Genomic DNA, 57671 nt, shown 5'->3' on the forward strand with positions numbered 1-57671 from the left:
CACTCACGATCCGAGAAACCTTTAAAATCACCGATTTCACTTTGGTAAGCCTGGTACATAAACCGGGCCAACAAATCGAGATTGGTGTCGTCTTCTTTTTGAGCCAGTTTGAGAATGCGGTCGTGCCAAGCCAGTAATTTGCTTTCATTCTGGTCAGTTTTGTAGGCATATAATACCCGCCACAAGGCGTGAATTCGAGCATCGCCGGAAAGCCTGACAGCACGCTCGCCATAAGTGTCAATCTCATTTTCAGTGTATGTAAACGGGCTGGAGGCCACCAGATTATATACAGCCAGCAATTTATCGTGCCGCGGGGCGATCGGTTGTTCCTGCGCAAACACCGATATGGGCATCACAAAAAAGGCGAGCAGGAGTGCCCCCACTAAAGCAAGCCAATGCTTTACGGTCGCAATGCTCATTGCGCGATCAGAGCGACCCATGCCGTCTCCCGTTACCTAAAGTTCTTCCATTTGGCCATAAAGACCTTAGGATTCACTTAAACTGCAAGGTTACGAAGACGGTAATATGCAAACGCCCCGCGGCAAGCGCGGGGCGTAAAAGTTATTACTGAATTCCGTCAGTTTCGGGCGTAATTAACGCATACCACCACAGACGCAACCGAACTGCGGCGAGCAGTTGCAGGTCGGCATCTGGTGGGCGACAGCTTGGCTAACGGCGAAAGAGGCGCCGGCAGCGGCAACCATAGCGACAACAGCGATAGTCAACTTCTTCATAAACTTACTCCTGAGACTCACCAAAAGAACATTTGACGCAGTCTGGAGCTCCGCACTGACGTTTGGAATTACAGCCCTGCCGCACGGATTCGAGTGGGATTAACCACTTCTATTACCGTTAACAGCCATTAACCACAAAAATGAAACTCGCACAAGACGCGAAATTACCGCATCCGCCTCCATACTTTGATTTTTTGTATTCTTTGACCGTACGCGACCGAAAGGTCACAGTCCTTTTTAACGACCTGAATTTTGCCGGGCGTGTGCGGATTTCAACAGCACGTCATGCATATCCGCATTATTAATCAATGACATAGCCACATCCAGACGCATGAAGCGCGCCGCATCGGCGTCATCTCCGGCTACCGGCTCCCCTGCAAGCCACTCAGCGCCGTAATCGATCAGAATATAATGAAATTCCGGCTCGATTATCTCGTAGATGGCGAGTAATCCGCTGATTTTCGCCTCTACACCGGTTTCTTCAAACAACTCACGCAAGGCGGCCGCCTCTAGTCTCTCCCCCCGCTGCACCTTGCCACCGGGAACCGTCCACTCACCCTGACGAGGCGCTTGTCCGCGCCGTATCAGCAGAACTTCGTCGCCCCGCCAGCACACAACCCCCACGGCAGGCACCGGATGTGAGCCGGACTGACCGGATGGATTAGGTTTTGTGTCTTGCACTTCCCGCCTCTCTCGCTTAACGCAACGCGAACACCTAACCTTTAGCCAGAGTCTCATCCATGTCTACGCCCGCCTTTCCCGACGCTCCGCCCGTCTCGCCCGAAGTGCTCGCGCAGATCAAGGCCGTGGTCGGTGAAGCCGGTTACAGCGAAGACCCGATGCGTGTCGACCCGAAGCTGACCGAATGGCGCGGCAAATGGAAGGGCCACACCCCCCTGCTCGTCCTGCCGAAATCGACCGAGGAAGTCTCGGCAGTGGTCAAGATCTGCTATGACAATGGGGTGGCCATCACGCCGCAGGGCGGCAATACCGGCCTGGTCGGCGGGCAAATCCCTTTCGGCGAAATCCTGATCTCGCTGGAACGCATGAAGGCGGTCCGCGATGTGGCCCCGACCGATGACACCATGGTGCTGGAATCCGGCCTGAGCCTTTTGGATGCCCAGCAGATCGCTGAAAAAGCCGGCCGCTATTTTCCGCTGTCGCTGGCGGCCGAAGGCACCGCCACGGTCGGCGGCGTGATCAGCACAAACGCCGGCGGCACGGCCGTACTGCGCTATGGCGTGACCCGCGACCTTGTGTCCGGACTTGAGGTGGTACTGCCCAATGGCGATATTTTCCATGGCCTGAAGCGCCTGCGCAAGGACAATACGGGCTACGATATTAAACACATGTTTATCGGCGCCGAAGGTACGCTCGGCATCATCACCGCCGCCTCGCTGAAACTCTTCCCGATCATGAACTCGCGCTCGACGGCGATCGTGGCTTTCGACAGCGCGCAGAAAGCGATCGACCTGCTGGTTCGTGCCAAGCAGGAAACCGGCGGACAGGTTGAGGCCTTCGAACTGATGGGCCGCTATGGTCTCTCGCTGGTGCTGAAGCACATTCCCGATACGCGTGAGCCGTTGGGCGCCGAATATCCATGGTACGCCCTAATCGAAGTCGCGTCCGGCGATCCGGAAGGCGCCGCCTCATCGATGGAGCGCCTGCTGGAGGCCGCCTTCGAGGAAGAACTGGTGCTCGACGCCGTCATCGCCCAGAACGAAACCCAGGCCGCCGAGTTCTGGCGCCTGCGCGAAGACCATTCCGCCGCCGAGAAGGCCGAAGGCGCCGCCTGGAAGCACGACATTTCCGTGCCCCTGTCGCGCATGGCCGAATATATGGAAGAAGGCGCGAAGGCGATCGAAGCCTTCCTGCCCGGTGCGCGCCTTGTGGCCTTTGGCCATGTCGGCGACGGCAATGTCCACTTCAACGTGATCGTACCCGAAGGCATGGACGCTGGCGAATTCAACGCCATGCGCGATGCTGGCGCCAAGGTCGTGCATGATCTGGTCAATGAATATGAAGGCTCGATATCGGCCGAACATGGCCTCGGCCGCATGAAAACCGAAGAAGCCCTGCTCTACAAGGACCCGGTGACGGTCTCGGCTATGCAGGCTCTGCGCCTGGCGCTTGATCCGAAGCGCATCATGAACCCGCATGTGTTGTTTTAGCGCGCAAATATAGCGTCAACAGCCGCCTGGGCCAGGTCTTCCGCCGGATCATCCTTGGCGCGAATGACACCCGCCACGCTCTTGAGCAAATCATGCATGGTGAAGGGCTTGGGCAATAAGGCATCCGCCCCGGCCGCCTTGGCTGCGGCCAGGACATGGACAGCGGTAATGGTGGCGTCAACGCCTTCCGACATGGCCACAACCTTGCAGTGACCGAAGTCGCTCTTGATCTGGGCTGTCCCCTCGATACCACCGATACCGGGGATAAGCACCGCCGTCACCACGACATCGATCAGGCCGAGATTATGATCGAAGAAAGCGTCTTCCATATTGGCCGCATAGGAAACCTTATAGCCGACCTGCTTCAGCACCCGGCAGATATCGTTACGCAGGTCTTCATTGTCCTCGATGACCAGGACATTGTGGTCTTTCGAGCGGGCGCGATGATAGGCATTGGTATCGGCCAGCAGGTTTTTCAGCTTTTCCGGATTGAACGGCTTGGGCAGGACAAAATCCGCCCCGGCGACCCGCGCCTGGTTCATGGCGGTGGTAATGGCGTTGCCACGCCCGCCACCATCGGACATGATGGCCAGGGGGGCATCCTGGGCTTCACCGCGGATCTGATCGATATGTTCAATGGTGGCGCCATTGGCATCATAGGCATCGAACAGCAGTAAATGGAAACGGCTGCCCTTCAGCATCCGCATGGCCATTTTCTGATCGAAGCTGAGAACAGAGGTCCATTTCTGCTGATGCAGCATCAAGGCAATGCGCTGCGCCAGATCACGGTTCTGATCCATTATAAGCACGCTGCCTTGACTCATACGGAACCCTTGAAACGGCGACTTTATTCTTGTTTCCCGAATTTAAGTAAAAAACACTTAAAATCTCAATAACGCTCCAAGGGCGTCTTTTAATGCACTAAGTTTTATAAATTCGTGCGGCAATATATTACACAAACGGTTAGCAGATACCATTCAAAAACGTGCTGTTTGCTTAATCATTATTATGGTTTACAGGCAGATAACCATATAGTCATTATCATCAGGCAACGGCGCAGGCTTCACCCAGGATCGCTTCAATCAGATAGGTCAGGTCGCTGGCGGAAAACGGCTTGGGCAGTAAGGCATCCGCCCCCATGTATTTGGCAGCGGAAAGCGCCTGGGCATTGCCCACCCGATTGTCAGACCCGGCGGACATGGCAACAATGGCCACCTTCGGCCAGGTCGATTTGATGATCTGGATGCCCTCGATTCCCCCCATACCCGGCATGAAGATATCGGTAATGACGACATCGACGTGGGCGATATCAACGCGATCGAATGCCTCCTCCATCGAACGCGCCTCGCTGATGCGGTAACCTTCCTCCGCCAGTGCCACAGTGGTCAATTTGCGAACCACCCGGCAGTCATCGACGACCAGGACGTGTTTGGGCCGGACCGGCGCGCGGCGCATCTTGGCGGCCTCATCAAGGATAATAGCCAGGTCATCAGGCGCGAAAGGCTTGGGCAGAACAAAATCCGCCTGAGCGCGGCGCGCGGCATTGAGGGTCGAATTGAGTGCCGCGCCACCGGCTCCGCCGGCGCTCATGATGGCGATCGGCACGCCTGGCGCCAGTTCACGGATCTCCGGCAGCAGGGTCAGGGTATTGCCGTCATCGACATACACATCGAGCAGAAGCAGATCGACGCGCGACGCCCTGAGTTGCTGAAAGACCATCTTGTGATCGAAGCTCAGCACCGCCGACCACCCCAGTGGCGTAAGCATACGTGAAATCAGTTGCGCCTGGACGCGGCTGTCTTCCAGAACAAGTACAGTACCGGCGGATACGGGCATGTGGATGGCTCCCCTATTGTCTTGGTCATACACTTACGCGCCGAGATCGGGCCTTGCCGAAATCGGTTACGGGTACGCTTAAGCAACTGGAACGCTACTGACCTCTCTCCTGAACTCCCGTCAGGCCGGCTCTGATTGTCTTGCCATTCTATTGTACAGAATGACGAACATCCTTATGTTGGCCGGTGACGCGAACCCTAAACCGCAAAGCTTAAAAAAACCGTTCATGCTGACTCTTTTATCGCCCGCCAAATCGCTCGACCTTACGCCCTTCGATGACGGCATCAGCCCCACGGAACCGCGGTTCTCGGAACAGAGCGCAAAACTATTAAAAAGCCTCAAGCGATTAAAGCCGAAGCACATCGCCGAACTGATGGATATTTCACCGGCGCTCAGCGAACTGAATTATGAGCGCTATCAGGGCTTTGAAGACCAGACACGGGGCGCCGCCGCCTTTATGTTCGATGGCGATGTTTATAGCGGTCTCGAAGCCCGCACGCTGGACAAAGCCGGCCTGGAATGGGCGCAGGATCATATCCGCATCCTGTCTGGCTTTTACGGCGTATTGCGACCGCTCGACCTGATCCGTCCGTACCGTCTGGAAATGGGATCGCAACTGAAAACAGGACGTGCGGACTCGCTGTATCAGTTCTGGGGCGACAGCCTGGCCAAAAGCCTGAATGAAGAATTGAAGTCGCAAGGGGATGACACGCTCGTCAATCTGGCCAGCACCGAATATTCGCGCGCTGCCCTGACAAAAGTGCTGAAGGCAAATGCTGTCAGTCCACGCTTTCTCGAAATCAAGGGCAATGAGGCTAAGATCGTTTCCTTTTTCGCCAAGAAAGCCCGTGGCCTGATGGCGCGATACATGATTGATAACCGCATCGACCGCATCGATGGCCTGAAGGATTTCAGAGTGGCCGATTATCAATTCCGCGCCGACCTGTCGAAGGACGGTGACTGGGTGTTTACCCGCCCGCAGCCAGCCCTGGTAACGAAGAAGAAGGCCGCTTAACCGACAAACCCCGCCGCGCGTTTGATACGGTCATTGATGGCCTCGCCGATGCCGTCTTCCGGCATGGGAGCGATTTCGATCACAGGCGGGTTCAGGCGGTCGGCTTCACGCAAGGCCCGGAAGAGATTTGCGGCAGCCTCATGCAGATCGCGCCTGGCACTGAGTTGGATGACCGGACCGGTGAAATTCGTCGGCCCGAAAGCCAGATAGGCCGCGCTGGCGGACGGTTCATCCACATTGATTTTAACGGGCGCGTCCGGCGCATAGTGCAGGCTCAGCCGTCCAGGAGACCGGTGGCCTTCGGCCTGATCAGACGCCAGCGGCCCAATTACCGCCTCGACCTGTGCCCGGGTTACGGCACCGGCACGCAGGTAGCGAGCATCATCGAGTAGACTGACAACCGTTGATTCCACGCCAACATGGCAGTCGCCACCGTCCGGCGACGCCTGGACAAAGGCGCCGGTTTCCTCATAGGCATCCGCTTGCGTGGTAGGACTCGGCCGCCCCGAGCGATTGGCCGAGGGCGCCACCACGCCTCCGCCAAAACCGCGCAAGATATCCAGAGCCATCGGATGCGCAGGCATCCGCAAGGCCACGCTATCCAGGCCGGCGCGCGCCAGATCGCAGGCCAGACCAGCATCGCGTACCGGCACAACCAGAGTCAGCGGGCCCGGCCAGAAGGCTTTCGCCAAGGCGCGCGCACGATCATCGAACACGCCGATTTGTTCGGCCAGGACGATATCGCCGATATGCACGATCAGCGGATTGAAACGCGGTCGTCCCTTGGCCTCGAAAACCTTGATGACCGCTTCCGGATCATCGGCGCGCGCACCAAGCCCGTAGACCGTCTCCGTCGGCAGATGGATCAGCGCCCCCTCACGCAGGGCGCTTACCGCCGCATCGACATCACTCATTTCGACGCTTTAGCCTTCAGGTTGATCTTCACGGTCACCTTGGCTGGCACCGAATCCGTCTTGGCCCAGTCGCCCGTTCCGACCCCGAAGGCCGTGCGATCCAGATCGACCGTACCCGACATGATGGCGACGCCCGACTTGATATTCAGCGTGAACGGCAGGTTGAGGGGCTTCGTCGTGCCGTGCATCGTCAGCCTGCCCTTGGCAACGAAATGGGTCGCGTCTGTTTTGGTGAAGCTGGACGCCTCGTAAATGGCCTTGGGCGTGGCGGCGACATTGAAGAAGGCATCGCTTTTCAGCGTGCCGTCGCGGTCGCCATCGCCGGAATTGACCGAGGCCAGATCGATCGTTACCTTGACGTGCGATTTATCGAGTTGCTCCGGATCGAAGGCAATATTGGCCGGATAACTGCTGAATCCACCATTGATCGCCTCACCGGAAAAGGTGGTGGCGAATGCGATGGTAGTGGCGGATTTGTCGACAATCCAGTTGGTCACTGCGGCAGCAGAAGACGCGCTCGAAGCGGCATCGGCCGAAGACGCGACTGCCGAGGCTGGCGCTTCCACTGAAACAGACTCAGCCGCAGCCTCGGGCAGTGGCGGCGGTGCCTCTTTGCCTTCGTTCAGCGGCGTTCCGCGATAAATACCGAAACCGAGCGCCACGGCCAGACCGACCACACCGATCGGCAGGAGCCAGCGGTAGTTCAGGATCGGGCGCGGCGTCAGACCCGGCACCATATGCTCGACCACCGTATCCTTGTCGACAAACTGGTGCTTCAGTGCCGCCAGGACATGCAGCGGGATCATGACATAGAAGATCAGCTTAGCGAGCAGGCCGTGCACGGTCTCGAAGGTTTCGTGTGTTTCGTGGTTCTGCGGCACGGGCAGGTGCGGCCAGGCGATACCGAAGAAGGGAACCTCCCGCGCAGAGGTCGACACCATCAGCCAGCCGGACAAAGGCAGGGCGATCATCACCAGATAGAAGCCGAGATGCAGCGCCTTGGCGGCCAGGGCCTGCCATTTTGGCATAGGCGGTTCGGGCGGCGCCTTGTAGGCCACGCGTAACCCAATGCGCAGGAAGGTCAGCAGCAGGATCAGAATACCGATCGACTTATGCAGGTTGGCGCGATTGAGCAGGAAGGTATCCTTGTCCTCGAAGCGCCAGCCCAGGAAGACCATGAACAAAATCAGAAAGGCCATCAGCCAGTGAATATAGCGGCTATAACGATTATAGCTGGTTGGGGTCAGATCTGTCATAACGGCCACTCTCCTCAGATATGCCTTGCATACACTACCCGTCATAAGGGGTCATGCAAAAACAAATGCAATAGTCACGATTACAATTTAATCAAAGTTGACGTTCACGTAAATTAAGCTTGCGGCGCGGTTTTCGCCGTCATAGACTGCCTGAAAACAGGGAGTCGAAATTGACCTACCGCCCCAGTCTCAAGGATATCACCTTCTGCCTCGATCATGTCATCGGCATGTCGGCAAGCTACAATTCGCCGGCTTTTCCGGACTTCGATTCCGGTCTCCGCGACGCGGTGCTTGACGCCGCCGGGCAACTGGCCGGAGACGTGCTGGCGCCGCTCAATCGCGCCGGTGATCTGGCTGGCACCCGGCTGGAAGGCGACCAGGTCGTGATCGCGCCGGGTTTTCTGGAAGCAATTAAAACCTATGCCGAGGGCGGCTGGTATGGGCTGGCGGCCGATCCAGCCTATGGCGGCCAGGGCTTACCGAAAATGCTGGAGCAAGCCTGTTTTGATATGTTCCACGGCGCCAACATGGCCTTTACCCTGTTGCCGACCCTGAGCCAAGGCGCCATCGAGGCCATCCACGCACATGGTACGCAAGCCCAGAAAGACCTGTTCCTGCCGAAGCTGATCGCCGGCGAATGGTCGGGCACCATGAACCTGACCGAACCCGGCGCCGGTTCCGATCTGGCGGCCCTGACCACCAGGGCCGAACCGAATGGAGATGGTACTTTCCGCATCACTGGCCAGAAGATTTTCATCACCTGGGGCGAGCACGACGGTACGGAAAATATCGTCCATCTCGTCCTGGCCCGCCTGCCGGATGCGCCGAAGGGCACACGCGGCATTTCGCTGTTCCTGTGCCCGAAATTTCTGGTCGATACCGAAGGTAGTATCGGCGCGCGCAACACGGTCAAATGCGTTGGTCTGGAGCACAAGCTCGGCATCCACGCCTCCCCCACCTGCGTCATGTCGTTCGAGGCTGCGCAGGCCGAACTGATCGGCCCGCCCAATGGCGGGTTGGCGGCCATGTTCACCATGATGAATGCCGCGCGCCTGGCTGTCGGCTTTGAAGGCGTGGGCCTTGCCGATGCCGCCTGGCAAAAGGCGCAAAACTATGCGCTGGAACGCCGACAAGGCAAGTCGCTGATCACCGGTCAGGACTATGCGCCGATCTATGATCATCCGGATGTCCGCCTGATGCTGGCCGTGATGAAAGCCAAGGTCGAGGCCGCCCGCGCAATCTGTATGCTGACGGCCTCTGCCATTGATGCGGTGAAGCGGGGTGAGGATGCCGAACGCCATAAGCGCCGGGAGGACTTTCTGGTGCCCATTGCCAAGGCCTGGAGCACCGACCGTGGCGTTGAGGTGGCCTCCGCCGGGGTGCAGGTGCATGGCGGCATGGGCTTTATCGAGGAAACCGGCGCCGCGCAATACTACCGTGACGCCCGTATCGCGCCGATCTACGAAGGCACCAACGGCATTCAGGCCGCCGATCTGGTCGGGCGCAAGCTGGGCCATGACGGCACCGCCGCGAAGGAATTAGCCGACGATATAAAAGCTTTTCTAAACAGCGACTTGCCGGCAAATTTCAAAGCAGAGTGTGAAGCATTGAAATCCGCGCTTGCGGCTTTCACTACAGCCACGGATCATCTGCTGGCGCAAAAAGCCGCCGCACCTCTCGATGTGGCCGCCGCAGCCACCACCTATCTGACGCTCTGCGGTGACCTGATCGGCGGCTGGCTGCTGCTGAAGGGCGCCGTGGCTGCACATAACCAACTGGAAACCGGTGACAAAATATGGCTGACCGACCGCATCAAACTGATGCGTGTCTTTTATGCCCATGTGCTCAGCCATGCCTCGGCCCATGTGGCGGCGATTAAGTCCGGCTATGGCGCTTTGGACGACCTTACGCTCAATCTGGATTAGCGCATATATTAGAAACCACGAATAGGCACGAATAAACACGAATATCGCCGCAGCATTCGTGTTTATTCGTGCCTATTCGTGGTTTCGATACCTAACGGTAATTCACTCGCCTAACCTCAATGCACAGGCGATTGTTCCGGCGTTACTTGATCGCCGCCCTCGCCTTGCGACGGCTTGGCCGCCTGACCGACCGTATCGGTCACGCGCCGCGTCATATCCTGCGTATCGGTGGTGGCGCCGCCCGGTGTCCGCATCGGTGCCGGCGCGGCCGGCTTCAGGCTGACCGATGGGTTAAGACCCGTTCCTTGCGCTTTCAGCATCAGATTGATGGTTTCGCGCACGAACACGGCGTCCGTCACCACGCCGAGTTCCAGACGCTGATTGTCGTCCTCGACCTGTTTGATCAGAACGCCGGCGACAAAGGCGTGTCCCTTGTCGCCTTGGGACGTCATGAAGACCGGACCGCCGGAATTGCCCGGCACGGCCGTCAGGTCAATCAGGAAGGTGGGATAAGTGGTTGAAGGTGCCACCGGCCACGAGGCCAGGCGGCCGGCGCGCAGGATCGGAAAACCGGCGACATTGGCAGAAAGGCCATGCGGATAGCCAAGCGTCATCATTTCGTCGCCCGCCGCCACGCGCTCATTGATAAAGGTGGCGTCATCAGCCAGCCAGTCGGCCGGGATGGCGGAATCGCGCAAACCTTCGGGCACATCGACCGGAATGATGGCGATATCCTGCGCCGGATGCTGATACCAGGCCGGACCATTGACGGTGCGGATGGTCATGTTGGAGGGGACATAGCTCCAGTTACCTTTGACGCCCTGGACGCGCCAGCCGATCCGCACATCGGCGGCCGGCATTTTTTCGAAAACGTGAGCGGCGGTGACCAGCACAACCTCACTCGTACCGTCGGCCCTGGGCACCGACACCAGAAAACCGGTGCCGACCATGCGCTTGGCCTCGCTGATCGGCTGATCGATCTGCACGGTCGCCTTGATCAGGGCTACTGTCAGGTCAACATCCATCATCACGCTTTTCCCCCAAAAAACCTAAAACAACAGCCAAAGCCATTTGACGACATTTCCGGATTGGGTCAATCCTCTACCCCAATCGTGCGCCACGCCATTACAAAAACCTTCCGGGGACTTTGACCAGACCTGGTAACCCTTTTATGACGCAGGCTGGTTTTGCCGCCACACTCCCGATCAAGGAAACTTACGTGCCCGCCTCTCCCAAAACAGCCGCCTTCCCTCCTGTCGCGCCCTCGCCGGTACGGCAGCCGTTCGAGATTACCCAGCTCGGTCATACGCGCATCGATGATTATCACTGGATGAAGGACGACAACTGGCAGGCGGTGTTGCGCGATCCCGGCCTGATCCGCGCCGATATCAAGGCGGCCCTGATCGAGGAAAACGCCTATTCCGCCGCCATGCTGGAAGATACGAAAGCCCTGCAGGAAGATATCTTTGCCGAGATGAAGGGGCGCATCAAGGAAGACGATGCCAGCGTGCCTTCGCCCGATGGCGATTGGGAGTACTATTCACGTTTCGAGACGGGCGCCCAGCATCCGATTATTGCGCGACGGCCACGCGCAAAAGAGGCGTTTCCAGCCCCGATCCCTTCCACTGAAGACACCCGTGCGGCCGAGCAAATCCTGCTCAATGAGGACGAACGCGCCAAAGGCACCGACTTCTACGAGACCTCGGATGCCCAGCACAGCCCTGATCACACCCTCTTTGCGTGGGGGGAAGATACGCAAGGGTCTGAATATTACACTGTGTATGTAAGGGATCTGGCGACGGGAGAAATCCTTCCGAACCCGATCGAAAGCTGTGACGGCGGCTTCACCTTCTCGCCGGATTCCCGATACATCTTCTGGACCTGGCGCGATGAAAACTCCCGCCCGGCCAAGGTCTATCGCCGGCCGGCCAGAGGTGGCGAAGACGTACTGGTCTATGATGAACCGGACGAAGGTTTTTTCCTGCATGTCGGTACGCTCAGTTCGGACGCCTTTATCAGCATCGGCGGCGGCAATCACGAAACCAATGAGACCTGGCTGATCCCGGCCGCCACACCGGAAGCCGTGCCCTTCTGCGTCCAGCCACGCGAGGACGGCATCCAGTACGATATCGACCACTGGGATGACCGCTTTATCATCCGCACCAATGCCGACGGCGCCATCGATTTCAAGCTGATGGTTTCCTTCGCCGAAAAGCCCGCACGCGACACCTGGACCGATCTGGTGCCGCATCGCCCCGGCATCTACATCACCGGCTCAGGCGTCTATAAGCGCCACATGATCCGCGTGGAGCGTGAAAACGCCAATACCCGTATAGTTATCACGCGTAAGGCGGATATGACCGAGCATGAAATCTCGGTAGCCGAGGAAGCCTACAGCCTGGGCGCGGCCGGCGGTTATGAATACGATACCGATATCCTGCGCTACAGCTACACCTCCCCCACCACGCCGGCCCAGACCTTCGACTATAATATGGAGACGCGCGAACAGGTTCTGCGCAAGGTCCAGGTCATTCCCTCCGGTCACAGTCCGAAGGACTATGTGGCCCGCCGGCTTTACGCCACGGCGCCCGACGGCCAGCAAGTACCGATCACCGCTCTGATGAAGGCAGATACCAAGCTCGACGGCACCGCGCCGCTGATGCTCTATGCCTACGGCTCCTACGGTACGCCGATGGACCCCGGTTTTTCGATCCGTAGTTTAAGTCTCGTCAACCGCGGCTGGGTCTATGCCATCGCCCATATCCGCGGCGGATCGGAAAAGGGCTATGGCTGGTTCCTCGACGGCCGCAAATATAAAAAGATGAATACATTCACCGATTTCATCGCCTGCGCCGAAAGCTTGTGCGACGCCGGTTACGGTACACGCGGCCGTATCGTCGCCTATGGCGGATCGGCTGGCGGGATGTTGATGGGCGCGGTCACCAATCTGCGCCCGGACCTGTGGGCCGGTGTCATCGGCGCGGTGCCATTCATTGACGTGCTCAACACCATGAGCGACATCTCCCTGCCCCTGACCCCACCGGAATGGCCCGAATGGGGCAATCCGCTGGAGGATGAAGAGGCTTACCAATATATCGCTTCCTATTCGCCTTACGACAATATCGCGGCCAAGCCCTATCCGCCGGTTCTGGCCACGGGGGGCCTGAGCGATACCCGCGTCACCTACTGGGAGCCGATGAAGTGGATCGCCAGGCTGCGTGAAAAATCGACTTCGGATTCGCCCATGCTGCTCAAAATCAATATGGAGGCCGGCCATGGCGGCGCTTCAGGCCGGTTCGAGTTCCTGAAGGAAATCGCCTTCGATTATGCCTTCGCCATCTGGGCCCAAGAGAAAAAAGGCGAGCGCAAGGCATGATCGATATCCGCCCGGCAACAGAAGACGACTTCACCGCCATTACCGCCATCTATGCCTGGAATGTCGCGCACGGCACCGGCACCTTCGCCCTGGAAGCACCTCCCGAAAGTGAAATGCTCGCCGGTTTTCATGCTGTACAGAAACTACGCCTGCCCTATCTGGTCGCGGAGGAAGACGGCAAGGTACTGGGCTATGCCTATGCCGCGCCCTTCCGCACTCGTCCGGCCTACAAATATGTCGTGGAAGACAGCATCTATCTGGCGCCGGAAGCTACCGGCCGCGGCATCGGCAAGGCGCTGCTGCTAAAACTGATGGAACTCTGTACCAAACGTGGCCTTTACAGCATGATCGCCGTGATCGGCGACAGCGAAAACCTGGCCTCGATCGGGGTGCATAAGGCGTGCGGTTTTGATTATACCGGCAGCCTGCCCCGCGCCGGTTTCAAATTCGACCGCTGGCTCGATGTCGTCTTTATGACGTGCGACCTGCTGCCCTACACGCCTGATCCGCAAGGGGCCGGCTGGGACGGTTAAGCGCTTTCCCAAAAGTGTAATGCACTTTTGGGAAAGCGCGTAGAGCAAAAAAATTAAAAGCGCCGATCTGTCAAATCGGCGCTTCTAATTGGCCCGATTGCGATAACGGCGTTCACTCAAAAGTAGCGATTTTGTGAAATAATGTAGGGAAAGTAACAGCTTACCCGCGTGATCTCATGTCCTCCCTTCGCCCTCACCGTCAATCCTCGGCTATCGGCTTTTACGGCTTTATCGCCCTGCTGGTCCTGGCCGCCGTCGTTTCACAGAAAGCCCGCGCCGGCGAAATCGAGACCGGCGCGGTCCTGACCACAGAAGTCGACTCCCTTGTCAGCGGCGGCCTTAATGTCGGCTCCAGCACGCTCAGCAATCTCGACCTGACGGCGCACTGGCAGAATGACAGCGGCTGGGAAGCTTTCGGCTATGTGCTGGGTGATTTCGGCGATGATTTTTCCGCCAACCGGGTCGGCGATGTGCAGGTGACCTCCAATATAGATTGCCCCGATGGCTGGCGGCTGTTTGAAGCCTATGGAAAAAAGACCTTCGGTGACAGCCAAGGCTATGTCATGGCCGGCCTGATCAATCTCAACGGTATTTTCGACGTCCAGGATAATGCCACGGTCTTTCTGAATGCCTCGCACGGCATCGGCGTCGACTATTCGCAGACCGGTCCCTCCATCTTCCCCACGACCGGCCTGGGTCTGGTCGGTCAATGGCGATTGACCTTCCACCAGACCTTCCGCGCCGGCATTTTTGATGGCGTGCCCGGCGATCCTTACGATGACAAGAAGTTCGTCTACATCAAGCTGTCGGCCGAGGAAGGCAGTCATTGGGCCGGCGAATACCAGTACGACTTCACCGGCGGCTTCGTGAAACTCGGCGCCTGGAAGAACACCGCCACCCTGGATCGCCTTGATGGCACCGGCACATCCGACGGCAATGGCGGCGCCTATGCGCAGGCCGCTTTTACCCTCACCGGCAATGACGACCGTGGCCTCAAGGGCTGGGTTCGCGCCGGACTGACCAATGACCAACTGATGGCGATCGCCGACTATGTCGGTGGCGGCCTGGTCTATACCGGTCCGATCAGGGGGCACGATACCGACCAACTGGGCTTCGCCGTGGCTGCCGCCCATTTCGGCGCACCCTATCAGGCATCTACCGGTGAAACCCTCAGGCGCGAGATCACCTACGAACTGACCTATCGCTGGGATATCCGCGACGGCCTGTCAGTGCAGCCGGACCTACAATATGTGCAAAATCCATACGGCCGCACGGACATAGACGATGCCTTGGTTGTCGGTCTGCGCTTGAAAACGGACCTTATGGCCATACGTTAAACCGCGTTTTACTTCCGCGAATGACGCTCGACAGCCTGTCGCTTAACCTGCATATTACGCGCACGCAACCTCTTGCAGAGGCTCTGTGCGACCCCAAGTGGGAAACAACCTGTTTCAAACATCCCATACGCGTAAGGCCAAGGAACCTAGATGGCACGGATAAAAACAGGTAAATCCAGCGCGCCTCATTTCGTGGATGCTCATATCGGTTCGCATATCCATATGAGGCGCAAATTCCTGAATATGAGCCAGGAGCCCTTGGCGAAGGGAATTGGTCTGACATTCCAGCAAATTCAAAAATATGAGCGCGGGACCAACCGCGTCAGCGCTTCAACACTATTTTATATCGCCAGGTTCTGAAAATGCCGATCAGCTATTTTTACGAGGGGCTGGGCAGCGATGAAACAGCACCCGGTTTTTCAGAATCCGAATCCGAGCAATATGTCAGCGCGTTTTTGCTGACAACAGAAGGAATCGAGTTGGCTAAGGCTTTCCCGCGTATTCGTGATCGAAAGGTGCGTCAGCAGATTCTGGCACTGGTGCGCGTCACTGCCGAAAGTATATATGGTGACAAGAATGCGTAGGCGCAGCTACTAAAAGGGCTCCTCGGAAAAGCATTTTTTAGGCCTTCGCGCATATGCAAGGTGTATAGATTTGACCCGTTAGCGTGGTGTTTTTGTGTAGCCTTGGCTAGGGCTTCAAGCGGTAGCCTATCCCTGGCTCAGTGACGATGAAGCGGGGATTTAACGCATCGTCTTTCAGCTTTTCGCGCAGGTGCTGGGTATGAATGCGCAGATAGGTCTGATTGTCAGTGCTATGCTTACCCCAGACTTCATTCAGAAGTGCGCCATGAGTCAGCACCTTACCGGAATTGCGCGCCAGGACCGCCAGCAATTTATATTCGATTGGCGTCAGGTGTACATCCTCCCCGTCCAGTTGTATGCGCCGAGCAGCCGTGTCTATTCTGAGATTATCATGATCATAAACGAAAGGTGCATCACCCTGGGGCTGGTTCCGCTTGCGAAGGGCCACCTTGATGCGCGCGATCAACTCGGCAGCGGAAAAGGGCTTGGTCAGATAGTCGTCGGCCCCCAGTTCTAGCGCTTCCACCTTGTCCGCCTCCTGGCCGCGCGCGGACAGCACGATAATCGGCGTTCGCCCCCATTCCCTGATCTGCCGGATGATCTCCATGCCATCCATGTCAGGCAATCCCAAATCGAGAAGGATAACGTCAGGTATTTGTGACACCACCTTTTGCAAGCCAGCCTTGCCTGTCTCGGCCTCAAGCACCATCATGCCGTTGGCGCCAAGGGTCGTGCGCAAAAATTTGCGGATGTCGCTTTCGTCTTCAATTGAGAGGATGCGGGGAGAGTCGGCCATTTAAAGCACTTTCCGAAAAGTGTGACGCACTTTTCGGTTTAAAAAGTGCGCAAAAGCAAAGATATAGAGTGTCAATCTAATTCAATCAGATGCCACTCTATATCTCTTGGGAAGTTAGGAAGGACGTAGCGATTGGGAGGGTAAAGATGAAGCTGGCGCCAGTGCCTGACCGCATACCATCGGACGAGGCAAGCATGCGGTTGTTCTTCGCATAGATCATGCCGCCATGCGCCTGCACGATACCGCGGCAGATGGCCAGTCCCAGACCTGTGCCGCCGGAGCGATCCGACCGTAATTCCTGCCCTTTCTGGAACTGCTCGAAGATGCGCGCCTCGTCGCCGTCCTTGAGTCCTGTGCCATTGTCGGAGATACGAACCCGCAGGCGGTCAGCGTCCTTTTCGACATAGATGACCACCTCGCCATCATCATCCGTATGCTGGAAGGCATTCTCGATCAGGTTTATGAAGACCTGCTCGATCAGCCCGCCATCGATCATCACCATCGGCAGGTTGCCTGATATCTGCGTCCGCAGGGTTCGGCCGCCCTTGGTCGCTTCCACCCGTCCAAGCGCGGCCCCAATGATTTCCTGGATCATATAAGGTTGAAAATTCAGTTTCATATGACCGGAGGTAATCGCCGCCATGTCCAGAAGATTACCGACGAATTTTTGCAGGCGGGTCAGTTGCCCCCATAAGGATGTCAGTTCATCCATTGCCTTTCGCGGCAGCTCCTTGCGCATCCGCAGAAGCGTGCTCACCGAACCATTCATGACGGTAAGCGGCGTGCGCAGGTCATGCGACAGCGATGACAGCAGCACGTTGCGCAGTTTTTCATTCTCCGATTCGACCTTCGATTCCGCCGCCTCGTCCGACCGCCGTGCGCGTTGCAGGGCTCCGGCGATCAGGCTGGCAAAAGCCTCGAATTGCAATATCTCGGCGCCGGTGAACGGATGACCGTTGTCGCGTGCGGTCAGGCCGAGTACGCCCAGGGTTTCCTTTTCGGCCAGCAGCGGCAGGTACAGGCCGTTGGCCGATGGCATGGTGTCGGTATCGCGGCCCGCCATCTGGCCGTTGGCGACCACCCAATTGATTGCTCCCGTTTCACGCATGTCCGGCGTAGTCACGCCTTCCGGATAAGCCTTCAGCCCCTCCGGCGTTTTTACAAACAGGGTCACATCGAGACTGAAAGGTTCGCTGATATGCCGGGTGGCCACTTCGCAAATCATGTCGACGCTGCGCTCGGCTGATAGGCTCCGCGTTAGGCCATAGAGAATCTGGGTCTCGCGCTCGCGGTTGCTGACGAGCCGCGCGTGACGCGACAGACGCGCGGTCAGCGAACCCACCACCAAGGATGTCACAAGCATGAAGGCGAAGGTGACGTAATAGTAGGTGTCGTAGAAGTTGAAAGTATAATAGGGATCGGTGAAGAAAAAATTGAATGCCGGAACGCTCAGGATCGAGGCCAGGACCGACGGCCCCAGCCCCAGCCGTGCCGCCACGATGACCACGCCGGTGAGATAGATCATGGCCAGATTATTCGAAGGCGTATGGTCGCGGAAGACGAACCCGATCGCCGTGCACAGGGCGACCATGGCCGTGGCAAGCAGGTAGTCCAGCGGCCGGGCCAGATAAGGCCGGATCACCGCGGCCGCCGTGACGGGCTCACGTGTCTGACCAGTGGCGCCATGTACGACTGTGATCTCGATACCGTCGCTTTGCTCGATAAGGGCCTGCGCGAAGGTTGCGCGAAACGGCTTTAGCCACAGGGGCGGTCGGCGATACCCGACCACGATGCGCGTAAAGCCGTTTTGCTGTGCATAGGCCAGGATATCCTGCGCCGGTCGCGCGCCGGAAAGCCGCACAATCTGCGCACCGAGACTTTCCGCCAGACGCAGATATTGCTCGACGCGGGTGCGGTCCTTCTCATCAAGCTGCTCATGCCGGTCGCTTTGCAGATAGACGGCAAACCAGGGCGCCCGTCCCCGCACGGACATGCGTTTGGCGTGGCGGATCAGGCGGGTGGAGAGCGGGTCAGGCCCGATCAGCAGCATGATCTTCTGACCAAGCTGAGCTTCGTTCTGTCCCATGGCAGCGTTGAGTTCGTCGCTCTGGGCGTCAACGCGCTCGGCCGTGCGGCGCAGGGCCATTTCGCGCAAGGCCAGCAGATTGCTTTTTTTGAAAAAGTTTTCGGCGGCGCGCTTGTTCGCACCTTCGGCGACGTAGACCTTACCCTCGGCCAGTCGCTTCAGAAGGTCGTCCGACGGAATATCAACGAGCGCGATTTCGTCCGCTGCCTCGAAAATGGTGTCCGGCACCGTTTCCTTGACCCAGACGCCCGTCAGGCGCGCCACCTGGTCGTTGACGCTTTCCAGATGCTGCACATTCAGCGTGGCGTAAACATCTATGCCGTTATCGAGCAGTTCCTCGACATCCTGCCAGCGCTTGGGGTGGCGCGATCCCGGCGCATTGCTGTGCGCGAATTCGTCCATCAGGATCAGCGACGGTTTGCGTGCCAGGGCGCCGTCCAGATCGAACTCGCGGACAATGACGCCGCGATGTTCGATCTCCAGTAATGGCAAAACCGGCAGCCCTTCTACAAGGGCTGCCGTTTCTGTACGACCATGGTGTTCGACGACACCAACCAGCACATCCCGCCCCTCGGCCTGGCGCCGGCGCGCCTCACCGAGCATGGCGTAGGTTTTGCCGACCCCCGCGGACGAACCGAAGAATACCTTCAGATGGCCGCGCGGGGATCCGCTGGTCTCATTCTCAACCAGTTTCAGCAGCTTGTCCGGATCAGGTCTCCCCGCGGGGCGACGATTGTCAGGTTTCACTTCAACTTTCCGTCGAGCCTGAGATTGACTTCCAGGACGTTGACACGCGGTTCGCCCAGTACGCCAAGATCGCGCTGGCGGGTGGATTTGGCAATGGCTGATTTGACAACCGCCGCGCCAATACCTCGCGCCTGGGCGATTCGTCCCACCTGATAATCCGCCGCAGCCGGGCTGATTTCCGGATCGAGACCCGATCCGGAAGCGGTGACGAGATCGACCGGGATGGGTCTGGCGTTCAGAGGATCAGCCTTTTGCAAAGCCTCGATCCGCCCCTTGACGGCGTCCATCAGCGCCGGATTATTGGCGCCAAGGTTGGAACCGGAAGAGGCGCCGCCATTATAGGGCGCGGTGCCGGTGGCGGACAGCCGGCCCCACAGGTACTGCGGCTGATCGAAATTCTGGCCGATCAGGCGCGAACCGATGACCTTGCCATCAGAATCCCTGATCAGGCTGCCCTGCGCCTGGGCCTTGAAGCCCAGTTGCAGAATGCCCGTGGTCACCATGGGATAGACGCCGCCCAGAAGAACCGTTAGCAGGACGGTTGTGCCGATAGCCGGACGCAGGGTTGAGAGAAGAGATTTCATTTTCACACTCCTTAAGCCAGTCCGCCGCGCTCAAGCAGCGCAGCGGTAGCGCATCTAAAAATACGTGGAATTGCTACGCTAATCCCACGGCCGCGAGGGCCATGTCGATCAGCTTGATGCCAATGAAGGGCGCGATAATGCCCCCGAGCCCATAGACGAACATATTGCGCGACAGCATCTTCGCCGCCGGTTCGGCCCGGTACTTGACGCCTTTCAACGCCAGCGGGATCAGCGCAATGATAACCAGCGCATTGAAGATGACCGCAGCCAGGATGGCGCTTTGCGGCGATTTCAGCCCCATCACATTCAGCGCCCCAAGCACCGGATAGGTGGTAGCAAAGGCCGCCGGGATGATGGCGAAATACTTGGCCAGATCGTTGGCGATCGAGAAGGTCGTCAGCGATCCGCGCGTCATCAGGAGTTGCTTGCCGATCTCGACGACCTCGATCAGCTTGGTCGGATCGCTGTCGAGATCGACCATGTTGCCGGCTTCCTTCGCGGCCTGGGTGCCGGAATTCATGGCCACGGCCACGTCGGACTGGGCCAGGGCCGGGGCGTCGTTGGTGCCGTCACCCACCATGGCGACTAACTCGCCGCCTTCCTGCATCTGGCGGATGTATTTCAGCTTGGTCTCAGGTGTCGCCTGGGCGAGGAAGTCATCGACGCCGGCTTCCGAGGCGATGGCCGCGGCGGTCAGCGGGTTGTCGCCGGTGATCATGATGGACTTGATGCCCATCTTGCGCAGGTCAGCGAGGCGCGCCTTGATATCCGGCTTGACGATGTCTTTCAGGTAGACCACGCCCAGTACCTGGCTGTTCTCGGCCACGGTCAGCGGCGTGCCGCCCTGGCGCGCAATATCCTCGATCTGGACGGTCACTTCAGCCGGCACCGATCCCCCCTTTTGCGCGACGATCCTGGCGATGGCGTCGCCCGCGCCTTTCAGGATATGGCGTTCGTTGATGATGATGCCCGATACCCGTTGCTCAGCGCTGAAGGGAATGAAGTCCGCCTTCAGGTCTTTCACGTCCCGTTCCGGCAGGCCGAACAGCTTGCGGGCCAGCACGACGATCGACCGGCCTTCCGGCGTCTCGTCGGCCAGAGACGACAGTTCGGAAGCCTCGGCTAGTTGCTGCTGGGTGATGCCCGGTGCCGGGAAGAATTCGACCGCCTGACGGTTGCCGAAGGTGATGGTGCCGGTCTTGTCGAGCAGCAGGACATTGACGTCGCCGGCGGCTTCGACTGCACGGCCGGAGGTGGCGATGACATTGGCCTTGATCAGGCGCTGCATCCCCGAAATGCCGATGGCGGAGAGCAACCCGCCGATTGTGGTCGGGATCAGACAGACCAGAAGCGCGATCAGTACCGTGATGGTGATAACCGAGCCGGCGCCGGCACGCTCGACGCTGAACAGCGAGTAAGGCAGCAGGGTAGCGCAGACCAGCAGGAAGATGATGGTCAGCGCCGCCAGCAGAATCGACAGGGCGATTTCGTTGGGGGTCTTCTGGCGCTTGGCCGATTCCACTAACGAGATCATGCGGTCAAGGAAGCTTTCGCCCGGATCGGAGGTGACGCGCACCACGATCCAGTCGGAGAGGACGCGCGTGCCGCCGGTAACGGCATCGCGGTCGCCGCCGGATTCGCGGATGACAGGCGCCGATTCACCGGTCACGGCGCTTTCGTCAACCGAGGCGATGCCTTCGAGAACCTGACCATCGGCGGGGACAAAATCACCGGCTTCGACGACGATGATGTCGCCCTTGCGCAGGGAATTGGCCGGAACACTGAGGTGCTTTGTGCGATCCGTGACCTTGTTCAGCTTCTTGGCCGAGACATCACGACGCGACTTCTTCAGGCTGTCGGCCTGAGCCTTGCCCTTGCCTTCGGCGATGGCCTCGGCAAAGTTGGCAAACAGCAGGGTGAACCACAGCCAGAAGGTGATCAGGCCAACGAACCACAGCGGCTGGCCGCCGCCGATGATGGCGTCCGGCCTGACCAGCATAACGCCGAAGATGCCGGTGGTGATGATCGAGCCGACGAACACCAGAAACATGACCGGGTTGCGCGCCTGGTAGAGCGGGTTGAGACGGAGGATGGAGTTCCTGAAGACGGCCCCCATATCCGCCCCCTCGAAAAGTCCACCCTTTTGGGATTTGGACGTAACGGACATGGACTTAGCCCTTGATCATGTTGAAGTGTTCGACGACCGGGCCGAGCGCCAGCGTAGGCACATAGGTCAGGACGGTGACGATGACGATGACGCCGACCAGGGTCGCTATGAAAAGCACATTGTGCGTCGGCAGCGTGCCGGCAGATTCAGGCACCGTTTTCTTTGCCGCGAGGGCGCCGGCGAGCGCTAGAGTCGGAATGATGATCCAGAAGCGTGAAAACAGCATGCAGATGCCGAGCAGCGAATTGTAGAACGGGGTATTGGCTGACAGGCCGGCAAAGGCCGAACCGTTGTTGTTGCCGGCCGAGGTCACGGCATAGAGGACTTCGGAAAAGCCGTGTGCCCCAGGATTGTAGATTCCCGCCTGCCCGTCCTTGGTCATTACGGCGATGGCCGTGCCGATCAGGACCAGTATGCCCGGAACCAGCATGGCGATTGAGGCCATTTTGATCTCGAAGCTCTGGATCTTTTTGCCGAGGTATTCCGGTGTGCGGCCGACCATCAGGCCGGCAATGAAGACGGTGAGGATAACCATGACCAGCATGCCGTAGAGACCCGAGCCGACGCCGCCATAGATGATTTCGCCGAACTTCATCAGCAACAGCGGAACCATGCCGCCAAGGGGGGTATAACTGTCATGCATGGAGTTCACGCTGCCATTGGAGGCCGCTGTTGTCGCCGAGGCCCACAGTGCGGAGTTGGTGATGCCGAAACGTGTTTCCTTGCCTTCCATATTGCCGCCGGGCTGAAGGTGGCTTGCCATCTGATCGATATGCAGCGCGGCGAAGTTCGGATTGCCGCCTTGTTCCATGGCGACGCAGAAAATAAGGAGCGGCACGAAAATGATTGTCATGGCCGCCAGTATCGACCAGCCCTGACGCTTGTCCTTGACCATGACGCCGAAGGTGTAACACAAGGCCGCCGGGATCAGCAGGATCGACAGGACTTCAATGAAGTTGGCCAGGGGCGTCGGGTTTTCCAGCGGATGCGCCGAATTGACATTGAAGAAGCCGCCGCCATTGGTGCCGAGTTGTTTAATAGCCACCTGGGAAGCCGCCGGACCGACGGCAATCGTTTGATCGATGCCCTGAAGCGTATGTGCTGTCACATAGGCATCAAAGGTCTGCACGACGCCCTGTGAACCGAGCAGGATCGCAACGATCAACGCCAGAGGCAGAAGGACATAGATGTTGGCGCGGACCATATCGACCCAGAAATTGCCTATGCCCGTTGATTCCTTGCGCGACAGGCCGCGGATCAATGCCACCAGCACGGCGAGACCGACGGCGGGCGAGATGAAGTTCTGCACGGTCAGGCCGACCATCTGGCTAAAATAACTCATGGTGGTTTCACCACCGTAGGCTTGCCAGTTGGTGTTGGTGACGAAACTCGCTGCCGTATTAAACGACAGGTCAGGCGTCAGGCCGGGCAGCTTCTGCGGATTAAACGGCAGCAGGTTCTGAAAGACGAGGATGAAGTAAAGCACGATGAAGGCGATTGCCGAAAACACCATCGTGGCAATAGCGTAGTCCTTCCAGCTCATGTCATCCTTATCAGGATCGACGCCGCAAATGGTATAGGTGAGTTTTTCGAGCCAGCCGAGTACCGGCGACATGAAGGTCTTTTCGCCCTGGAAGACCCTGGCCATGTAGCCACCGAGCGGCACTACGCACGCCAGAAGCACCGCCATATAGAGGGCAAGCTGCAGCCAGCCATTGCCCGTGATAAATTGGGACATTGTCGCCTCGATTTAGGGAAAGATTTCGGGTTTGATCAGGGCTACCAGAAGGTAGCCAAGCAGGCCGAGGACAAGTATCCCGGCACCGATATAGAGCGCAGTCATTGGCCGCTCTCCCGCAGGCGCTCGCACAGCCCAATGAAAAGGGCGGAAACGACGAAGAACGCCACCCCGCCCGCGAAATAGATGAAAGTCATGACGAAAGCCTCCTGGAGGTCAGATTGACCGAAGTGCTTTAGACGAGATCACATATAGGTAGTGTATAAAGTGGGGCTGGCCACATATAGATTTCGTATAGAAAGTGGCACTGTACAGCCAGGCTCAAACATATAGAGAGTAGACGTAACGCCTGCCAAATATAGGGGATGTATTGAAAAAAAATGGTAGATTAAGGGTTTTACAGGTCAGACCACGGCGCATCATGGTTATCGAACAGCCATGAAAAGCTATTTTTTGCGCCAAAACTAAGGCCGAAACCTCTGCAATTATACACACGTCCTGTGTGCGGCCACAAAAATTATACACTTTCTATACACCGATTGCTTTATCAGCGCATTGACGACGGAGCCGCGCGGCCTCCGGCGCAATCCCGTAGGTTGCAAGGCATGTTGCATGGTACCGATACACGTTCGCGCAGACTATCTGCATCTGGCTATAAACCTGGGCATACTTGTCTTATGTGTCGCGCCGCTCGGCGGTTACCTGAGCCGGGTTTTCCGTGGAGAACCGACCATCCTTGCGCCCCTCATGTCGTGGTTTGAAACCCGGCTTTACGATTGCGCAGGGGTGGACGCCCGAGCGGAAATGTCATGGAGAACCTATGCCTTGTCCGCTGTCCTGTTTTCAGGGCTCGGTTTCGTTGCCCTTTACCTGCTCCTGATCTTCCAGGCAGCGCTGCCAGGCGCGGGCCAGGCGGCGCAAGGCTTCTCGCCTGGCCTTGCTTTCAATACCTCCGCCGGCTTCGTGACCGATGCCGGCCAGCCTTTACAGTCTGATGCCGGCGCGCTTAGTCCCTTGAGCCAGATGGCCGGGCTGACGGTTCAGAACTTCCTGTCCGCCGCCGTCAGCCTGTCGGTGTTCATTGCCGTAACCCGCGGCATCGCGCGCACCACACCGGGAAGGATAGGCAACTTCTGGGTCGATGTGGTACGGTCCCTGCTCTACGTCCTGCTGCCGCTATCCCTTGCCTATGCCCTGCTCCTCGCCACGGCCGGCGTCGGGGATGCCATAGAGGCATACGCTGTTAAAAACCTGCTTCATCCCTCTGCGACGGCCGGCGATTTTCAGACCATAGCGACCCTGGAGACTCTGAAATTGACAGTCACCAGCGAAGGCAGCTTTATCAATGCGAATAATGCCCATCTTACGAATGTTTCGACGCCGCTCGCCCAACTTCTCGACTGGCTTTCCCGCTGGCTCCTTCCCTCCGCCCTATGCTGGACGTTCGGAAATATGACAGGCGCGAAGCGCCACACCTATCTTCTGATGGCAGGCGCGGCCAGCTTGCTTGCCATATCTGCGGCGGCATCCGGCTGGCTTGAGACCGCGCCGCCTATCAGCCTGTTCGGTCTCATGGACGGCAACGGAATCGTCCTTTACTGCCTGATCGCTACCCTTATCGCCACAGTCGTCATTCGCAAGGGGCTGTTCGGCCAGTCGGCAAGTTTTCTCGACCATCGCCTCAGCCTGTTCGACATTACTATGGCAGCAACGGCATTGCTTGTCCCCACCATTATAGTAACCGGCCTGTTGATGATCAGGGATTTGAACATACAGGCCGGGCCGCTTCCCTCTCTTGCCGATCCGATCGGAGGGCTTGGCACACTCATCAGCCGCTTCTGGATCATGATCCCTGCCCTCGCCATCGCGGGGTCTTTTGCAACCGCGACCGCGCCGTTTTCCAAAGGCGTAAAATGACCTCGACCCTATCGCAATTTCGCGCCCCCCTTGTGCTTCTCACGGCCTCGGCACTGCTGCTGGGTGTGGCCTATCCCCTTTTCGTGAAAGCCTTGATAGGAAACGCCTGGAATGCCCAGGTGAGCGACACGGCCATACGAGACCGGTCAGGCCGTGTCCTGGCCTCCGCGCTCGATCCCGCCCCCACAAATGCACCCCGTTACTTCTGGGGGCAGGTTATCGATGCCACCGCCCCTGACTGCTACCTGGATCGACAAACCTATTCTCCAGATTGCCAGAATGCGCTGAAATTCCGAAGGGTACTTCTAGGAACCGACTCTGATACACCAGTACCGGAAGACCTGATCACGTTTGGCATCCCCGGACAAATGCCGAGGATCAGCCCCGAGGCAGCGGCGTTTCAGATCCACCGGGTGGCTTTGGCGCGCGGCGTCAGCGACGCGAAAGTCTCGTCGCTCGTTCAGGCGTCCACGCATAACCCCACCTACACGCTAGGCAGCGGACTTTATGTAAACGTCCTTGAACTCAACCTGCGTCTGGACGGAAAATTGAAATGATACCGCGCGCCAAGACCTTCGATATTTAGTTGCCTTTGCCTGAGACCTATTCATGACCCATGCCCCCTCTTCGTCCGAAGCCGGATCCGCATCCCAAACGCCAGCCAGCGACGCCCTTCAAGTGCCCTCCCCTGAGCCAGATGCTGTAAAAGCATCCAACGAAGCAGAGGCTATCGAAAGTCACGGCCACGGCCACACCGGCTTCTGGGGGCTGGCGATCGGCGCGATCGGCGTCGTGTTCGGCGACATCGGCACCAGCCCGCTTTATGCCATGAGGGAGGCCCTCCACCACACAAGAGCCGGCACCAATCCGCAACTGGCCACCTTCGGTGTAATCTCGCTTGTATTCTGGGCGTTGCTCCTGCTTGTGACGGTTAAATACGTCATCTTCCTGATGCGAGCGGACAACAAGGGCGAAGGCGGTACGCTGGCGCTCATGGCGCTGGCGCAGAAAGCCCTGGGGCGCCATTCGCAGGCCGTCTTCTTCCTTGGCATGTGCGGGGCCGCCCTGTTCTATGGGGACAGCCTGATCACGCCGGCCCTGTCGGTCATGAGTGCGATCGAAGGACTGAAAGACGCGCCTGGAGTCGGGCACAGCGTCGATGGCTATATTGTGCCGATTTCGATCGTCATTCTGGTTGCTCTGTTCCTGGTTCAGTCAAAAGGCACTGCCAAGGTGGCGCGGTTCTTCGGCCCCGTCATGCTTGCCTGGTTCATCGTGATTGCCGGCATGGGCGTCTATTATGTGGCGCAGAAGCCGATGATCCTGCAATCTCTGAGCCCGGTTTACGGCATTCAGTTCCTGCTGGCCAACGGACTTACCGGTTTCATTATCCTGGGCAGCGTCTTCCTGGTCGTTACTGGAGCAGAAGCCTTGTACGCTGATATGGGCCACTTCGGGAAAAGGCCCATCAACATGGCCTGGCTTTGGGTCGTTTTTCCCTGCCTGATCCTGAACTATCTTGGTCAGGGCGCCCTGACCCTCGTTGATCCGACGGCGCATGAGAACCCGTTCTGGCGCATGGTGCCGGACATGTTCTACTGGCCGGTCATGCTCCTCGCCACCATGGCGACTGTGATCGCCTCCCAGGCCGTTATCACCGGGGCCTATTCGATGACACAACAGGCCGTTCAGCTTGGCCTGATGCCGAGAATTGATATACAACGAACATCGGAAACACAGGCCGGTCAGATTTTCGTGCCGCAGATCAACACCATGCTAATGATCGGCGTGCTGGTGCTGATCGTCATGTTCCAAAGCTCAGACAAACTCACCTCCGCCTACGGCATCGCCGTTACGGGGACAATGTTCATCAGCACGATCATGGCCTATATCGTCATCCGCAAGGTCTGGCTGTGGCCGAAGGTGCGCACGCTTGCCCTGCTCATTCCCCTTGGCATTATTGAAGCCATCTTCATGGCGTCAAACCTGACGAAGTTCTTTTCCGGCGCCTGGATGCCTCTTGCATTCGGCCTGGTCCTGATCTTGATCATGCACACGTGGACGAAAGGCACTCGCACCCTGACTGAAAAGGCCCGGCGCGACAGCGTATCCTTGCTCGACTTGGCCGACATGCTCAAAAAGCGGCCGCCGCACCGTGTTGCCGGCACCGCCATTTTCCTGACGTCAGACGCCGAATTGGCCCCCGTGGCCCTCATGCACAACCTCAAGCACAACAAGGTTCTGCACGAAAAGAATATCATCCTGACGGTAAAGACCACCAATACACCTCGGGTCGATGAGGCGAACCGCATTACGATCGATATTCTGAACGAAGATTTCAAACGGATCACGGTGGCCTACGGCTTCATGGAAAGCCCCAACCTGCCGCGCGCGCTCGGTCTGTGCCGAAAGCTCGGCCTGAAATTCGATATCATGTCCACCAGCTTCTTCCTGGGCAAGCGCAATGTCGTGCCGTCAGCCAATTCCGGGATGCCAATCTGGCAGGACAAGCTGTTTATCTTCCTCATGAAAAACGCCACCAATCCGACCGAGTTCTTCCATATCCCGCCGGGCCGTGTTGTTGAACTTGGGACGCAGGTTACTGTTTAAGACTTCCGATCCGGACTTTACAATCAGGCACAGGCCCGATTGATTTCACAGGTGTGATCTGATGATGCTCCTGATGAGTAAGGATCATGAGTGACCTTTTTTGGCTGATGGACGAGCAGATGGTTCGGGCTCAGCCTTGTGCGGTCTTTTTGCCGTCAACAGGAGCACACGCGCGCCATTAAAGCCCATTTTTCTTAATGTACGTAAAAGTAGGGAGAAAAAGCCTGGCTGTCCATTGCGTCAGTACTTCGAACTTTATTTTCCGCCCCGGATCGCGTTTTGAAAGAAAAGCTTGAAGCCATTAGGCGAGATGAGCACGGATGGCTCCGACCGACTTAGTCTAAATTAGGACGACGTTGGCAGCGGGAGGCCACTGCCAACGTAGCCGGCACAAGCTGCAATTCACAAAGATCGTTCGCCATACCGCGACGCGCAAAGTTGTGATTGCTTAAGAATGGGCTTGCGATTGCCGTATGCGCCAGCCCTTGACGCTTCGGAAGCGAGTCGCCGATGTAGAGTAAAAAGCGTTCTATGTTGGAGCGGGGAAATGATGGTTAGGAAAGTGACCTTTCCAATGACTGACGACCACTGAGGCTTGCCAAATCTGAGAAAACTTAAGGGGTTTCTGCTAAACTCTCAATAGGTGGGAGCCGGACAAGCAAAAACGATATGCCGATGGATGGCGGTGGCTGCCGTGCGACATCATGTCTGCGCGGCAAAGTCCAACACGATTGACTTTATGCGCCGATACCATATGCTTTCTAGCGATGCTGAAGGCTGTGCTTTACATATTCGCCGTCATGGGCCTGCTCGTCTCGCCACTGCATGCGCAGGCGGCTCAGCGAGATTGCGAGGGTATGACCGCGTCCATGGCGATGACTGCCATGAGTAGCAATTCAATGGATTGCTGTGATCATGAAAAGTCGAGCAAGTCTCCCGACAAATCCTGTTTCAACAATTGCATCGCTATGTGTGGCTTGAGTGTCGCTTTCGACGTCAAGCCGTTGGCATCGCAGCCGATGCTGGCTATCGTTCAAGCATCGTTCGAAGACCTGACCACTTCGTCGGTTGCCGAAGAGCCTCGACTGCTCATTCCCCCTCCAAAATCACTCGCCTGACATAAGCGGCCATTGACCGCTTGACGCCCGTGGCTTGCCCGTGCGCGCTATCTCATATGTATAGCGGCACTTGCCGGACGCGGATTTGAGCCCTGCCCTAACGCAGGGATTACCTTGTCAGGTCTTCTCCAATGCGAATCCTATTCTGTGCGGCCTTATCGGTCGCTCTCGCCGCGCCGCTCGCGCGTGCCGAACCGCTCACCTTTGATGCGGCGCTAACACTGGCGCAAAAGTCCGCGCCGAGTCTCGCGGCCAAGTCGGCGGATGTCGACGCCGCCCGTTCATCGGCTGTTTCCGCCGGACGGCTGCCCGATCCCAAGCTGCGATTTGGTATCGAGAACTTTCCCATCTCCGGCCCCCCCGCGGGATCGTTCAGCCGCGAAAGCATGACCATGACAACCGTTGGGGTCACGCAGGACGTCCCGAATGCCATTAAACGGCGAGCGGAACGTAGTCGGGCGGATGCGGATATCAATGCCGCCCGAGCCAGCCAGACTGTCGAATACCGCTCCGTTCAGGTCAATACGGCCGTCGCGTGGGTTAATCTTTATTATGCCAAGGCGAAGCTCGCGGCGCTCGACGATGTCGCCGTCACGATTTCATCGAACCAGAAAACGGCAACCTCTCAACTGACCAGTGGCGGCCTTCGCCCGTCTCAGACACTGGCGGCGGATCAACTCATGGCCGCTTTGGGTGACCGTCGTGCCGACCTGACGGCTGAAGTCGCCAGAGCGCGCGCTGAACTTGTGCGTTGGACCGGCGATGAGACGGCGGATACCGCCGGCACGCCTCCCGATTTCGAGGTCAACCCATCGGCGCTTCAGGCCGAATTGGACCGGAACCCCATGCTTGGCGTATATTCTGCCGTGGCTGATCAGGCCGATGCGGACGTGAACCTTGCCAGGGCAAATAAGTATCCGGACTGGGGTTGGGATGTGACCTACGCGCACCGCGACCATATGTGGGGCGATATGGTTTCAACCGGCGTCACGATCAGCCTGCCCCTTTTCTCGAAGAACCGGCAAGATCCCGCTATCCAGGCGCGGCAGGAACAGGTCACCAAGGCCCGCCTGGACCAAGAGGCGGTCCATCGTCAGTTGCAGGCTCAACTCGATGCCGACTTGGCGGATCACATCATGCACCATGACCGGCTCAATCGAGCGCGCGCCACGCTCGTGCCTCTGGCGCAGAAACGGGCAGATCTTGAAGTCGCCAGTTACGGCGCGGGAACCGCCATGCTGTCCGATGTTCTGGATGCCCAACTGGCCCTGGCCGAGGCCCGTGTCGACTTGTTGTCTCGCGAAGCGGATGTTGCTGTCGATGCCGTTCGGATTACCCTGACCTACGGGAGCGATACGCAATGACCCTCTTGAACTTGTCTCCCCGTCTGCGTCTGGGTGTGTCGGCCGCGCTCATTGCCCTCGTGGCTGGCGCCGCTGGCTTTGGTCTCGCCAAGCTGCAAGGGCCGGGAAAGTCCCCCGTCACGCCCGCCACCGCGGGCAAGGGCAAGGTGCTTTACTGGTATGATCCGATGAAGCCGGACCAGCATTTCGACAAGCCGGGCAAATCGCCCTTTATGGATATGCAGCTCGTCCCGCGATACGCTGATGAGGCCGGGAACGCGCTGGCCGGGATTACCATCGACCCCACACAACAGCAAAATCTGGGCGTGCGCCTGGCTACCGTCGAACGAGGCGAATTCGCCGACAGCGTCGCCGCCGCTGGCTCGCTCGATTTCAATCAACGGAATGTCGCGATTGTCCAGGCGCGGGCGAATGGCTTCGTGCAACGCGTCTATGCCCGAGCCCCCGGCGACATTGTCGCGGCCGGCGCCCCGATTGCCGACATCCTCGTCCCCTCGTGGGGAGGCGCGCAATCCGAATATCTGGCGGTCAGGCAGACCCATGACCCGGCGCTTGAGGCCGCGGCCCGGCAGAGGCTGGTGCTGCTCGGCATGCCGACCGGCCTGATCGACAGCGTTGGCCGTTCGGGCCATATCAGCAACGTCGTTACCATCACCACACCGGTCGGCGGGGCGATACAGACCCTCGATGTTCGCCAAGGCATGACCGTCAGTCAGGGACAGACCTTGGCCCAGGTGACGGGTCTGTCGACAGTCTGGCTTACAGCGTCTGTGCCTGAGGTCCAGGCCGGCCGCATAAGACTGAACCAGGCTGTGACGGCTGAGTTGGCGGCCTTTCCGGGTGAAACCTTCAGCGGCAGTGTCGCCGCCATTCTGCCGACAGCCCAGGCTGATAGCCGGACGCTCAACGTGCGTGTCGAACTGCCCAATACGGGCGGCAGACTGCGTCCCGGCATGTTTGCCACGGTTCATCTCAGCGGAGATACTGGTCAGGCCCTCTTCGTCCCGTCCGAATCCCTAATCCGTACCGGCAAACGCACCTTGGTGATGCTCGCTGCGGGCAAAGGCCGGTTTACACCGGTTGAGGTCCAGACCGGCCGCGAAAGCGGTGACCGCACCGAAATCCTCGCCGGCCTCAATGAGGGCGACACGGTCGTAGCCTCCGGGCAATTCCTGATCGACTCGGAAGCGAGCCTGGCCGGTATCAATGCCCGTCCCTTGACCTCTGCCCCACCGGCAGCGCCCGCCTCACCCCAAACGCTTTATCGGACCGACGGGGTGATTGAGCAGCTGAAGGGCGAGTCGATTACCCTGAGCCATGGCCCTGTCCCCGCCATCGGTTGGCCGGCCATGACGATGACGTTCAAACTGTCATCGGCCACGCTCGCGAAGGGCATGAAGACAGGTGATCATGTGACATTCGGCTTTGTCCAAAAGCCCGATGGCCCGGTCATCGAACAGATCCGGCCGATGGGGGCGGTGCGATGATCGCTGCCCTCATCCGCTGGTCCGTCACAAATCGCTTCTTCGTCATCCTGGCGACGATCGCCGTTATCGCCGGCGGCATATTCGCCATCAAGGCGACAGCCGTGGACGCCTTGCCCGATCTCTCCGACGTGCAGGTCGTCATCCGCACCTCCTATGCTGGCCAGGCGCCTCAGATCGTCGAGAACCAAGTTACCTACCCGCTCGCCACAACCATGCTGTCTGTGCCGGGGGCCAAAACGGTGCGCGGCTATTCCTTCTTCGGCGACAGCTTCGTCTATGTGCTATTCGAGGACGGCACCGACCTCTACTGGGCGCGCTCGCGCGTCCTGGAATATCTCAATCAGGTACAGGGGCGCCTGCCGGCCGGCGCCAAGCCGTCCTTGGGTCCGGACGCAACCGGCGTGGGCTGGGTCTATGAATATGCGCTGATCGACAAGACCGGTCAGCACGACCTATCGCAATTGCGCGCCTTGCAGGACTGGTTCCTGCGCTACGAACTGAAGTCCCTGCCAGGCGTGGCCGAAGTCGCCAGCATCGGCGGCATGGTCAAGCAGTATCAGGTCGTGCTCGATCCGGTGAATCTCGCCGCCTATGGTGTCACCCACCAGAACGTGGTCTCCGCCATCCAGAACGCCAATGGCGAAAGCGGCGGCTCCGTGCTGGAACTGGCCGAAGCCGAATACATGGTCCGGGCGGGCGGCTACCTGAAGACGCTCGATGACTTCCGGGCCATCCCGTTGAAGACCGTGGCCGGCGGCGTCCCCGTCACTTTGGGTCAAGTCGCCACCATCCAGATCGGACCTGAGATGCGCCGGGGCATCGCGGAACTGAACGGCCAGGGCGAGGTTGCCGGCGGCGTGGTCATCCTGCGTTCCGGCAAGAACGCCATGGAAACTATTTCCGCCGTCAAAGCCAAGCTGACTGAGCTGAAGAAAAGCCTGCCGCCGGGCGTCGAGGTCGTCACCACCTATGACCGGTCGCAACTGATCGACCGCGCCATCGGCAACCTGCGCGAAAAGCTGATCGAGGAATTCCTGGTCGTTGCTATCGTCTGCGGCCTGTTCCTGTGGCATGTCCGCTCGGCGCTGGTCGCCATCCTCACCCTGCCAATCGGCGTTCTGATCGCGCTGATTGTCATGCACAGCCAGGGCGTCAACGCCAACATCATGTCCCTGGGCGGCATCGCCATCGCCATCGGCGCCATGGTGGATGCTGCCGTGGTCATGATCGAGAACGCGCACAAGAAGATCGAACACTGGACCCACGATCATTCGGGCGAGGTCCTGGAAGGCAACGAACGCTGGCGGGTTATCACCGAGGCCGCAACCGAAGTCGGCCCGGCCCTGTTCCTCAGCCTGCTCATCATCACCTTTTCCTTCATCCCGGTCTTCACCCTGCAAGGACAGGAAGGCCGGCTGTTCTCGCCGCTGGCCTTCACCAAGACCTACGCCATGGCGGGCGCGGCCATCTTGTCGGTCACGCTCGTGCCGGTGCTGATGGGCTATCTGATCCGGGGCAAGATCCCGGCGGAATCGTCAAATCCCCTCAACCGCTTCCTGACTCACATCTACCGTCCGGTCCTGGATGCGGCCATGCGGCGGCCGAAGACCACCCTGCTGATCGCGGCTTTGGCTTTCATGACAACGGCCTGGCCGCTGACACGGCTCGGCGGTGAGTTCATGCCGCAGCTCGATGAGGGGGATCTGCTCTATATGCCGTCCGCCCTGCCCGGCCTGTCGGCGGACAAGGCGTCCGAACTGCTTCAGCAAACCGATCGCCTGATCAAGACCGTCCCCGAAGTCGCCACCGTCTTCGGCAAGGCCGGGCGCGCCGAGAGCGCCACCGATCCGGCGCCGATGGAAATGTTCGAGACCACGATCCAGTTCAAGCCGCGCGATCAGTGGCGGCCGGGTATGACCCCGGACAAGCTGGTCGATGAACTGGACAAGACCGTCAAAGTTCCCGGCCTCGCCAATGTCTGGGTACCGCCGATCCGCAACCGGATCGACATGCTGGCGACCGGCATCAAGAGTCCGATCGGCGTCAAGGTCTCCGGCAGCAATCTCGCCGAACTCGACCGTATCGCCCACGACGTCGAGACGGTGGCCAAAACCGTGCCGGGCGTCAGCTCGGCCCTGGCCGAACGCCTGACCGGCGGGCGCTATGTCGATGTCGACATCGATCGGACGACGGCGGGGCGCTACGGCCTCAATATCTCCGACGTCCAGTCGATCGTTTCCGGCGCGGTCGGCGGTGAGAACGTAGGTGAGACGGTCGATGGCCTGGCGCGCTATCCGATTAGTGTCCGTTACCCACGCGAACTCCGCGATAGCCTCGAAGGCCTCCGCCAACTGCCGATCCTTACCCCGATGGGCCAGCAGATAACGTTATCGACGGTTGCCAAGGTCGAGATCGCCGATGGCCCGCCGATGCTGAAGACCGAGAATGGCCGGCCTTCGACCTGGGTCTATGTCGATGTCCGAGACCGCGACCTCGCCTCGGTCGTCGGCGATTTGCAGAAGGCGGTTGCCAAGGACGTCAAGCTGTCGCCCGGCGTGTCGGTGGCCTATTCCGGCCAGTTCGAATATCTGCAACGGGCCCTCGAGCGTCTGAAGCTGGTCGTGCCGGCGACGCTCGTCATCATTTTCCTGCTGCTCTACGTCACCTTCGGCCGGTTTGACGAAGCCGCTCTGATCATGCTCACCTTGCCGTTTGCGCTGACTGGCGGGATCTGGACGCTGTATCTGCTGGGCTTCCACCACTCAGTCGCCACCGGCGTTGGTTTTATCGCGCTGGCCGGCGTTTCGGCCGAGTTCGGCGTGATCATGCTGATCTACCTCAAGGACGCGCTACGCAACCGGGGCGCCGACCCCACCCCTTCGGACGTCGAAGCCGCCATCCATGAAGGCGCACTGCTGCGCGTTCGTCCCAAAGCTATGACCGTCTGTGTTATCCTGGCCGGCCTCCTCCCCATCCTGTTCGGACACGGCGCCGGCTCCGAGGTCATGAGCCGCATCGCGGCGCCCATGATCGGCGGCATGCTGACCGCGCCACTTTTGTCCATGCTTGTCGTACCCGCAGCGTATCTGTTGATCCGCCGGCGGCAAAGCGTACCTTCCCCGCAGCCTCTCAATCAAAGGAGATCATCATGAGAGCGAACCTGGTAACCACCCTATACATCCTGGCCTTCACCGCGGCCGTTTCGGCGTGCAGCCCCAAGCCCGCCGCCGACACTTCCTCCGCCTCTACCGAAAGCCCTGCTGCCGGGATGTCCGAAATGTCGGGTATGGCCGGCATGTCGGACATGTCCGGAATGACCATGGACTCGGCCGCGATGACCGGAACCGGTGTCGGCACCGTAACCGCCGTCGACAAGGCGGCCGGGACGATCACCATACAGCACGAAGCCATTCCGGCGGTCGATTGGCCGGCCATGACGATGGCCTTCAAGGCCAATCCGTCGTCGTTGCTCGACAAGGCCAAGGTGGGCCAGAAGGTGACGTTCGGCGTGTCCGTCAAAGGGAGCGACGCCGAGGTGACCTCCATTCAATAGCACCTGCGGCGGGCTGGCTTAGCCGACGCCATGCTCGATCAGCCGGCGGAAATGGGTGTCCATTTCCGCCGGTGTCGTCTTGGCGCCGTCGTCAAGCCATTGCGTCATCACGGCCATGAAGGCGCCGACGACAAAGGCAACGGTCGTATCGCGGCCGTCAGCCTTTCCACGCCCTTTCAATTCGGCGCGAACGAGGTCAGCCAGAATATCCCGGATGCTGCCAAGGCTGACGGACAGCCCCTCGCTTCCAATGAGCGCCCGGTAGGCCGGCAGATGGCGACGGGCGTGTTCGAACATGGCCAGTGTAAATCCAAATGGCCGCAGGTCGTCTGTCGTTTTCAGCCTGGCGTGGCTTTCGAGCAGCTCGACGCGGAGGTACTCCAGGCTCCGGCGCTTCAGGTCGTCCTTGCCCGTGAAATGCGTATAGAAGGTGGAACGGCCGACGCCGGCCCGGTCGCAAATTTCATGGATCGTAACCGCGTCGTACCCCTTCTCCTGCATCAAATGGAAAAAGGCACGTTCAAGCTTTGTCCGGGTTCGGGCAACCCGCCGGTCGATGGCCGGCAAGTTTGCTTCCTGGCCGTGCGCACCATGCATGTGCTGGTGGCCGTCGCCAGGTCTTTCCGTCATGTTCGATGTCCCGATCGCAGGAAGAATACGAGTTTCGCCAAAAGTAGCACGGCAGCAACGCCACCGACAGCGATCATGGCGGGATTCGACAGCTCGAAGCTACCAAGGCGCAGGACGAAAGCGCCGGCGGCAAGATGAGCGACGACGACCGCGGCGACCGCCAATACGATTCCGATCGTGAGAAGACTGCCCCGCTTTTTGCCGTGACCATGCGCCATGGTGAACCCTCCGAATTCCTCGGCGAGCACATTTGCCGCCGGGACTTTTTCAGCCTTCAACACCGAACGCATGGCGGAAACCATGTCCGGCAGACCCGCGATGTAATAGGTTGCCGGCATGAAGTTGCCGATGTGCCGCTTGATCAGGTTGGCATCGCTGCGGCCGCTCTCGCCGGCCCACGACGGCAGGTCGCCGCCGGTCATGGTCGGAACGAACACGAGATTGGCGTTTCGAGCGGCGAGGTCCTGCAACTCCACGAGAAACGGCGCGTCCTCGGGGGTGCGCGAGGCATAAAACAGCACAAGCTTCCGTGGCGTGGACCGCTCGAGAGTATCCCGAATCATGGAATAGGCCGGAACGACCCCTATTCCGCCGACGAGAAAGACGGCCGGCTCGATGGCGTTTTCGTCGAGGGCAAAGGCGCCATGCGGGGCGTTGACCAGCATCTCGATCCGCACGACCTCGCCCGTGTTCAAAGCCATGAGAGAGCGCTTGAAAGCCGTGTCGCGCATGCGCATGACGAAGACCAGGTCCTCATCATGGGGCGCGCTGGCGAAGGAGAAGAATCGCGTCTCCCCGCCCCTGTCGCGATAGGCCGGGTTAAGCATGGTCATCCGGACGTGCCGGCCGGCCTTGTAGACGAACCCGGCAGGCCGCTCGAAGCGGAATTCCCAGGTGTCTGTGGCAACCGGCGCCTTGCTTTTCAAAGCGACGTCGAAACCGACACGCTCCAATCCACCGGATTTGCCGCCATGCAGCCTTCGCATGCGTTCGTGATCCATCGCCGTCGTCCTGTCGCCAAAAACCTTGTCCGAAGCTATTCCACGCCCGAATTGATTCAAATCAGTTTTCCGGGACGAAATGGACCTACTGTCCAGCATGCGGGGAATTCTTCGCGAATGATTGGTTCGGGACCTTGCGAATATACCCCATGGGGTATATATACCCCCTATAGGTATATGGAGCCCCCCGTGTCGCAACATCCCAGTCACACCGAAGAAACGCCCCGTCTTAACCGCGCCATCGGCCAGCTTGAAGGCATTAAGCGGATGATCGGCGAAGGCCAGTACTGCGTCGATATCCTGACGCAACTGCGTGCCGTACGCAGCGCGATCAAGACGATCGAACTCAGCGTTCTGGAAAGGCACATGACGTCGTGCCTGGTGAAGTCCTGCCAGTGTGGCGACGAAACTCAGCGTGACAAGCAGATTGGCGAGATCATGCTGCTCCTCAAGAAGTACGAGTAAACACCATGGACCATGAACACCACGGCGACGGCGCGACGAAGTCCTGCTGTCACGGAAAGAACGAAACGGCCGAAGCCGGCCAGTTCACCTGCCCGATGCATCCGGAAATCCGCCAGGACGGTCCCGGCCATTGCCCGATTTGCCACATGAACCTCGTTCCCGTCGATGAACAGACCGCGGAAAAGACGGCGGATCCATCGGATCACGACCATTGCAATCACCATGGGCACGACCAGGCTGCCAAACCGGTCCCGACACCAAAGGCTGGCCAAGCCGTCATCTATACCTGTCCCATGCACCCGCAGATTCGCCGGGAAGGTCCGGGATCCTGCCCGATCTGCGGGATGGCGCTCGAACCCGAGACGATTACCCTGGAAGACACCGACAATCCTGAGCTTCGGGACATGACGCGCCGACTGTGGATTTCGTCGATCCTGTCGGCGCCGGTGGCGATTCTCGCCATGGGCGCCCACTTCGGGCTGTCTACCCTTATTCCCGACAGGATCTCCGTCTGGATACAGCTCGTCCTGGCGACGCCGGTCACCCTGTGGGGCGGATGGCCGTTTCTCACGCGCGGCTGGGATTCACTGAAGACCCGCAACCTCAACATGTTCACCCTGATCGCCCTGGGCATCCTCGTCGCGTGGGGATATTCCGTCGTCGCCGTCCTGGCGCCGGACGCCTTCCCGCATATGCCCGGCATGACGCCCGACATCTATTTCGAGGCGGCGGCCATCATTACGACGCTGGTCCTGGTAGGCCAGGTTCTCGAACTGAAGGCCCGGGCCCAGACCGGTAACGCCATCCGGGCTCTTCTGAAGCTCGCACCGGCCACCGCGCATCGCCTGAAGGACGGTGACGAAGAGACCATCCCGCTGGAGCAGGTCCAGGCCGGCGATCTGCTCCGCGTACGTCCGGGGGAGAAAATCCCGACCGATGGCGAAGTGGTCGAGGGATCGAGTCATGTCGACGAATCCATGCTGACCGGCGAATCGATGCCGGTCGCCAAGCAGACGGGCGACAAGGTCACCGGCGCTACCGTCAACCAGGCCGGAAGCTTTGTCATGAAGGCGACACGGGTTGGCAACGATACCCTTCTCGCCCAGATCGTGGCGCGTGTCGGCCAGGCCCAGCGCTCGCGCGCGCCCATCCAGCGCGTCGCCGACATCGTATCCGGTTACTTCGTGCCCGCCGTCGTCGCCGCTGCCGCTCTGACCTTCATCGCCTGGATGGTCTGGGGTCCCGAACCGAAGCTCGGTCACGCCATTCTGAACGCCATCGCCGTATTGATCATCGCCTGTCCCTGCGCGCTTGGCTTGGCGACGCCGATGTCGATCATGGCCGGGACCGGCCGCGCCGCTCGCGAAGGCATATTGGTACGCGATGCAGCGGTTCTAGAGGCCTTCGAAGGCGTCGACACGCTGGTCTTCGACAAGACGGGTACGCTGACGGAAGGCAAGCCGAAGCTGATCGCCGCCAAGGCCGTCGCCGGCTTTTCCGACGATCACCTGCTGGCCCTGGCCGCGGCCCTGGAAGCATCGAGCGAGCACCCGATTGCCGATGCCATTGTCCGCGGCGCGAAAGAGAAGGGACTGCCGAGCCTGAAGGTCGCGGACTTCCAATCGCCTACGGGCAAGGGCGTAACCGGAACGGTCGACGGCGTTGCCGTGGCGCTCGGCAATTCCGCCCTGGTCGGAGAGAACGCGGAATTGACCGAGCTGGCCCGCCCCTTCCGGGAACAGGGACAGACCGCGGTCTACGCGACCGTCGATGGCAAGCCCGCCGGCATAATCGTCGTCGCCGATCCCGTAAAGGCTTCCACACCCCAGGCCCTGAACGCCTTGAGGGCCGAAGGCCTTCGTCTCGTCATGTTGACCGGAGACAACGAAGCCACCGCCCGCGCCGTTGCCCGGACCCTCGGCATCGAGGATGTTGAAGCTGGCGTCCTGCCCGACCGAAAGGCGGAGGTGATCGAAGGGCTGATGGCCAAGGGCCGCAAGGTGGCCATGGCCGGGGACGGCGTCAACGACGCACCGGCACTTGCCGCCGCGACCGTGGGCATTGCCATGGGCAACGGCACCGACATCGCCATGGAAAGTGCGGGCATTACCCTCATCAAGGGCGATCTGCGCGGCATAGTCAAGGCGCGGACACTGAGCCAGGCTGTCATGCGTAATATCAAGCAGAACCTGGTTTTCGCCTTTGCCTATAACGTGGTGGGTGTGCCGATCGCCGCCGGCGTGCTTTATCCGGCCTTCGGTCTGCTGCTGTCGCCCATCATGGCCTCGGCAGCCATGGCCTTCAGCTCGGTTTCGGTCATCGCCAACAGCCTGCGCATCCGGAACACTCGCCTGTGAGGCTTGCGCACCATACCCATTAGGGGTATGGTGCGCACTGCCGCTTTCTCATTTCTTTTTAACAACAATTGCTCTAACTGGCACACATGCTGAAGCTCTGGACACGGTTGATTGTCGGACTGATATTTGTCTTCGTGACGATATCGGCGCCGATGCATGCCGCCGCCATGGGTGTCATGCATGAAGCCGCGTCGGCCTCGACCGCACCGGCGGCAATGCCCGAAATGTCAGGCATGAGCGATGCGTGCGCCAAGGCCATGGCGGCCCAAATGTCGGCCGAAACGTCCGATGCCAAGGCGAAGCCGTCCAAGGCACCAAAAGGGCATGCTAACGGCTGCTGTTCTGAGGGCTGCAACTGCCCGCTCAGCCACTGTCCCGCCACCGCGCCGATCCTGGCGCTCGCGGAATATACCATTCTCCATGTCGAACCGATGACCGGTATCGGCACGGAGACGCAGACCCTGCGTTCCTATCTCGTCGAGACTTTGAAACGGCCTCCGAGAGCCTGATCCTGACAGACAAGACATCCCCGGTCACGCTCTGGCGTGCGCCTTCCCTTGTCCCTTTCCAGGAACATTTTCCCCATGAAACGCCTGCTTTGCGCGGTGTTGGGCTGGCTTGCCGTGGCGCTCTCGCCGGCGGTGGCCCAGGCCGAAATCCGCGAATATAATCTCACCATTGCGCACAAGGTCGTCTCCGTCGACGGACATCCGCGCAACAAGATCACTATCGACGGAACGATTCCGGGCCCCGTTCTGCGCTTCACGGAAGGCGACGAGGCCATCATCCATGTGACCAACACCCTGAAGGAAGAAACGTCCATCCACTGGCACGGCTTGATCGTGCCGGGCTCGCAGGACGGCGTCCCGGGATTCAACGGCTTCCACGGCATCGCACCCGGCCAGACCTTCACCTACCGCTTTCCGATCAGGCAGGCCGGGACCTACTGGTACCACGCCCACTCGATGGGCCAGGAACAGGACGGTCTTTACGCCGGCATGGTCATTGCCCCGAAAACCGCCGATCCCGTTCAGTCCGACCAGGACTACACGATAGTGCTCGCCGACGAGAGCCTGGAGGACGCGGAGGACATCCAGGCCCATTTGAAGATGGCGCCGGACTACTACCAGTATCATCGCCGTACGCTCGGCGACTTCGTCAACGATGTTGGCAAGATGGGATTGGGCAAGGCTGTTGCCTCTGCCGGCATGTGGGGCAAGATGAACATGCTCCCGACCGACTTGTCCGACGTCGAAGGCTACCACTTCACGGTGAATGGGATGACGCCCGACCAGAACTGGACGGGCTTGTTCAAACCCGGCCAGCGCATCCGTCTTCGCTTCATCAACGCCGCCAGCATGACGATGTATGACGTGCGCATCCCAGGGCTTAAAATGACCGTGGTATCGGCGGACGGTCAATCGGTCGAACCCTTTGTCGTTGACGAATTCCGGATCGGCAATGCCGAGACCTATGATGTCATCGTCACGCCCGAGGATGACAGGGCCTATACGATTGCCGCCGAGGCGATCGACCGGACAGGATTCGCCATAGGCACGCTGGCGCCCCGCGAGGGCATGAAGGGTGAAAGCCCCGCCCAGCGTCCACGGTCGATCCTGACCATGGCCGACATGAACATGCAGAAAATGATGAAGGACGATTCGAAGATGGACATGTCCGCCATGGACATGCCGGCGGCGTGGGGCGACCACCATGCCCCCGCCGGCACGACGATCCTCGACTACAGCGACCTGAAGTATCTCGGGCAGCAGCCGGACGTACGCGAACCGACCCGAGAGATTACCGTCCGTCTCGACGGCAACATGGAGCGCTACATCTGGACCGTGAACGGCAAGACGTTCGACCCGGCCATCGGCATCCATGTCGCCTACAACGAGCGGGTCCGCATCACCTTCATCAATGACAGCATGATGGCCCACCCGATGCATTTGCACGGCATGTTCGTGCAACTCGACAATGGCCAGCCGGCGGAAAAGATGCCGAACAAGCATACGGTCATCGTTCCTCCCGGCCAGACCATGTCCGTTATCCTGACCGCAGACAATGCGGGTACGTGGGCCTTCCACTGCCATCTGATGTTCCACATGCTGTCCGGCATGATGACCGACCTGGTCGTGTCGCAGCCCGGCCAGACCGTTCTTCCCGACGACAAGACCGCTGACGGCGCGCCAATCCGGCCGATCCCTGGAATGATGATGCCCATGGCCGCAGACATGAATACGGGCCATGACGACATGAAGGGCATGGAGGGCATGGACATGGGTGGCTCACCTCCCAAGCCCCAGGACCAGCCGCAGACGGACATGCCCGGCATGACCATGGATCATATGGACATGCAGATGAGCGCGCCTGATGCCGCGCCGACGACGGCGCCCGCACCGAAGCCGGATGGCATGAGTCAGATGGACATGCCGGGCATGGATATGAGCCACGACGACACGGACAAGTCGGCTGCTGCCACGACCACGGCATCGCCGAACGGTCCAGCAACCCAACCGTCCCAGGCGACGACACCTGCCAAGGCGACAAAGGCGAAGCCCAAGGCCAAGGCCAAATCGAAGGTGAAGCCGGCCGCCTCGAAGAAGAAGTCGATGCCCGGCATGCCGGCAATGGACATGAGCAACATGAACATGGGAGGCGATCATGCGCACTAACCCCGTCATCTTCGCAGTTGCCGCCATCGTCTTGGCGACGTCCGCGCAGGCCCAGAACCAAGCCCGCCAGCCGGGTCTCGATGCCATGGCCGATATGCACAAGCCGGGCCTCTACCACAGTTTTACACTCGAAACGGATCTGTCACGCCAGAACGACGAGACGACCGGCACCTGGGACCTCGACGGCTGGGCCGGTGGCGACATCAACAGGCTGTGGCTGAAAAGCGAAGGTGAGATCACGGGCGGCAAGACGCAAAAGGCGGAACTGTGGGCGCTCTACAGCCGCAACGTCGCGACCTATTGGGACGCCCAGGTCGGTATACGGGAGGATTTCAAACCGTCCTTGCCAGCCGTACCCGGGCTGCCTGCGCCAAAGGCGCATACCTATCTCGCCGCCGGCGTCGCAGGGTTGGCGCCCTACTTCTTCGAGACGGAAGCGCACCTGTTCGTTCGGGACGACGGCGCGATCAGCGGGCGGCTACGCCACGAGAACCAGTGGCTGGTCACGCAACGCCTGATTCTTCGGCCTCGCCTGGAACTGAACCTCAACGGAAAGGATGATCCGGCCCTCGGTCTCGGAACCGGCCTGACCGACGCCAGCCTCGGCCTGCAGGCCCGCTACGAATTCAGGCGCGAATTCGCTCCCTATATCGACCTCACCTACGACCAAAAATTCGGCCGCACAGCGGACTATGCCCGCCTGCGCGGCGAAAAACCAACGGAAACCCGGCTCAGCGCCGGCATCCGGTGGATGTTTTAACCTTTAAACCAGAAAGACCTGACCCATGAAAATCCTGTCCAGACTAATCTTTTCCGCTGCCCTGGTCGCTGCACCGTTTGTTACGTCCGAAGCTTCGGCGCACGCCAAACTGGTGAAGGCCACACCGGCCGACGGTTCGACCGCGGCGTCCCCCCAAATGATCATGCTCACCTTCAATGAGAAGCTTGCCGGAAAGCTGTCGGGCTTTGAGGTCGTCAAGGCCGACGGCACCAAGGTCGATGTCATGGCCTCGGTTGCCGGCGGCGGCACAATGCTCCACGCCATGCCATCCAAGCCACTCGCGCCCGGTGCTTACAAGGTGAACTGGCACGCCGTGACCGACGACGGCCACCGTACCGAAGGCACAGTCTCCTTCACCGTGAAATAGGGGGCGGACCATGGAAGCGGCAGGCATTCTGGCGGACATCGCCCGCTTTCTTCAGTATGCTGGCGCGGTCGTCGTCTTCGGGACGGCGCTCTTCTGCCAGTCAAGCCTGCCATCTTCCGGCGAGACTTCGGCCAGCCGCCTTGGCTGGCCGAAGCCTTTGCTTGTCAGTGCGGCCTTGCTGATTGTCGTCGGTAGCCTTCTGTCCTGGGCCGCGCAATCGGCCATGATGACCGGCGTGACGATAGACAAGCTGGATCCTGATGCGGCCATGTCGATCTTGACCGACATGCAATGGGGCCACGGCCTTGCTGTTCGCCTCATTGCAGGCCTTCTCGCCGTGTTGTGGACCCTCATCGCAAAACCAGGGCGCAGCCTATTCGTCGGCAATATCGTGTCCGGCACGATAATTCTCGGCAGTTTCGCCTTTACCGGCCATGGTGCAGCAAGCGAGGGACCGTGGGCTCCGGTTCACCTGCTCAGCGACATCCTGCACAGCGTGGCGGCCGGGGTCTGGCTGGGCGCACTTGTGGCTTTTCTGGGCCTTCTGTGGCAATCCCAGGTCGCTGATCCCGCGCAGCAAACGGCACTCGCCGCGGCCCTCAGGGGGTTCTCGGGAACGGGTTCGCTTTTGGTCGCGGTCCTTGTTGCCACAGGCCTCATCAATGGCGTCTTTCTGGTCGGCCTGGACCACCTCGACGGCTTGGTCAAGACACCATACGGCCTATTGCTAAGCGCGAAAATCGCCGTATTCGGCGGAATGCTGGCCCTCGCCGCACTCAATCGATTCCGGCTGACGCCAGGGCTTGAAACCGCCCTCGATACCTCGAGCGGCGTGGATCACGCCCTTGCCGCCCTTCGCCGCAGCCTCTTCGTTGAAACCATGGCTGGCCTTCTTGTACTCGCTCTGGTCGCCGTGTTCGGCATGATGGAGCCGCCCGCGGCCCAATAGTTGCATTCCCCTCACGCGTGAACGGAAATTCCCCTTTTTGGGGTCAAATCGGAACAGACGATGCCACAGAACCTCAAACCGTTGACCGCCTTGCGCTTCTTCGCCGCCATGTGGGTCGTCGGCTTTCATTTCTGGCCCAATCTGGGCATCGCCATGCCGGCCATCGTCGGCAAGGGTTATCTCGGTGTCGAGCTGTTCTTCGTGCTGTCCGGCTTCATCCTAAGCCACGTCTATCTGGAACGCTTCAAGGCCGGGACCTTTCACTATGGGGAGTTCATCTGGGCCCGCCTCGCGCGTATCTACCCCGTCCATATCTCGATCCTGCTCGGTCTCGCCATCCTGATGGCCGGCCTCGCGATCTCCGGCATCCAGGCCGGAGACAAACTTCTCGTCTGGTCTTCCCTGCCCGCTCAACTGACCCTGACCCAGGCTTGGGGCTTAGCCCCTCACGGTGGCTGGAATCATCCATCGTGGTCGATCTCGGCTGAATGGTTCGCCTACCTGACGTTTCCGGCGTTCGCTTTCCCGATGGTCCGAATGTGGAATCGCCCTCGCCTTGCCGTCGGTCTGGCCGCGATATTCCTCATCGCTCTCTATATCGGCTTTGGTGCCATTGCCGGATTCCCCTTGACGCGCGCGACCATCCTCTGGGGTGCCTTGCGGATCGTCCCCTGCTTCGCATTGGGGTGCACCCTGTGGCTTCTGTGGAAGTCCGGCGCCATCCGGTCACGTGCGGGCGCCTTCGGATTGCCAGTGGGCGCACTGGCCGTGCTTGTCGCTTCAACCTCCTTTGGGCTCCCCGACTTCGTGAGCGTGCTCGCCTGCGGTGGCCTCATCCTAGGGCTTGGCGCCCTCGCGAGAAACGGCTCTGCCATATTGTCGGCGCCGTGGCTGGTCTATCTCGGCGAGGTGAGCTTCGCGGTTTACATGGTCTGCATCCCGTGGCAGCTCATCTTTGGCCAAGGCCTGCAGAAGCTTGTCCATCTCGACTCTGAGCATATGCCCCTGGTTTTCTGGCTGGTCATGGTCGCAGGCGTCGTACCTGCCGCCATGGTCGTGCATCACCTGGTCGAGCGCCCGGCGCGCAATCTGATGCGTCGAGTGGAGTTCAAGCGTGACGTCGTGAATGTGCGCGGGCGCCTGAAGATAGAATATTAGTCTGGAGCGTTAATATAACTGATCAATGCCCAACAAGGGTTTGAATATTCCTTGTAATTTCGGCACGCACTCACTTCGCCGCAACTGGACTGCTTATAGTACTTTTGCAATGCAGACACGCCCTCATCATCGAAATACCGAATATTCTGCTTTAGGTTCCTGGGACACGGAGGTCGCTATGGAAAAGCATGAAGCCGGACACGCAAGCCATGACATGGCGATGAAGGGCAACAGCCACTACGTCAAATTCTGGATATCGCTCGCCGTCAACGCAGTGCTGATGTTTGTCCTCATGTTCGTGATGATCGACACTTTCGCCGAGTTCATCCCAAACATAAATTTCGTCTACATGGCCTTGGTCATGGCGGCCCCGATGGGCATCATTATGCTGGCCAGCATGCCCATGATGTATGCGGACAAACGCAAGAACCTGATCAGCTACGCGGTCCTTGTACTGCTCTTCATCGCCAGCTTTGCCTTCATCCGCAACCAGACCCTCGTCGGCAACAGCGGTTTCCTGGCGTCCATGATTCCGCACCACTCCGGCGCCATATTGATGTGTCGCAAGGCCCGGATCACCGATCCGGAAATCGTGGCCTTATGCAAGAACATCGAGACGTCTCAACGCCAGGAAATCGACGAGATGAAAGCAATCCAGAAGCGTCACTCGGAACGCTAGCGATCGCCACCGCAATTCATACCGGCGATTGTCTTACATCTTCACACATAAGGATCGGTTGCCGCATGACCAGCGCATTGGCACATCGCTGTATTTCAATTCTCTCCTCGGCTTTTGGCTGGCTGGCGGATTCGCTAACGCCGGGCGGCCGGCCACTGATTGCGCCAGGGCACGAGGACAATGATGTTTGCACGTCCGATTAGTCCAGCCGATAAATGCAGCACCCGTCGCCTCCCTCCTCCGCAAGCGACCCATTCCGCGTGACTGCAAATGAGTTGCATGATAAGAAGCGCCAATCCTCCGTCCTGACAAAGTCCTCAGTAAAATGCGCTTTAAATACCTGGCGACACTCGCCGCCGCTCTGGTCGCCTGCCTTTTCGTGACCTTACCCGTGTCTGCCGCCCCGTCCCAGACAGACACCGACAACGTCCAGGTGGCTTGGCGCCTCCTCGATTACCTCGCCGTGGACTATCGCGGCGCCGTCAAGGACGGCAAGGTGATCAGCGAGGGGGAATATGCGGAGATGACGGAGTTTTCCGCCTCGGTGGTTGAGCGCTTCAAGGCTTTGCCGAATGGCCCGGACAAGCCGGCGTTGCAAAGCGAGGCCGCCGATTTCCAATACGCGGTCAAAACAAAGGCCTCACCCGAGGTGGTCGCCGGAAAGGCCCACGCCCTGGGCGCGCATCTTCTGACCGCCTACCCCGTGGTGATTGCCCCGAAGACCGCGCCTGACTTTGCGCTTGGGCAAAAGCTCTACACGGACAACTGCGCGGCCTGTCACGGTGTGTCCGGCGACGGCAAAGGTCCCAATGCGAAGGGCCTTGATCCGCAACCGGTGGCGTTTGCCGATCTCGGCCGCGCCCAGCATCGGAGCGTCTTCGGCCTCTACCAGGTCATCGGCCAGGGGCTTGATGGCACAGCCATGCCCAGCTTTGCCCATCTTCCGGATACCGACCGGTGGGCCCTCGCCTTCTATGTCGGCAGCTTCGCGTTCAAGGACGCCGCCAACGGCGAAGCTCTCTGGAAATCGGACGCCGCCCTGCGCAAGCGCTTCCCGGACCTGGCCACCCTCGCGAAGACCGCGCCGGCCGATCTCGCCGCCGAGATTGGCCCGGAAAAAGCCTACGCGCTGACCGCCTATCTGCGGACCCACACCTCCGCTGTCACCAGCTCTACAAGTACCATCTCCATTTCGCATCAGCGCCTGCAAGAGTCGCTGGCCGCCTATCAAAAGGGGGATTTCAAGCAGGCAGAAGAACTCGCCCTGTCGGCCTATCTCGATGGATTCGAGCCAGTGGAACCCTCCCTGGCCGCGCGCGATGGCACGCTGTTGAGCCGCATCGAGAAAGAGATGGGCGGTCTGCGCAGCAGCATTCATCAACACGCGGACGCAAAGGTCGTCGCCACGCAGATTGGCTCACTTCAAGCCCTGCTTGGCCAGGCCGACAAAGCGCTCGCGCCAGAAGCCGGCAGCAATACCTCGACCTTCATCGGCGCTTTCACGATCCTGCTCCGCGAAGGGCTTGAAGCGCTGCTGATCGTCACCGCCATGCTCGCGTTCCTGAAGAAAGCCGAGCGCACGGAAGCGCTGCCTTATGTGCATGGCGGCTGGATTGTCGCCCTGCTTGCCGGGCTGGCGACCTGGGGTGTGGCCACCTTCCTGATCGGTATCAGTGGCGCCAGCCGGGAATTGACCGAAGGCTTTGGTTCGCTCTTCGCCACCGTCGTCCTGCTGTGGGTCGGGATATGGCTGCACGGCAAATCCCAGGCCCAGGAATGGCAGCGGTTCATTCAACAAACCATGGGCAACGCCTTGTCGAAAGGCTCTTCCTGGTTCCTTTTCGGCCTGGCGTTCATCGTCGTCTATCGGGAAGTGTTTGAGACCATCCTGTTCTATGCGGCGCTATGGACGCGGGACAACGGCCTGATCATCCTGGCCGGGGCTGGCCTGGCGAGCCTTGCGCTTGTCGCCATCGCGTGGGCTATGCTGCGCTTCAGCAGCCGTCTGCCTGTTGGTCAGTTCTTCGCCTTCAGTTCAGGGCTGATCGCGATCCTGTCCGTTGTTCTGGCCGGTAAAGGCGTCGCCGCTCTCCAGGAAGCGGGTCTGATTGACGTAACCCAGCTGTCGTTCGTGCCGCAGGTGGAGCTGCTGGGCGTCTTCCCGACGGTTCAATCCCTGGGCGCCCAGCTGGCGGTGATCCTCGTCATCGCGGCCTGGCTTGGCTATACCCGCTACAAGGACCGCCAGGCCACGGCGACCCCGCTTTAGCGGACAGTCACCGTGAACAAGCCCCTGCCCGGTCATTTCCGGCTGGGCGCGCGGAAGCCTAGCAGACGCAGGGCGTTGATCGTGACGAGCACGGTCGCGCCCGTGTCGGCCAGGATCGCCATCCACAGGGTGGTCGTGCCCATTAGGGTTGTCACCAGGAAGATGGCTTTCAAGCCCAGTGCTAAGGCGATGTTCTGCCAGATATTGCCAAGTGTCGCCTTCGACAGATAAACCAGGTCAGCCACGCCGCCGACGCGATTAGAGAACAAGGCCACCTCAGCGGTTTCGATGGCGACATCCGTGCCGCCGCCCATGGCGATGCCAACAGACGAGGCTGCGAGTGCCGGCGCATCATTGATCCCGTCACCAACCATGGCGACGGGCCCGCTGGCCTTCAGCTCGCCGATAATCTTCAACTTCTCTTCCGGAATCAGCTTGGCGCGCGCCTGTAAGCCGACCGACGCGGCGATGGCCTTGGCTGCGCGTTCGTTGTCCCCCGTCAGCATGATCGACTGGATGCCCAAGGCGGTCAGTGCCTGAATGCCCGTCGTGGCGTCATCGCGAAGTTCGTCCCGGATTGCGATCAAGCCCTGCGCCCCGGTGCCAGTCATGACGACGACCACCGTCTTGCCCTGTCCCTCCAGATCATCGATGGTCTTTTGCACCTCGGGTGTGAACGGTGCCTTCTCAGCGGCAAACGACGGCGAGCCAACCGAGACGAAGCCGGATTTCAGGCGCGCTGTTACGGCTTTGCCAGGTTTGGCGACGGCCCCCCCGAAGCTGGCCGGAAGGTCCAGCTTTCGGGCTTCCGCCGCTTCGACGATCGCTACGGCGAGCGGGTGGGATGATGTTTTTTCCACGGCGGCGGCAATGGCGAGGACACTGTCTTCCTCGCCCTCCAAAGCAATGATGTCAGTTACCGTGGGCTTGCCTATAGTCAAAGTCCCGGTCTTGTCGAAAGCTACGGTCTTGATCTTGCCTAGGGTCTCAAGCGCTGCGCCGCCCTTTATAAGCAGGCCTTGACGCGCACCGGCCGACAAGCCTGACGCGATGGCCGCAGGTGTGGAAATGATCAACGCACAAGGGCAGGCAATCAGGAGCGTCGCGAGACCGCGATAGATCCAGGTCATCCAGTCCGCCCCGAACAGGAGTGGGGGTATAACAATGACCAGGGCGGCAACGACCATGGCGCCGGGGGTGTACCACAGGCTGAAACGATCGATCAGCCGTGCCGTCGGCGCCTTCGACTCTTGCGCCTCCTCGACCATGTGCACGATGCGGGCAATGGTATTGTCGGCTGCTTCATTCTCGATTTCGATGCGCAGTTCGGCATTGGCATTGATGCTGCCGGCAAATACCTTAGCGCCCGGTTCTTTGAGCACAGGTACGGATTCCCCCGTCACCGGCGCTTCGTTGACATCTGATGCTCCCGACACGACCTTACCGTCCGAAGGCACGCGGTCGCCCGGCCGTACCACGGCGATGTCACCGATCTTCAGATCGGCGACCGGGACTTCCGATATCTGCCCGTCTTTTTCGCGAAAAGCCGTCTTCGGCATCAGGTTGATCAAGGATTTGATGCCGCGACGCGCACTGGCGGCCGCGACGTTTTCTAATAGTTCGCCAACGGCAAACAGGAAGACGACTACCGCCGCCTCTTCCGCCTTGCCGATGCAGATGGCGCCGACCGACGCCACGGTCATCAAGGTTTCGATCGTGAAAGGCGTGCCTGACAGGATACCCTTGACCGCCTTGCGGGCAATCGGCAATCCCCCGATCAGGGTCGCCGCGACAAAGACCCATTGACGGGACGGCGGGAACAGCTGACCGATGAGAAAGGCGATGCCGACGGCGACCGCGGTGTAAAACACAAGTTTCGCCTTTGCGGTTTTCCACCAAGGACCCGTTTCGGCGGATTCCTCGTGGCCCGACGCGCCGTGTTTTTTCGGCTCAACGGGGACGGGTTTATAGCCCAACTTCGTCACCTTTGTTTCCACGTCCGCCTGTGAGGCCTGCGTCTCGTCCAGATCCAGGGACAACATGCAGGTTTGGTAATTGACGCGAATATTGGAAACCCCCAGCACCTTCTCCAGGGCGGTCTCTATCTTCAGCGCGCAAGAGGCACAGTCCATGCCCTCGACGCGGGTTCGATATGCAATCGTGTCGGCCATTGTCTACCTACTGGTTCTGTCATGCGCACAGGCACGACCTTAAATTCAAAGGGCACATGTCCAGGCGGAGCGCTCGCCTGGACATGCGTAGGCTTATTCTGCGGGCGTCTCAACACCTGCCGGCAGTGACCGCGTCGGCTTGACCCTTTGGCCGGCCGACAAGATCACTTGTGTGATTGCCGGCAGGACCAAAAGCGTGAGGATCGTCGCGGCCACGAGCCCACCGATCACGACGGTTGCCAGCGGCTTCTGCACCTCCGCGCCCGTGCCGCTCCCGATGGCCATCGGGATGAACCCGATCGCGGGGACGAGCCCGGTCATGATGACAGGTCTCACTCGTTCCATCGTACCGGTAACGATCGCCTCCGTGAGTTCAACACCCGCTTCCAGGCGCTCACGGATACTGGACATGACGACCAACCCGTTGAGGACCGCGACGCCGGACAGGCATATGAAGCCCACCGCTGCCGACACCGAGAACGCGATGCCTGTCCCAGCCAGGGTGAACACGCCCCCCGCCAAGCCAAGCGGGATAGCGGCAAAGACCGATATCGCCCGGCCTAGACCGCCCAGAGCCAGGTACAGGAGGAGGAAGATAACCACGAAGCATATGGGCACCACGATCATCAGACGGTCCGATGCCGCTTTCAGGTTCTGGAACTGCCCGCCCCACTCCAGCCATGAGCCGGTTGGCAGGGCAACAGACTCGACCTTAGGCATGGCGTCCTTGACGAAGGAACCGACATCGCGGTCACGGACATTCGCCTGGATGACGATGCGCCGCTTACCGTTTTCCCGGGAGATTTGGTTCAATCCTTCGGTCACACTGAATTGCGCGACCTGGGACAGAGGCACCGAACCCCGCACGCGGCCGCCCTCTTCCGGCAGCATGACCGGAAGCGCCTTCAAGGCATCGAGGTTGTCGCGTGTGCCTTGCGGCACCCGCACCACGATGTCGAACCGGCGATCCCCTTCGAAGACCAAGCCGGCCTCCCGCCCCCCCATGGCGGTCGCCACCGTGTCGGCGACCTCCTCGACGGTCAGACCATAACGGGCGATTGCGGCCCGATCGAACCGAACGTCAAGCGTCGGTGAGCCATCCGTCTGCTCGGCCTTGACGTCGGCCGCACCGGGTATGGTCTGGAGCTGGGCCACGATTTTCGCGGCCGAAGCACTCATCTTTTCCAGATCGTCGCCATAGAGCTTGATGGCGACATCGCCGCGAACGCCCGCGATCAGTTCGTTGAACCGCAGTTGGATCGGCTGGCTGACCTCATACCCCTGGCCGATCTGGCCGTTCGCCTTCTGCTCGATGCGCTCCAGGATGTCCTGCTTGGTCCTGACACCCTTCGGCCATTCCTTTTCCGGCTTCAGGATGACGAACCCGTCAGAGATATTGGCCGGCATCGGATCGGTGGCGACTTCGGCCGTCCCCGTTTTCGAGAACATCAAAGCCACCTCCGGCAGAGACGTGACGGCGCGCTCCACGCCTTTTTGCATGGCCACCGATTGCTCCAGCGAGGTGGAGGGCACGCGCTGCGAGGCCAGGGCCATATTTTTCTCGTCGAGTTGCGGGATGAACTCCTGGCCGAGCAGGGTGAAAACAAACCCCGACACGACAAATATCCCGAAGCCACCGGCAATGAAGGGCCAGGGCCGAGCAACGACCCTGGACAGGATCGGCGCGTAGATGCGCTTGATGTAGCGAATGATACCGACCTCCTTTTCCGTCACCTTGCCGCGGATCAGCAGGGCGATCAGGGCCGGCACGAAGGTCAGGGAGAGGACGAACGCCGCCGCCAAGGCTAACATGATGGTGATGGCCATGGGGGTAAACGTCTTGCCCTCGACCCCCGTGAACATCAGCAGTGGCGTGAACACCAGGAAAATGATGGCCTGGCCGAAAACGGTCGGCTTGATCATCTCCTGACTGGATAGCGTCGTTTCCTGAAGGCGTTCACTTAAGGTGAGCAAACGTCCTTCGTGATGCTGGCGTTCAGCCAGCCTGCGCAGGCTGTTTTCGATAATGATCACGGTGCCATCGACAATCAGGCCAAAATCGAGGGCGCCCAGGCTCATCAGGTTGCCCGGCACTTTCAGGGCGTTCATACCAATCGCCATCATCAGGAAAGAGAACGGAATGACCAGGACGGCGATGATCGCCGCCCGAACATTGCCGAGGAGGAAGAAGAGCGCGGCCGCGACCAGAATCGCCCCTTCCAGCAGGTTCTTCTGCACCGTATGGACCGTGGCATTGACCAGTTTGGACCGGTCAAGGGTCGGGGTCACCTTGATGCCAGGCGGCAGGGATTTGTCGACAGTCTTGAGTTTATCACCGACCGCCTTTGCCACGGTGCGGCTGTTTTCACCGATGAGCATCAGGGTTGTCCCGACCACGACCTCGTGGCCGTTCATGGTCGCCGCGCCCGTGCGCAGTTCGCCGCCAAGCTTCACGTCGGCCACGTCTCGAACGGCCACAGCAACGCCGCCCCGCGTGGCGACGACCGCCTCCCGGATCTCATCGAGGGACCGGATGCGGGCGTCGGCGCGGACGAGATAAGCTTCACCGCCGCGATTGAGAAAGTTGGCGCCAACCGATAGATTGGCCTTTTCGAGCGCCGTGGCCAGATCCGAGAAGGAGATGCCGTAGGCACTGAGTTTGACCGGGTCAGGTTCGACTACGAATTGCTTCTCGTAGCCGCCGATCGTATCGACGCCGGCGACACCAGTGACGGATCGCAGTTGCGGGGAAATAATCCAGTCCTGAACGGTCCGGAGATAGGCGGCGCGCGCCACCTCGTCCGACAGGCGATCCCCCTCCGGTGTCAGATAGCTGGCGTCGGACTGCCAGCCAGGTTCACCGTCCTTGATGGTTGCGCCCTTCCCGTCGGGACGGGCGAAGTCGATGGCATACATATAGACTTCGCCAAGACCCGTCGTGACGGGGCCAACCTGGGGCTGACTGCCTTCCGGCAGACTGTCGCGGGCCTGGGTCAGGCGCTCACTGACCTGTTGGCGCGCAAAATACAGGTCCGTGCCTTCGGAGAAAATGGCTGTAACTTGCGAAAACCCATTCCGTGACAAGGAGCGTGTCGTCTCCAGGCCGGGAATGCCGGCCAACGCGGTCTCTACCGGAAATGTCACGCGTTTTTCGATTTCGACAGGCGACAGGCCGGGATCAACAGTGTTAATCTGTACCTGTTTGTTGGTGATGTCCGGCACGGCGTCGATCGGCAGTTTGGTGAGCTGCCACGCGCCGATCCCGGCGATAAAGGCAAACAGAAGGACAACGGCCCAGCGGGCGCGCACGCTCAGGGCAATGAGGTTGGCGATCATCAGTGCTCCTCCCCTTCACCCTTGCCCAGTTCCGCTTTCAAGACAAACGCATTGCGGGACGCAATGGATTGGCCTGCCGACAAGCCGCTCAGGACCTCGACCCGGCCGGCCGAGGCCTGTCCGATCGTCACGGGTGTCGGTTTGAAACCATCGGCCGTGCGCACGAACACGACCGGCTTGCCTTCGACGGTCTGGACCGCATCTTCCGGGACGACAATGGCGCCGCTCCCGCCGGCCTGACTTGGCAGAAGACGCACCTTGACCGACATGCCGGGCGTCAATTCAGCGGTATCCGCGTCGATGACCGCCGTCGCAGCGCGCGTCTCCGCGTTCAGCGACGGGGTGACCGCTCGGACGCGCGCCTCCAGCACCTGACCGTTTGCCAAGTCAACCTGGACTCGGTCGCCCACCGCGAGACGCTGGGCGTCAGAGGCGCTAACAGGCGCCTCGATCTGAACGTGTTTGGGATCGGACACCCGGAACAGCTCTGTCTCCGGCTGGACGAAGGCGCCCAATGTCACCGTACTTGTTGTGACGCGACCCGTTATCGGACTGTTGACAGCGACGCTGTGACCGTCTCCGGTCACATGGGCGGCGCCGGCCGCCGCCTCGGCGCGGTTCAGTTCTGCCTGCGCGGCACTGGCTTCTGCCTGTGCCCGCTCGTAATCCGCGCGCGGCGATACCTTTTGCTCGAACAGCGACTTTTCGCGGACAAGATTCAGTTGGGCCAGGTTGGCTCTTGCCCTCGCGCTCGTCCGGTCGGCAGATATCTGTCCGGCATCGCGACTTTCTATTATCGCAACGGTTTCTCCAGCGCTCACTGGATCGCCAAGGCGTTTCAGTATGCGTGTGACCGCGCCACCGGCGCGGGCTGTCAGGATGGCCTGGCCGGTTGGCGTGGCCGTGACACTCCCTTGCGACAGGATTTCCGAGGACAGGCCGCCGACATTGATCGACGTGACGCCGATCGCCGCGGCCTGGATGGCTTCCGGAGTCACCTTGATCGTATCCAGGTGGCCGGCATCCTCAACGGACTCAGGCGCAGCGGTCGCTGCGGGTGTGTCTGCCGTCAATCGCGCCAGTCCGAAACCGCCGGCGGCCGCAAGCACGACGGCGAGCGCGCCGCCAAAGATCAGTTTGTTGTTGGTGCGGTTCATGACGCATCTCCAAAAGGGGCAATGCCTTGCAGGCGCGCCAGCGCGGCTTCGGCGTTCAGGCGTTCCAGTTTGGCGGTGAGCGTTTGCTCGCGGGCCTCAACCAGCGTACGCCGGGCCGTTACCAGCTCACTGAGCGGCAACTTACCGCTTTCGTAGCCAATGCGGGTCAACCGATAGGCCTCCGCCGCTGACTGCTCATTTGAGGTTGCGGCCTTCACCCGGCTGAAGGCGGCCCGCAAGCGCGCGCTTTCTGACTGAGCCTCCGCCTGTGCGTCCAGGCGCGCGATATTCATTCGTTGTTCGGCAGCGGCGAGGTCGGCCTGAGCGGCGCTGATATTGCCGCGATTGCGATCAAAGATCGGGAATGGCACGGACACACCCCCGACCAACGCATTGGCATCGTCACCGGCCAGGCGCCGCACGCCCACAGAGACAGTCAGTTCTGGACTGGCGCGTGTTTGCTCGACACGAATGAGCTTCGCCATCCGATCACGCTCGGCGCGCGCGGCCAGATAGACTGGACTTTGTACCGGATTGATTACCGGTATGGCTTCCGTCGTCTCAGCATGTGCCAGCAAATTACCGGCAATGGATGTGAATGGCGCCGGCGCATCGACAAGGGCGGATAGTTTGGCGAAAGCGCTGTCGCGCTCCGCCAGGGCCTCATCAATGTCCGCCTGCGCCGCGTCAACGGCGGCATTTGCCTGAATGGATCGCAGATCCGGCTCCTTGCCGGCTTTCACCAGGGCATTGGCAATCCGGGCATCCTCTTCGACCAGACCGCGCGCGTCGCGCGCCAATTGCAGTCGCACGTCAGCGGCTTCAGCCCCGGCATAGGCCTGTGCCAGATCGAAGGCGAAATCGGCCTGTGACTGCACTGATTTCGCCGTCGCCGCGTCGACACCCGCCTGCCCGGCCTCACGGCGAGCCAAACGCTTGCCGCCGAGTTCGAGAGTCTGTTCCACAGAGGCGGTCGTTTCCGCATTGTCACCACCGCGGAATGGGCCCTGCCCGCCAAAATTCTCCACTTCCAGGCTTAAGGTGGGGTTGGGTCGGGCAGCGGCCTGGCGGAATTGCCCTTGGGCGGATTGAACCCCCGCCTCTGCTTCTCGCACGCGTGGTGCCGTGTCCGACTGCCGCAGCAGCTCGGTGAATGAAGGCGCCTGCTCGGCGCACGCGGGCATGGCCAGCGCATACAGGCTCGCGCCTGCGACAGCCGCGCACAGCGGCCTTATCGATCGAAATCGCATGAAATACCTCGAAAAAGATTAGAACAGCGCGCCTTCCGGCGCGCGCGTCGATTGGACGGATCTAAGCTTTCGGAGGTTGGTCGGCCTGAGACGGGTCTATGCCTTGCAGAACGGTGATGCGGGCGGGCGCGAGGCGCGCGTCACCCAGTTGGTGTGGCGACGACGCTTCCATCGGCAAGGCGGGTGTACCCGAAGGCGCTTCTGCGTGATGGTGATGATGCATCTCCAGGACGTCGTTGCCGTGGTCCGCACCGTTGTCAGGGATATGTTTAATGCAGCCGGCTTCCCCGGGCTCGCAATTGCAGACCCAACCGCCATCGGGCAGTTGATGATCGCCGCACGCAATATGAGACAGAACGGAGGCGTTGGCTTGGACCGCCGTCATGCCCATACCTAAGGTCAGCGCGATGCAAAGCATCGTGCCAAACGCCCAAAGGCGAGACAAGACTGGCGAAACGGGTAATCTCACGGGTTCATCTTTGCGGCGGATAGGCCGGCAAGTCAATGACGCAGCCGCCGAAGATCACCTCGATAGCCGCATTCCGCTCTTGACGTCGCCCGATGGAAGTCAGACCGCT

Annotated in this window: 45 protein-coding genes and 1 pseudogene (1 of these 46 cut by a window edge); 25 read left to right on the top strand and 21 right to left on the bottom strand. The window is 59.9% G+C overall.

The features are described from left to right. From BLO49_RS01910 to BLO49_RS01915, 3 genes are all read right to left on the bottom strand, one after another. A protein-coding gene (locus tag BLO49_RS01910) for an ATP-binding protein (protein WP_245678822.1) crosses the window boundary here: on the bottom strand, positions 1–59 show its start. It extends 2155 nt beyond the left edge of the window; only the first 59 of its 2214 coding nucleotides appear in the window; it begins with the start codon at positions 57–59; the stop codon falls past the left edge of the window. Positions 60–593: 534 nt separating this feature from the next. Next, on the bottom strand, positions 594–734 hold the full coding sequence (locus tag BLO49_RS18310) for a hypothetical protein (RefSeq protein ID WP_170828162.1): 141 nt from the start codon (positions 732–734) through the stop codon (positions 594–596). A 237-nt stretch (positions 735–971) separates the two neighbouring features. Beyond that, a complete protein-coding gene (locus BLO49_RS01915; RefSeq protein WP_090643507.1) occupies positions 972–1472 on the bottom strand; it encodes an NUDIX domain-containing protein in 501 nt (166 codons plus the stop codon). 2 nt (positions 1473–1474) lie between these two features. Here BLO49_RS01915 and BLO49_RS01920 point away from each other — a divergent pair, with 2 nt between their 5' ends. Beyond that, positions 1475–2905: an FAD-binding oxidoreductase gene (locus tag BLO49_RS01920; RefSeq protein WP_090643509.1), complete on the top strand. Its 1431-nt coding sequence runs from the start codon at positions 1475–1477 to the stop codon at positions 2903–2905. Here the strand turns inward: BLO49_RS01920 and BLO49_RS01925 are convergent. Both BLO49_RS01925 and BLO49_RS01930 read right to left on the bottom strand, forming a co-directional pair. Continuing rightward, entirely contained in the window at positions 2902–3729 is an 828-nt protein-coding gene (locus BLO49_RS01925) for a response regulator (protein ID WP_245678823.1), read from the bottom strand. The two genes, BLO49_RS01920 and BLO49_RS01925, sit on opposite strands and share 4 nt — an antisense overlap. Before the next feature lie 220 nt (positions 3730–3949). Next, positions 3950–4741: a response regulator gene (locus tag BLO49_RS01930; protein WP_090643514.1), complete on the bottom strand. Its 792-nt coding sequence runs from the start codon at positions 4739–4741 to the stop codon at positions 3950–3952. 226 nt (positions 4742–4967) lie between these two features. On the opposite strand from BLO49_RS01930, the gene yaaA reads away from it, so the two are divergent. Continuing rightward, positions 4968–5756: a peroxide stress protein YaaA gene (gene yaaA, locus BLO49_RS01935; RefSeq protein WP_090645972.1), complete on the top strand. Its 789-nt coding sequence runs from the start codon at positions 4968–4970 to the stop codon at positions 5754–5756. Here the strand turns inward: yaaA and BLO49_RS01940 are convergent. Next, entirely contained in the window at positions 5753–6670 is a 918-nt protein-coding gene (locus BLO49_RS01940) for an L-threonylcarbamoyladenylate synthase (protein WP_090643516.1), read from the bottom strand. The two genes, yaaA and BLO49_RS01940, sit on opposite strands and share 4 nt — an antisense overlap. Next, positions 6667–7926: a YceI family protein gene (locus tag BLO49_RS01945; protein ID WP_090643519.1), complete on the bottom strand. Its 1260-nt coding sequence runs from the start codon at positions 7924–7926 to the stop codon at positions 6667–6669. The genes BLO49_RS01940 and BLO49_RS01945 overlap by 4 nt, the downstream gene beginning before the upstream one ends. A gap of 170 nt (positions 7927–8096) precedes the next feature. Here BLO49_RS01945 and BLO49_RS01950 point away from each other — a divergent pair, with 170 nt between their 5' ends. Beyond that, positions 8097–9851: an acyl-CoA dehydrogenase family protein gene (locus tag BLO49_RS01950; protein WP_090643521.1), complete on the top strand. Its 1755-nt coding sequence runs from the start codon at positions 8097–8099 to the stop codon at positions 9849–9851. Between the two features lie 116 nt (positions 9852–9967). Here the strand turns inward: BLO49_RS01950 and BLO49_RS01955 are convergent, their stop codons facing one another. Continuing rightward, positions 9968–10879: a S1 family peptidase gene (locus BLO49_RS01955; protein ID WP_090643524.1), complete on the bottom strand. Its 912-nt coding sequence runs from the start codon at positions 10877–10879 to the stop codon at positions 9968–9970. Positions 10880–11022: 143 nt separating this feature from the next. On the opposite strand from BLO49_RS01955, the gene BLO49_RS01960 reads away from it, so the two are divergent. The 4 genes and pseudogenes from BLO49_RS01960 to BLO49_RS01975 all read left to right on the top strand — a co-directional run bounded on the left by BLO49_RS01960 (position 11023) and on the right by BLO49_RS01975 (position 15681). Next, the gene (locus BLO49_RS01960; protein ID WP_090643527.1) at positions 11023–13227 is read left to right on the top strand and encodes a S9 family peptidase; all 2205 of its coding nucleotides are present in this window, start codon (positions 11023–11025) and stop codon (positions 13225–13227) included. Then, a complete protein-coding gene (locus BLO49_RS01965; RefSeq protein ID WP_090643529.1) occupies positions 13224–13760 on the top strand; it encodes a GNAT family N-acetyltransferase in 537 nt (178 codons plus the stop codon). The genes BLO49_RS01960 and BLO49_RS01965 overlap by 4 nt, the downstream gene beginning before the upstream one ends. A 176-nt stretch (positions 13761–13936) precedes the next feature. After that, positions 13937–15097 carry a carbohydrate porin gene (locus tag BLO49_RS01970; protein WP_090643532.1) on the top strand — a complete coding sequence of 387 codons (1161 nt, stop codon included), beginning with the start codon at positions 13937–13939 and terminating at the stop codon, positions 15095–15097. A gap of 150 nt (positions 15098–15247) precedes the next feature. After that, positions 15248–15681: pseudogene (locus BLO49_RS01975) on the top strand (helix-turn-helix domain-containing protein). Positions 15682–15787: 106 nt separating this feature from the next. Here BLO49_RS01975 and BLO49_RS01980 read toward each other — a convergent pair. From BLO49_RS01980 to kdpF, 6 genes are all read right to left on the bottom strand, one after another. Beyond that, positions 15788–16477, bottom strand: a complete 690-nt coding sequence (locus BLO49_RS01980) for a response regulator (protein ID WP_090643535.1) — start codon at positions 16475–16477, stop codon at positions 15788–15790. A gap of 97 nt (positions 16478–16574) precedes the next feature. Further along, positions 16575–19310: a sensor histidine kinase gene (locus tag BLO49_RS01985; RefSeq protein WP_090643538.1), complete on the bottom strand. Its 2736-nt coding sequence runs from the start codon at positions 19308–19310 to the stop codon at positions 16575–16577. Beyond that, positions 19307–19894 (bottom strand): potassium-transporting ATPase subunit KdpC, encoded by a 588-nt coding sequence (gene kdpC, locus BLO49_RS01990; protein ID WP_090643541.1) that lies wholly within the window; start codon positions 19892–19894, stop codon positions 19307–19309. The genes BLO49_RS01985 and kdpC overlap by 4 nt, the downstream gene beginning before the upstream one ends. 73 nt (positions 19895–19967) lie before the next feature. Beyond that, positions 19968–22061, bottom strand: a complete 2094-nt coding sequence (kdpB, locus tag BLO49_RS01995) for a potassium-transporting ATPase subunit KdpB (RefSeq protein WP_090643543.1) — start codon at positions 22059–22061, stop codon at positions 19968–19970. A gap of 4 nt (positions 22062–22065) precedes the next feature. Next, positions 22066–23799 carry a potassium-transporting ATPase subunit KdpA gene (gene kdpA / locus BLO49_RS02000; protein ID WP_220083686.1) on the bottom strand — a complete coding sequence of 578 codons (1734 nt, stop codon included), beginning with the start codon at positions 23797–23799 and terminating at the stop codon, positions 22066–22068. 12 nt (positions 23800–23811) lie between these two features. After that, positions 23812–23904, bottom strand: a complete 93-nt coding sequence (gene kdpF, locus BLO49_RS02005; RefSeq protein ID WP_090643546.1) for a K(+)-transporting ATPase subunit F — start codon at positions 23902–23904, stop codon at positions 23812–23814. A gap of 507 nt (positions 23905–24411) precedes the next feature. Between kdpF and BLO49_RS02010 the strand changes: the two genes are divergently transcribed. The 8 genes from BLO49_RS02010 (at position 24412) to BLO49_RS18645 (ending at position 35848) form a co-directional block, all read left to right on the top strand. Then, positions 24412–25716: a potassium-transporting ATPase subunit KdpA gene (locus BLO49_RS02010; protein WP_090643548.1), complete on the top strand. Its 1305-nt coding sequence runs from the start codon at positions 24412–24414 to the stop codon at positions 25714–25716. Beyond that, positions 25713–26273 (top strand): potassium-transporting ATPase subunit C, encoded by a 561-nt coding sequence (locus BLO49_RS02015; RefSeq protein ID WP_090643551.1) that lies wholly within the window; start codon positions 25713–25715, stop codon positions 26271–26273. The genes BLO49_RS02010 and BLO49_RS02015 overlap by 4 nt, the downstream gene beginning before the upstream one ends. A gap of 52 nt (positions 26274–26325) precedes the next feature. Next, positions 26326–28326 carry a potassium transporter Kup gene (locus BLO49_RS02020; RefSeq protein ID WP_281187176.1) on the top strand — a complete coding sequence of 667 codons (2001 nt, stop codon included), beginning with the start codon at positions 26326–26328 and terminating at the stop codon, positions 28324–28326. 767 nt (positions 28327–29093) lie between these two features. Continuing rightward, complete coding sequence (locus tag BLO49_RS02025) at positions 29094–29444, top strand: hypothetical protein (RefSeq protein WP_090643553.1); 351 nt, start codon at positions 29094–29096, stop codon at positions 29442–29444. Positions 29445–29575: 131 nt separating this feature from the next. Further along, the gene (locus tag BLO49_RS02030; protein ID WP_090643556.1) at positions 29576–30808 is read left to right on the top strand and encodes a TolC family protein; all 1233 of its coding nucleotides are present in this window, start codon (positions 29576–29578) and stop codon (positions 30806–30808) included. Next, the gene (locus BLO49_RS02035; RefSeq protein ID WP_090643559.1) at positions 30805–32295 is read left to right on the top strand and encodes an efflux RND transporter periplasmic adaptor subunit; all 1491 of its coding nucleotides are present in this window, start codon (positions 30805–30807) and stop codon (positions 32293–32295) included. The genes BLO49_RS02030 and BLO49_RS02035 overlap by 4 nt, the downstream gene beginning before the upstream one ends. Then, positions 32292–35447: an efflux RND transporter permease subunit gene (locus BLO49_RS02040; RefSeq protein WP_090643561.1), complete on the top strand. Its 3156-nt coding sequence runs from the start codon at positions 32292–32294 to the stop codon at positions 35445–35447. Before BLO49_RS02035 ends, BLO49_RS02040 begins: the two co-directional genes overlap by 4 nt. Next, positions 35444–35848: a copper-binding protein gene (locus BLO49_RS18645; protein ID WP_090643564.1), complete on the top strand. Its 405-nt coding sequence runs from the start codon at positions 35444–35446 to the stop codon at positions 35846–35848. The genes BLO49_RS02040 and BLO49_RS18645 overlap by 4 nt, the downstream gene beginning before the upstream one ends. A gap of 18 nt (positions 35849–35866) precedes the next feature. Here the strand turns inward: BLO49_RS18645 and BLO49_RS02050 are convergent, their stop codons facing one another. Both BLO49_RS02050 and BLO49_RS02055 read right to left on the bottom strand, forming a co-directional pair. After that, on the bottom strand, positions 35867–36478 hold the full coding sequence (locus BLO49_RS02050) for a TetR/AcrR family transcriptional regulator (RefSeq protein ID WP_220083687.1): 612 nt from the start codon (positions 36476–36478) through the stop codon (positions 35867–35869). Next, positions 36475–37479, bottom strand: coding sequence for an FAD-dependent oxidoreductase (locus BLO49_RS02055; protein ID WP_170828163.1), 1005 nt, complete (start codon positions 37477–37479; stop codon positions 36475–36477). The genes BLO49_RS02050 and BLO49_RS02055 overlap by 4 nt, the downstream gene beginning before the upstream one ends. Positions 37480–37668: 189 nt before the next feature. Between BLO49_RS02055 and BLO49_RS02060 the strand changes: the two genes are divergently transcribed. The 10 genes from BLO49_RS02060 to BLO49_RS02105 all read left to right on the top strand — a co-directional run bounded on the left by BLO49_RS02060 (position 37669) and on the right by BLO49_RS02105 (position 49179). Then, complete coding sequence (locus BLO49_RS02060; RefSeq protein ID WP_090645982.1) at positions 37669–37944, top strand: metal-sensitive transcriptional regulator; 276 nt, start codon at positions 37669–37671, stop codon at positions 37942–37944. Between the two features lie 5 nt (positions 37945–37949). Continuing rightward, positions 37950–40301 carry a copper-transporting P-type ATPase gene (locus BLO49_RS02065; protein WP_090643570.1) on the top strand — a complete coding sequence of 784 codons (2352 nt, stop codon included), beginning with the start codon at positions 37950–37952 and terminating at the stop codon, positions 40299–40301. An 86-nt stretch (positions 40302–40387) separates the two neighbouring features. Further along, complete coding sequence (locus BLO49_RS02070) at positions 40388–40810, top strand: hypothetical protein (RefSeq protein ID WP_090643573.1); 423 nt, start codon at positions 40388–40390, stop codon at positions 40808–40810. A 75-nt stretch (positions 40811–40885) separates the two neighbouring features. Then, complete coding sequence (locus tag BLO49_RS02075; RefSeq protein WP_090643575.1) at positions 40886–42976, top strand: multicopper oxidase domain-containing protein; 2091 nt, start codon at positions 40886–40888, stop codon at positions 42974–42976. Further along, entirely contained in the window at positions 42966–43736 is a 771-nt protein-coding gene (locus BLO49_RS02080) for a copper resistance protein B (RefSeq protein ID WP_090643578.1), read from the top strand. The genes BLO49_RS02075 and BLO49_RS02080 overlap by 11 nt, the downstream gene beginning before the upstream one ends. Positions 43737–43761: 25 nt before the next feature. Continuing rightward, positions 43762–44124: a copper homeostasis periplasmic binding protein CopC gene (gene copC, locus BLO49_RS02085; RefSeq protein WP_090643580.1), complete on the top strand. Its 363-nt coding sequence runs from the start codon at positions 43762–43764 to the stop codon at positions 44122–44124. A gap of 10 nt (positions 44125–44134) precedes the next feature. Then, on the top strand, positions 44135–45073 hold the full coding sequence (gene copD / locus BLO49_RS02090; protein WP_090643583.1) for a copper homeostasis membrane protein CopD: 939 nt from the start codon (positions 44135–44137) through the stop codon (positions 45071–45073). Positions 45074–45133: 60 nt separating this feature from the next. Further along, the gene (locus BLO49_RS02095; protein ID WP_090643585.1) at positions 45134–46231 is read left to right on the top strand and encodes an acyltransferase family protein; all 1098 of its coding nucleotides are present in this window, start codon (positions 45134–45136) and stop codon (positions 46229–46231) included. A gap of 178 nt (positions 46232–46409) precedes the next feature. Next, positions 46410–46910, top strand: coding sequence for a DUF305 domain-containing protein (locus BLO49_RS02100; protein ID WP_090643588.1), 501 nt, complete (start codon positions 46410–46412; stop codon positions 46908–46910). A gap of 325 nt (positions 46911–47235) precedes the next feature. After that, positions 47236–49179, top strand: a complete 1944-nt coding sequence (locus BLO49_RS02105; RefSeq protein ID WP_090643590.1) for an FTR1 family protein — start codon at positions 47236–47238, stop codon at positions 49177–49179. Positions 49180–49211: 32 nt separating this feature from the next. Here BLO49_RS02105 and BLO49_RS02110 read toward each other — a convergent pair whose 3' ends face one another. The 5 genes from BLO49_RS02110 to BLO49_RS18095 all read right to left on the bottom strand — a co-directional run bounded on the left by BLO49_RS02110 (position 49212) and on the right by BLO49_RS18095 (position 57562). Then, positions 49212–51350 carry a heavy metal translocating P-type ATPase gene (locus BLO49_RS02110; RefSeq protein ID WP_090643593.1) on the bottom strand — a complete coding sequence of 713 codons (2139 nt, stop codon included), beginning with the start codon at positions 51348–51350 and terminating at the stop codon, positions 49212–49214. Positions 51351–51443: 93 nt separating this feature from the next. Beyond that, positions 51444–54686, bottom strand: a complete 3243-nt coding sequence (locus BLO49_RS02115; protein ID WP_139159598.1) for an efflux RND transporter permease subunit — start codon at positions 54684–54686, stop codon at positions 51444–51446. Next, complete coding sequence (locus BLO49_RS02120) at positions 54686–55843, bottom strand: efflux RND transporter periplasmic adaptor subunit (protein WP_090643597.1); 1158 nt, start codon at positions 55841–55843, stop codon at positions 54686–54688. The genes BLO49_RS02115 and BLO49_RS02120 overlap by 1 nt, the downstream gene beginning before the upstream one ends. After that, the gene (locus BLO49_RS02125) at positions 55840–57027 is read right to left on the bottom strand and encodes a TolC family protein (protein ID WP_245678824.1); all 1188 of its coding nucleotides are present in this window, start codon (positions 57025–57027) and stop codon (positions 55840–55842) included. The genes BLO49_RS02120 and BLO49_RS02125 overlap by 4 nt, the downstream gene beginning before the upstream one ends. Before the next feature lie 127 nt (positions 57028–57154). Further along, the gene (locus tag BLO49_RS18095) at positions 57155–57562 is read right to left on the bottom strand and encodes a hypothetical protein (RefSeq protein WP_139159599.1); all 408 of its coding nucleotides are present in this window, start codon (positions 57560–57562) and stop codon (positions 57155–57157) included. Between the last annotated feature and the right edge of the window lie 109 nt (positions 57563–57671).

Source organism: Asticcacaulis taihuensis (assembly GCF_900100255.1).
Lineage (GTDB): Bacteria > Pseudomonadota > Alphaproteobacteria > Caulobacterales > Caulobacteraceae > Asticcacaulis > Asticcacaulis taihuensis.

Bases quoted from the DNA above. Each gene is read 5' to 3' on its own strand.
- BLO49_RS01955 (WP_090643524.1), bottom strand. From the start codon at position 10,879: ATGATGGATGTTGACCTGACAGTAGCCCTGATCAAGGCGACCGTGCAG.
- BLO49_RS02105 (WP_090643590.1), top strand. From the start codon at position 47,236: ATGCGCTTTAAATACCTGGCGACACTCGCCGCCGCTCTGGTCGCCTGC.
- BLO49_RS01960 (WP_090643527.1), top strand. From the start codon at position 11,023: ATGACGCAGGCTGGTTTTGCCGCCACACTCCCGATCAAGGAAACTTAC.
- BLO49_RS01980 (WP_090643535.1), bottom strand. From the start codon at position 16,477: ATGGCCGACTCTCCCCGCATCCTCTCAATTGAAGACGAAAGCGACATC.
- BLO49_RS02120 (WP_090643597.1), bottom strand. From the start codon at position 55,843: ATGAACCGCACCAACAACAAACTGATCTTTGGCGGCGCGCTCGCCGTC.
- BLO49_RS02010 (WP_090643548.1), top strand. From the start codon at position 24,412: ATGGTACCGATACACGTTCGCGCAGACTATCTGCATCTGGCTATAAAC.
- BLO49_RS02095 (WP_090643585.1), top strand. From the start codon at position 45,134: ATGCCACAGAACCTCAAACCGTTGACCGCCTTGCGCTTCTTCGCCGCC.
- BLO49_RS02115 (WP_139159598.1), bottom strand. From the start codon at position 54,686: ATGATCGCCAACCTCATTGCCCTGAGCGTGCGCGCCCGCTGGGCCGTT.
- BLO49_RS02020 (WP_281187176.1), top strand. From the start codon at position 26,326: ATGACCCATGCCCCCTCTTCGTCCGAAGCCGGATCCGCATCCCAAACG.
- yaaA (WP_090645972.1), top strand. From the start codon at position 4,968: ATGCTGACTCTTTTATCGCCCGCCAAATCGCTCGACCTTACGCCCTTC.
- BLO49_RS02075 (WP_090643575.1), top strand. From the start codon at position 40,886: ATGAAACGCCTGCTTTGCGCGGTGTTGGGCTGGCTTGCCGTGGCGCTC.
- BLO49_RS02080 (WP_090643578.1), top strand. From the start codon at position 42,966: ATGCGCACTAACCCCGTCATCTTCGCAGTTGCCGCCATCGTCTTGGCG.
- BLO49_RS02055 (WP_170828163.1), bottom strand. From the start codon at position 37,479: ATGGATCACGAACGCATGCGAAGGCTGCATGGCGGCAAATCCGGTGGA.
- BLO49_RS02025 (WP_090643553.1), top strand. From the start codon at position 29,094: ATGCTGAAGGCTGTGCTTTACATATTCGCCGTCATGGGCCTGCTCGTC.
- copC (WP_090643580.1), top strand. From the start codon at position 43,762: ATGAAAATCCTGTCCAGACTAATCTTTTCCGCTGCCCTGGTCGCTGCA.
- copD (WP_090643583.1), top strand. From the start codon at position 44,135: ATGGAAGCGGCAGGCATTCTGGCGGACATCGCCCGCTTTCTTCAGTAT.
- BLO49_RS02100 (WP_090643588.1), top strand. From the start codon at position 46,410: ATGGAAAAGCATGAAGCCGGACACGCAAGCCATGACATGGCGATGAAG.
- BLO49_RS01945 (WP_090643519.1), bottom strand. From the start codon at position 7,926: ATGACAGATCTGACCCCAACCAGCTATAATCGTTATAGCCGCTATATT.
- BLO49_RS01970 (WP_090643532.1), top strand. From the start codon at position 13,937: ATGTCCTCCCTTCGCCCTCACCGTCAATCCTCGGCTATCGGCTTTTAC.
- BLO49_RS02030 (WP_090643556.1), top strand. From the start codon at position 29,576: ATGCGAATCCTATTCTGTGCGGCCTTATCGGTCGCTCTCGCCGCGCCG.
- kdpF (WP_090643546.1), bottom strand. From the start codon at position 23,904: ATGACTGCGCTCTATATCGGTGCCGGGATACTTGTCCTCGGCCTGCTT.
- BLO49_RS01965 (WP_090643529.1), top strand. From the start codon at position 13,224: ATGATCGATATCCGCCCGGCAACAGAAGACGACTTCACCGCCATTACC.
- BLO49_RS02070 (WP_090643573.1), top strand. From the start codon at position 40,388: ATGCTGAAGCTCTGGACACGGTTGATTGTCGGACTGATATTTGTCTTC.
- BLO49_RS02035 (WP_090643559.1), top strand. From the start codon at position 30,805: ATGACCCTCTTGAACTTGTCTCCCCGTCTGCGTCTGGGTGTGTCGGCC.
- BLO49_RS01915 (WP_090643507.1), bottom strand. From the start codon at position 1,472: ATGAGACTCTGGCTAAAGGTTAGGTGTTCGCGTTGCGTTAAGCGAGAG.
- kdpA (WP_220083686.1), bottom strand. From the start codon at position 23,799: ATGTCCCAATTTATCACGGGCAATGGCTGGCTGCAGCTTGCCCTCTAT.
- kdpC (WP_090643541.1), bottom strand. From the start codon at position 19,894: ATGAAATCTCTTCTCTCAACCCTGCGTCCGGCTATCGGCACAACCGTC.
- kdpB (WP_090643543.1), bottom strand. From the start codon at position 22,061: ATGTCCGTTACGTCCAAATCCCAAAAGGGTGGACTTTTCGAGGGGGCG.
- BLO49_RS02040 (WP_090643561.1), top strand. From the start codon at position 32,292: ATGATCGCTGCCCTCATCCGCTGGTCCGTCACAAATCGCTTCTTCGTC.
- BLO49_RS01925 (WP_245678823.1), bottom strand. From the start codon at position 3,729: ATGAGTCAAGGCAGCGTGCTTATAATGGATCAGAACCGTGATCTGGCG.
- BLO49_RS02065 (WP_090643570.1), top strand. From the start codon at position 37,950: ATGGACCATGAACACCACGGCGACGGCGCGACGAAGTCCTGCTGTCAC.
- BLO49_RS02050 (WP_220083687.1), bottom strand. From the start codon at position 36,478: ATGACGGAAAGACCTGGCGACGGCCACCAGCACATGCATGGTGCGCAC.
- BLO49_RS02125 (WP_245678824.1), bottom strand. From the start codon at position 57,027: ATGCCCGCGTGCGCCGAGCAGGCGCCTTCATTCACCGAGCTGCTGCGG.
- BLO49_RS01920 (WP_090643509.1), top strand. From the start codon at position 1,475: ATGTCTACGCCCGCCTTTCCCGACGCTCCGCCCGTCTCGCCCGAAGTG.
- BLO49_RS01940 (WP_090643516.1), bottom strand. From the start codon at position 6,670: ATGAGTGATGTCGATGCGGCGGTAAGCGCCCTGCGTGAGGGGGCGCTG.
- BLO49_RS01930 (WP_090643514.1), bottom strand. From the start codon at position 4,741: ATGCCCGTATCCGCCGGTACTGTACTTGTTCTGGAAGACAGCCGCGTC.
- BLO49_RS02015 (WP_090643551.1), top strand. From the start codon at position 25,713: ATGACCTCGACCCTATCGCAATTTCGCGCCCCCCTTGTGCTTCTCACG.
- BLO49_RS18645 (WP_090643564.1), top strand. From the start codon at position 35,444: ATGAGAGCGAACCTGGTAACCACCCTATACATCCTGGCCTTCACCGCG.
- BLO49_RS18310 (WP_170828162.1), bottom strand. From the start codon at position 734: ATGAAGAAGTTGACTATCGCTGTTGTCGCTATGGTTGCCGCTGCCGGC.
- BLO49_RS02110 (WP_090643593.1), bottom strand. From the start codon at position 51,350: ATGGCCGACACGATTGCATATCGAACCCGCGTCGAGGGCATGGACTGT.